Origin of the sequence: Arthrobacter sp. D5-1, assembly GCF_017357425.1 — a bacterium.
In the GTDB taxonomy this organism is placed as follows: Bacteria; Actinomycetota; Actinomycetes; order Actinomycetales; family Micrococcaceae; genus Arthrobacter.
Window position 1 is genome coordinate 1,882,582 of record NZ_CP014571.1, and the last position, 57,671, is coordinate 1,940,252.

A 57,671-nucleotide genomic window follows, 5' to 3' on the forward strand; every position below is an offset into this window, starting at 1 on the left:
CATCACGCGGTCGTGGAACAGGTGCGTCTGGACAACGCAGCCACGGTTGACGGAGGAATTCTCACCGAGCGTTACCAGGTCAGCTTCGGGCAGCCAGTAGCTTTCACACCAGGTCCCACGGCCGATCTTCGCTCCGAGGCCGCGAAGCCACCACACCAAGGCGGGAGTTCCGGCGGCGGAGCGGGCAAACCACGGGGCACTCACCATTTCGATGAAGGTGTCCACTACCTCGTTGCGCCAGATGAATGAGCTCCACAAGGGGTGCTCACCCGCGCGGATGGTCCCCACCAGGGCCCACTTGGCCACGATGGAGCTCAATGCGGCCACGGCACCTGCTGCCAGCATCACGACACCACCCAGGACGGCTGCCACCCAGTAGCCCCATCCACTCGCGATCCAATCCAGAACCAGCATGACGCTGACGGCGATGGCAACTGTGAGGATGACAGGCACCAGCCGGCACAGTTCCCACAACGCCCGGGCAACCTTGAGCCTGCGGGGCGGCTGGAAGGTCCGGGTTTGGTCAGCAGCGACGGCAGTGCGGCGCAGCCTGACCGGCGGGCTGCCCAACCAGGACGTGCCGGATTTGGCTTTCGCCGGCGTGGCAGACAGAACTGCAACGAGGGAGTTCTTGGGAACGTTTCGTCCCGCAGCAGTCATGCCCGAGTTGCCCAGGAAGGAGCGCTTTCCTATTTTGGCGGGAGCAATCTTCATCCAGCCCCCACCGAGTTCGTAGGAGGCCACCATGGTGTCGTCAGCCAGGAAGGCTCCATCCCCAATGGTCGTCATTTTAGGAACCAACAGAACGGTTGAGGCTTCCACGTTTTTGCCGACTTTGGCGCCCAGAAGGCGCAGCCAGATCGGTGTGAAAAGGCTTGCGTAGACCGGGAAAAGGAGGTCCCGGGCCATGTCCAGAAGGCGTTCCGTGGCCCAAACCTGCCACCCGACACGGCTGCGGACCCCGTAGTAACCCTCCTTCAAACCCAACCCGAGAAGCCGGGCAACCATCAGGATGAGCAGCAGGTTGCCGAAGAACCACACCAACGCCGCAAGAGGCAATGCCAGAGCTATTTGAGCAAGCGCAGTTTCCAGGGATTCGTGGCCCTGCATGAAAGCCAGGACAACCAAGGCGGCCGCGAACGCAGAAATGTAAGGAATAAGGGCCAGGAGCGCCGAAGCGCTGGCAAAGGCGGAGAACCAGAGCCTGTCAACCACTGGCCGCCGGGTGATCGTTTCAGGCCACTCTTGCTTCGCTTTTCCACGGCGCTCGGCGGGGGAGCCGGCTACAAGGTGCCCGGCCTTCACTTTGCCCAGTACTGCCGACCCGGCTTCGACGCGCGCACCCGCACCGATGGTGGCCCCTGGCATCAGGGTGCTTCGGGCGCCGACGACTGCGCCGGCTCCTACGTGGATCTGCCCGATATGGACGGAGTCACCATCCACCCACCATCCGGAAAGGTCCACCTCGGGCTCGATGTTGGCTCCGCTTCCGAGGGACAGCAAACCGGTGACCGGGGGCAGTGAGTGCAGGTGGACATCCTTGCCGATCTTGGCTCCGAGGGCCCGTGCGTAGTAAGGGACGAACGGGGCGCTGGCCAGACCGATGGCGCCCGACAGGTCTTGTATTTGCTCGGCCAGCCACAAGCGCAGGTGGGTCTTTCCGGAACGTGGGTAAGTGCCGGGTTCGATCCTGCCAAGAAGCACCCTGGCTGCAACCACCGAGATCGTCATCCGGCCCAGGGGGCTGACGAAGACCAGCCAGGACGCTGCGATCCACCACCACGACACGACGGGTGCGGCGGTAAATCCAGCAAAGTCTGCCAGCAACCTGTTGGCGGCCATGAGGTAGGTGAGCCAACGCATCCCCACCAGGATGTGTAAGGGCACGCCCATCAGGACCTGGAAGATCTGTGACTTCAGCGCCGTGGGCCGCACGGTGCGCTCTGCAGCGGGACCCGGCGCGCCGCCGTCGGGAAGTGATTGCCGCGCTGTGTCGATCAGTGCGCCGACACGTGGCGTGGCATAGATATCCGCCACGGTGATGGTGGGATACCGGACGCGAAGGGCAGAAACGAGCTGCGCCGCAGCCAAGGATCCGCCACCATAAGCGAAGAAGTCGGCGTCCAGGGAGCCGACGCGACTTCCCAGCACGGATTCCCATTGCTCAACCACCCAACGGGCGTCATCGGGCAGGTTCAGCGGGGCGTTCCCGGCTTCGGTGGCACCGGCTCCTGCCAGCGGCCACGGCAAAGCGTGACGGTCAACTTTTCCGCTCGTCTTGGTCGGGAGCGAATCCACCACGGTCAGCAGGGGGATCAAAGCGGCCGGCAGGCTTTCGCCAAGCAGCCGGCGTGCCTCGTCCATGGACAGCTCGTAGCCGTCAACGGGGGCCAGGTAGCCCACCAGGATCTGGTTGCCGGCAGCCGTGGTCTGCACGGCCGCAGCAGCACCGGCGACGCCCGGCAAGGACTGGAGCGCAGCATCCACTTCGCCCAGTTCGATCCGGCGTCCACCCAGTTTCACCTGTTCGTCGGCGCGGCCCATGAAGATCAGACCCTCGGCTTCGAAGCGGACCAGGTCACCCGATCGATAGGCCCGGCCCCATCCCAGCGATGCCATGGGAGCGTACTTCTCGGCGTCCTTTGCGGGATCGAGGTAGCGGGCAAGCCCGACACCGCCGATGATCAATTCACCGATCTCACCTTCGGCCACCGGGACGCCTTGCGGATCGACGACGGCAAGGTCCCAGCCATCCAGTGGAAGCCCGATCCGCACGGGGCCGGGTCCGCCCAGGGGAGCGGCACAGGCAACGACCGTAGCCTCTGTGGGCCCGTAGGTGTTCCAGACTTCCCGGCCGTCCACCGCCAAGCGTTCGGCCAGTTCGGGCGGGCACGCTTCACCGCCGAAAATCAGGAGGCGGACGTTTTCGAGTGCTTCGGCAGGCCACAACGCAGCCAGGGTGGGCACGGTGGAAACCACCGTGATGCCGTGGTTGATGAGCCAAGGGCCGAGGTCCATGCCGGTGCGAACCAACGCTCGTGGTGCCGGTACCAGGCAAGCGCCGTGGCGCCAGGCAAGCCACATTTCCTCGCAGGAAGCGTCGAAGGCGACCGAAAGGCCGGCCAACACCCGGTCCTGGGGGCCAATAGGCTCAGCTTGAAGGAAGATCCTGGCCTCGGCGTCAACAAACGCGGCCGAGGACCGGTGCTGGACGGCAACGCCCTTGGGGGTTCCTGTGGATCCGGAGGTGAAGATGATCCAGGAATCGTCGTCCAGTCCGGGGATGGAGGGTGTGGAGACGGGTTCCCGGGCCTCGCCGGAAAGCTGGATGTCCAGGCCCGCCGCGATGATGGCACCCACCTTGGCTTCGCCGAACACCAGACGGGCGCGTTCGTCGGGGTCGTCCGCATCCACGGGAACGTAGGCAGCGCCAGCCATGAGGATTCCCAAGATGGCGATGTAGAGCTCGTTGGTGCCGGATGGGATCCGAACGCCGATTTTGTCGCCCCGGCCAAGACCTGCCGCATTGAGCCGGGCAGCGAAGGCGCGTACCGCCTTGAGAAGCTCGGTGTAGCTCAGGGACTTCTGCCCGTCATCCAGTGCCGAGGCTTCGGGAAATGACGATGCGGTTTCTGTCAGGATGTCAACGAGGGTGCGCTCGGCCGGGGCGGCGGCGCCTCCCGGCAGCTGGGGACGGTACGTGGTCATGGCAGGGATATGCCCGGCCCCCAATGGATGTTCTGTGCTCACGACGTCAGCTTTCCGCAGAAAGATGAACAAAAGGTGTCTGACGTTTCCTGCGCGTCACTTTCTGTTGCACAGCAGTTTGCCTGCGCGTCACTGGCCGTTGGGAACCGGACATGGGGGCTTAGGGAACCAGCAGGACTTTGCCGGTGGTGCGGCGGCCTTCGAGGTCCCTGTGCGCTTGGGCTGCTTCGGCCAACGGGTATGTGGCACCGACCCTGACAGTGAGGGTGCCGTTGGCGGCGGCGTCGAAAATCTCGGCTGAACGCCACCTGCGTTCCTGGGCGTTCTGCACAAAGTGCGCCATGGTGGGCCTGGTCAGCGTCAGCGAACCTGCGGCGTTCAAACGCTGGGGATCGAAGGGCGGCACCGGGCCGGAGGCCGCACCGAAGAGCACCATGGCACCCCGGATGCGCAGGCTCTTCAGGGAGTCATCGAAGGTGTCTTTGCCGACGCCGTCGTACACCACGTTGACGCCCTCGCCGTCGGTCAGTTCACGGACCCTGTCAGCGAAGCCCTCGTAACGGAGTACTTCATCAGCGCCTGCAAGCGTGGAGAGATCGGCCTTCTCATCAGAGGACACGGTGGTGATCACACGGGCTCCGCGGGCCTTCAGCAGTTGCGTCAACAGCAGACCAACGCCACCTGCGCCTGCGTGGAGCAGAACGGTGTGGCCCGGCTCTACGCGGAACGACGAGTTCATCAGGTAATGGGCAGTGATGCCCTGCAGCGGCAGGGCTGCTGCGGTGTGATCGTCGACGCCGTCAGGAACCGGAAGTGCCTTGGCCGCCTCCACCACGGCGTACTCTGCGTACGTCCTGGACCCCTCAGCCGTGGCAACCCGGTCGCCAACGGAAAATTCTGCGACACCTTCGCCTACGGACTCCACTGTGCCGGCGGCTTCGGCGCCTGGGGTGAAGGGGTATTCCACCTTGTAGGTGCCGCTGCGTTGGTAGGTCTCAATGAAATTGACCCCGGCAGCTGCGACCTTGATCAACAGCTGGCCGGGGCCAGGTTTCGGTATTTTCACAGATGCGTATTCGAGGACCTCAGGTCCTCCGGGCTGCTGTGCAACGATGGCGTGCGTCATGGTGGCTCCTCACTCCGGGGCGGTCCTTCCGGGGCCCGGTTTCAGATTCCATCCTAGGGAAGTTGGGGCTTCCCTTGTTGAACGCCTAGAAGCGTCCGTGCGTCGAAGCCACGGGGCAATCGAAGCCGCGGCCTGCTGCCAGGCCTACGTCATTGAGGTATCTGACCACGATGCCGTAGGACTGCATCAACGTGGTTTCCGTGTAGGAAATGGAGTGCTTGGCGCAGAACTCGCGGACGATCTTTGTGGCCTTGTACAAATGGGGGCGAGCCATGTCCGGGAACAAGTGGTGCTCCACCTGGCGGTTGAGTCCACCCAGGAGGAAGTCCATGAAGAGACCACCGGAGATATTGCGCGAGGTCAGGATCTGGCGGTTGAGGAAGTCCACGCGGCTGTCCTTGGGGAGGACGGGCATGCCCTTGTGGTTCGGGGCGAACGAGGCTCCCATGTAGAAGCCGTAAACCATGATCTGGACGCCAAGGAAGGCGAACGCCATGCCGATGGGCAGGAAGGTGAAAGCCAGGACCGGGAGGGCGGCAAGCCTGGTCACGAGGATGGGCGTCTCCACCCAGCGGTGACGTACTTTCTGCTTGCCGAAGACGAAGCGAAGGGAGTCGAACTGCAGGCTCAAGCCCAGGAGCGTCAGGAGCGGGAAGAAGAACCAGCCCTGCTTTTTGGTGAGGAAAGCCAGGCGGCCTTTGCGTTCGGCTGCAGCGTCCTCATAGAACACCAAGGCGTTGTTCCGGATGTCCGGGTCCTTGGAGATGACGTTGGGGTGGTTGTGGTGGGCTCCGTGCTTCTGTTCCCACCAGGAATAGCTGATGCCGGCAACTCCTGTGGCCAGGAGACGGGCTGACCAATCGTTGGCACGCCGGGAAGCGAAGATCTGCTTGTGACCTGCCTCGTGGGCAAGGAAGCTCAGCTGCGTGCACAGGATGCCTACGGCTGCAGCGATCAAAAGCTGGTACCAGGAATCGCCGATCAGTGCGAAGCCGAGCCAGGTGCCGGCCATAAGGAGTGCCAGGGCCACGAAGACCCAGATGTAGAAGCCGCTACGGCGTTCCAGGAGTCCGGCTGCCTTGACGCTCTTGAGAAGCTCCGAGTAGCTCTGGACGACGGGATTTGGTTGAATTGCGCGAGCTTTGGGGCGCTCAGCGGTGGACGTGGGTGACATAAATGTGCCCCGTATCGCTAACGGGCAACGCTGCAGCCGACGTTCGGACTGCACGGTCTGGATCACCCTTCACTAAGCATACGTCCAATCCCCAAAATAATGAGACTGCTCACAACTGCATGCATAAATATCGGACAGCATGAATATTCTTGCTGTACAGTGGAGTCATGACTATTTCTGTTGCCGTCTCCGGTGCCAGCGGCTACGCCGGAGGAGAAGTGCTGCGCCTGCTGGCAGGCCATCCGAACGTCACCATCGGTGCCATCACCGCACACAGCAACGCCGGTTCCAGACTAGGGGAGTTGCAGCCGCATCTCCATGGTTTGGCCAGCAGGATTCTGGAAGACACCACGGTGGAGAACCTGTCCGGTCACGACGTAGTGTTCCTGGCGTTGCCGCACGGTGCTTCGGCCGAGATCGCTGCTCAGTTGCCGGAGGGGACCGTAGTGATCGACGCCGGCGCGGACCACCGCTTGCAGGACGCCGCGGCATGGGAAAAGTTCTACGGATCTGCGCACGCAGGAACATGGCCTTATGGACTGCCTGAACTGCCCGGTCAGCGTGAAGCCCTCAAGGGCGCCACCCGCATCGCAGTGCCTGGTTGCTACCCGACGTCGGCGTTGCTCGCCCTGACACCCGGGTTCGCCAACAATCTCCTCCTGACGGACGACGTCGTGATTGTTGCGGCATCCGGTACCTCCGGTGCCGGCAAGGCGGCCAAGGTGAATTTGATCGGTGCCGAAGTCATGGGTTCCATGAGCCCCTACGGCGTGGGTGGCGGACATCGCCACACGCCGGAGATCGAACAGGGACTCTCCAATGCGGCCGGTGAACCGGTATCGGTCTCCTTCACGCCCACGTTGGTTCCCATGAGCCGGGGCATCCTGACAACGGCCACCGCTAAGGCACAGCACGGCGTGACGGAAGCTGAACTGCGCCAGGCCTGGGCAGATGCCTACGACGACGAACCGTTCGTGCACCTCCTTCCCGAAGGCCAATGGCCCACCACCAAGTCAGTGCAGGGTTCCAACCACGCAGTGATGCAGTTGGCACTGGACCAGCACACTGGCCGCGTGATCGTCACGTGCGCCATCGACAACCTCACCAAGGGGACCGCCGGCGGAGCCGTGCAGTCCATGAACATTGCCCTCGGCCTGGATGAAACCGCGGGCCTGAACCTGCAGGGAGTTGCACCGTGACCATTACCGCACCCAAGGGATTCCGCGCCTCCGGCGTCAAAGCCGGCATCAAGGCATCCGGGAACCCGGATCTGGCCCTGGTAGTCAATGACGGGCCGCAAAAGTCCGCAGCTGCCGTATTTACCTCCAACCGTGTAGCTGCTGCGCCGGTTCACTGGTCACGCCAGGTAGTCAGCGATGGCCGTGTGGATGCCGTCGTCTTGAACTCGGGCGGCGCCAACGCCTGCACCGGCCCGCAGGGCTTCCAGAACACGCATGCTACTGCCGAGAAAGTGGCGGATGTGCTGGGCATCTCAGCCTCCGACGTCGTAGTGTGCTCCACGGGCCTGATCGGTGAGCAGCTGCCCATGGACAAGATTCTTACTGGTGTTGATGCGGCTTTCCGTGAATTGTCGGAAGACGGCGGTACCGCTGCCGCCACGGCCATCATGACCACTGACAGCGTGTCCAAGGAAGCCGTCTTCACCGGCACCGATGCCCAAGGCAAGCAGTTCACTGTGGGAGGCATTGCCAAGGGTGCCGGCATGTTGGCGCCCGGCCTGGCGACGATGCTGGTGGTCCTGACCACCGACGCCGAGGTTCCTGCGAATGAGCTCGACGTCGTCCTCCGCGACGCCACGCGCGTCACCTTTGACCGCGCGGACTCGGATGGCTGCATGTCTACCAACGACACCGTGGTGCTGCTGGCATCCGGCGCCTCCGAAGCTCTGCCGTCTGCCGAGCAGTTGAGCGAAGCGGTCACCATCGTCTGCGCCGAACTGGCACGCAAACTCATCGGTGATGCCGAAGGCGCCAGCCACGACATCGCGATCAGGACCTTCAACGCCGCCAGCGAACGCGACGCCGAAATCGTCAGCCGCAGTGTTGCCCGCTCCAACCTGTTCAAAGCTGCCATCTTTGGCAAGGATCCCAACTGGGGCCGCGTGCTCTCGGCTGTGGGGACCACAGATGCTGTTTTCGAGGCGGACCAGCTCAACGTCGCCATGAACGGTGTGCAGATTTGCCGCAACGGCGCTATCGGCGATGACCGCAACCTGGTGGACCTTGAGCCGCGCGAAGTCTTGGTCGAGATTGACCTGCAGGCCGGCGACGCTGAGGCGACCATCTGGACCAACGACCTCACGCACGACTACGTGCATGAGAACAGCGCCTACTCGAGCTGAGCTTATGACAATGACTGCCCATACCCGCGAAACCACGTCCACGAGCCACGTCTCGGCCGAGGCAGCCCAGGACAAGGCCGGCACGCTGATCGAAGCCCTGCCGTGGATCCAACGATTCGCCGGCACCACCATGGTGATCAAGTACGGCGGCAACGCCATGGTCAACGACGACCTCCGCCGCGCCTTCGCTGAGGACATCGTGTTCCTCCACCACGTGGGCATCCACCCCGTGGTGGTTCATGGCGGCGGCCCCCAGATCAACTCCATGCTCGGCCGCCTCGGCATCGAGTCGGAGTTCAAGGGTGGGCTGCGCGTCACCACGCCCGAGGCCATGGACGTGGTCCGCATGGTCCTGACAGGTCAGGTTGGCCGTGAACTCGTAGGGCTCATTAACTCCCACGGTCCTTATGCCGTCGGCATGTCCGGCGAGGATGGTGGCCTGCTGCGCGCCGTCCGCACGGGCACCGTGGTTGATGGCGAAGAAGTGGACCTCGGCCTGGTGGGCGAAGTCGTGGGCGTGGATCCAGCCGGCATCACGGATATCCTCGACGCCGGTCGCATCCCCGTGATTTCAACCGTGGCCCCGGAGATCGTGGACGACGGAAACGGCTTCCAGACCACCGGCCAGGTACTGAACGTTAACGCCGACACCGCAGCTGCCGCCGTTGCTTCGGCCCTGGGTGCCACCAAGCTCGTCATCCTGACCGACGTGGAAGGCCTGTACGCCAACTGGCCGGACAAATCCTCGCTGATCTCGTCGCTGAGAGCCTCGGAACTCCGCGAAATGCTTCCCCGCCTTGAGTCGGGAATGATCCCCAAAATGGCCGCCTGCCTGAAGGCCATCGACGAAGGCGTGGAGCGCGCACACATCGTGGACGGCCGGCTCCCACACTCGATGTTGTTGGAAACGTTCACGACGGCGGGCATCGGCACCCAAGTAGTACCCGACGAGGAAGTGAACGCATGAGCACCGAACTGAGCCATACCGCCGAAGGCCGCAGCAGCGTCGGGGGGCGGCTGGGGACGGAAGGGGCCCCCATCGCTGCGGAGGCTGCCGCAGCCACGCTCGTTTCCCAGAGCTCAGGCGCCGACTGGCTGGCGCGCTACTCGTCCTCGCTGATGGGTGTCTTCGGCACGCCCCAGCGGGTCCTGGTCCGTGGCGCCGGTTGCCTTGTCTGGGATGCAGACGGGAAGGAATACCTTGATCTCCTGGGCGGCATCGCTGTGAACGCCCTGGGCCACGCGCACCCTTTCGTAACCTCCGTGATTTCCAGCCAACTGGCCACGCTCGGCCATGTCTCGAACTTCTTCACGAGCCCCACGCAGATCGCTCTCGCCGAGAAGCTGTTATCCCTCAGCAAGGCCCCGGCTGGTTCCAAGGTCTTTTTTGCCAATTCCGGTACCGAGGCCAACGAAGCAGCGTTCAAGCTGGCACGCAGGAACAACTCCGACGGGAAGCGCACCAAAATCATCGCTTTGGAGGGTGCCTTCCACGGCCGCAGCATGGGTGCTTTGGCCCTCACGGCCAAAGAGGCCTACCGTGCGCCGTTTGAACCACTGCCAGGTGGTGTGGTCCACATTCCGTTTGGTGACATCGAGGCCCTGCTTGCCGCCGTCGACGATTCCACTGCTGCCGTGTTCCTGGAACCCATCCAAGGCGAAGCGGGGGTTCGGCCGCTCAGCGCCGAATACCTGCAGGCAGCCCGTGAAGCTACCACCGCAGCGGGTGCGTTGTTGATCCTGGACGAGGTCCAGACCGGCATCGGCCGCACCGGAAAGTGGCTTGCCAGCGAAGACGCAGGAATTGTGCCCGACGCCGTCACGCTCGCCAAGGGCCTTGGCGGCGGGTTCCCGGTGGGTGCCCTTGTCACCTTCGGAAGTACGACGTCGGCCCTGCTCACCGCAGGGCAGCACGGCACCACTTTCGGCGGAAACCCGGTGGCTACGGCCGCCGCCTTGGCCACGCTGCACGCCATCGAAAGCCAAGGTCTCCTGCGGAACGTGCTGAGCGTCGGTGCGCACCTGCGCGAAGGGCTGGCTGACGTCGATGCTGTCAGTGAAGTCCGCGGCGAGGGCCTGCTGATTGGATTCGACGTGAACGCCGACATCGCACCTGCCATGGTGACCGCAGCTTTGGATGCAGGCTTCATCATCAACAGTCCGGGCCCGCGGACCATCCGTCTCGCCCCTCCGCTGATCCTGACCACCGAGCAGGCCGACCGGTTCCTGTCAGCCCTGCCCGCCTTGATCGCCACGGCTACCGCCCAAACCGCTAAGGATGCACAGTGAGCACGTCAACCACCCGTCACTTCCTCAAGGACACGGACCTGAGCCCCGCCGAGCAGGCTGAGGTCCTGGAACTCGCCGTCCGGATGAAGGCCGCGCCTTACAGCGTGCAGCCCTTCGCCGCAGAGGGCAACGGCCGCAAGACCGTTGCAGTGATCTTTGACAAGACCTCCACCCGCACCCGCGTCTCGTTCGCCACGGGCATCGCAGACATGGGTGGCAACGCATTGATTATCAACCCGGGGGAAGCGCAGATCGGCCATAAGGAATCCGTGGAGGACACTGCCAAAGTCCTGGAGCGCATGGTGTCCACCATTGTGTGGCGGACCGGGGCGCACGCCGGACTGGTGGCGATGGCTGAAAACTCCAAGGTCCCCGTCATCAATGCCCTGTGCGACGATTACCACCCCTGCCAGCTCCTGGCCGACCTCCTTGCCGTCAAGGAACACAAGGGCGAGCTGGCCGGACTGAGCATGGCGTACCTGGGCGATGCCGCCAACAACATGGCCAACTCGTACCTCCTTGCCGGCGTCACTGCCGGGATGCACGTTCGCATCTCCGGGCCGGAGGGGTATCTCCCTGCCGCGGAAATTGTTGCCGCTGCAGAGGAACGCGCTGCGGAGACCGGCGGTTCGGTCCTCATCACCAGCGATGCTGCCGAGGCCCTCAAGGGCGCCGACGTCGTTGCAACAGACACCTGGGTTTCCATGGGCCAGGAGTCCGAAAAGGAAGCGCGGATGCAACTCTTCCGTGAATATTCCGTGGACGAGGCCGCCATGGCGCAAGCTGCGCCGGACGCCGTCGTGCTTCACTGCCTTCCCGCTTACCGCGGTTACGAGATTTCGGCGGACGTCATCGACGGCCCGCAGTCGATCGTGTGGGATGAGGCGGAAAACCGCCTCCACGCCCAGAAGGCACTCATGGCATGGTTGATGCACCGCTCGGGACTTGCTTTCGTGGAGGGCCTTTCACCTGTTGAAGGTACCGGGGAGAGCACGTTCTAGTGTCCACCAACCCGTCCGTGCCGGGCGCCAGCCCAGCCACCAAGACTGCCCGCCAGGCGCGTATCACCGCGATCTTGACAGGTGAGTCAGTGCGCTCCCAGGCAGAGCTTGCAGCCCTGCTGGCGGACGACGGCGTCCAGGTCACCCAGGCCACGTTATCCAGGGACCTCGTGGAGCTGGGCGCAGTCCGGGTCCGTGGAAAGGAAGGCGCGTTGGTTTACGCCGTTCCGGGGGAGGGCGGCGACCGCAACGCCAAGAGCGGCGTGACCCAGGAGATTCTGGATGCACGTCTGACGCGGTTGTGCGGCGAACTCCTGGTCACCGCGGAGGCCTCGGGCAATATCGTGGTCCTTCGTACCCCGCCGGGTGCGGCGAACTTCCTGGCACTGGCCGTGGACCACTCGGTGATGCCCTCTGTATTGGGTACGATCGCAGGCGATGACACTTTGCTGTTGGTCGCCCGGGATCCCGATGGCGGGGCAGAACTGGCGGCGCGTTTCCTGCGCATGGCCGAAGAAGCCGGGCCGGCCAACCAATAGATTTTCCCAGCATTGATTCACACCAGCATTGATTCGAATGAACCAAGCAACAACAAAGGAGCACTCTCGTGACTGAGCGCATTGTTCTGGCCTACTCCGGTGGCCTTGATACTTCCGTAGCCATCGGCTGGATCGGTGAAGCCACCGGTGCCGAGGTCATCGCTGTGGCCGTCGACGTCGGACAGGGTGGCGAGTCCCTGGAGACCATCCGCCAGCGCGCCCTCGGTTGCGGCGCCGTCGAGGCCTACGTAGCCGACGCCCGCGACGAGTTCGCCAACGAGTACGCCATGCCCACCTTGAAGGCCAACGCCCTCTACCAGGGCCACTATCCGCTGGTTTCGGCTATCTCCCGTCCGGTCATCGTGAAGCACCTCGTCAAGGCTGCCCGCGAATTCGGCGCCACCACCGTTGCCCACGGCTGCACCGGCAAGGGCAACGACCAGGTCCGTTTCGAAGTCGGCATCCAGACCCTCGGCCCGGACCTGAAGTGCATCGCACCGGTTCGCGACCTCGCCCTGACCCGCGACAAGGCCATCGCCTTCGCCGAGGAGAAGGGACTGCCGATCGAGACCACCAAGAAGAACCCGTACTCGATCGACCAGAACGTCTGGGGACGCGCCGTTGAGACCGGTTACCTCGAGGACATCTGGAACGCTCCCACCAAGGACATCTACGACTACACGGCCACCCCGGAATTCCCCCCGGCACCGGACGAGGTCACCATCTCCTTCCAGGCCGGCGTGCCGGTAGCGATCGACGGCGTCAAGGTCACCCCGCTGCAGGCCATCCAGGAACTTAACCGCCGTGCGGGCGCCCAGGGCGTCGGCCGCATCGACGTCGTCGAGGACCGCCTTGTTGGCATCAAGTCCCGCGAAATTTACGAAGCCCCGGGTGCCATGGCGCTGATTACCGCGCACAAGCACCTCGAGGACATCACCATCGAGCGCGAGCAGGCCCGCTTCAAGGCCACCGTTGGCCAGCGCTGGTCCGAGCTGGTGTACGACGGACAGTGGTTCTCCCCGCTGAAGCGCTCCTTGGACGCTTTCATCGAGGACACGCAGCAGTACGTTTCCGGCGACATCCGTATGGTCCTCCACGGTGGCCAGGCAGTAGTCAACGGTCGTCGCTCCGAGACCTCGCTGTACGACTTCGACCTCGCCACCTACGACACCGGCGATACCTTCGACCAGTCCATGGCACGTGGCTTCATCGAGCTGTGGGGCATGTCCTCCAAGGTTGCCTCCGGCCGCGACCTGCGCGTCGCAGGCAAGTAATGGCCTCGGCAACAAACGAAGGTGCACTGTGGGGCGGCCGGTTCGCTGGTGGCCCCGCGGATGCGCTGGCCGCACTGAGCAAGTCCACCCACTTTGACTGGCGGCTTGCCCGCTATGACATCGCCGGCTCCAAGGCCCACGCCCGCGTGCTGGCCAAAGCAGGTTTGCTGGACGACGCCGAGCTCGAAGGCATGCTTTCCGCACTCACCCAGCTGGACGAGGACGTCGCGAGCGGCGCCTACCTGCCGGCCGAGAGCGACGAGGACGTTCACGGTTCCCTGGAACGTGGCCTGATTGAGCGCGCCGGGACCCAGCTGGGCGGCAAACTCCGCGCCGGCCGTTCACGCAACGACCAGGTGGCCACCCTGGGCCGTATGTTCCTTCGCGACCATGCACGCATCATCGCCGGCGGTGTCCTTGCCACCATCGACGCCCTGGTGGAGCAGGCCAAGGCCCACCAAGGCGTTGCCATGCCGGGCCGGACACACCTGCAGCACGCCCAGCCGGTGTTGCTTAGCCACCACCTCCTGGCCCATGCCTGGGCTTTGCTGCGCGACGTGCAGCGGCTCCAGGACTGGGACAAGCGCGCCGGTGTTTCGCCGTACGGTTCCGGTGCTTTGGCCGGTTCTTCGCTTGGTTTGGACCCCGAGGCTGTTGCTGCTGACCTCGGATTCTTCTCGGCCGTCCACAACTCGATCGACGGCACCGCTTCCCGCGATGTCTTCGCCGAGTTCGCCTGGGTGTGTTCCATGATTGGCGTGGACCTGTCCCGGATCTCCGAGGAAGTCATCTTCTGGGCCACCAAGGAGTTCTCCTTTGTCACGCTGCATGACTCGTACTCCACGGGGTCCTCGATCATGCCGCAAAAGAAGAACCCGGACGTCGCTGAGCTCGCCCGTGGCAAAGCAGGCAGGCTTATCGGCAACCTGACCGGTCTGCTGGCAACCCTGAAAGGACTGCCGCTCGCGTACAACCGCGATCTGCAGGAGGACAAGGAACCGGTCTTCGACGCCGCCGACACCCTGGAGCTTTTGCTTCCGGCCGTGTCCGGCATGATCGCCACGCTGAAGTTCAACACCGAGCGCATGGAATCCCTGGCCCCCCAGGGTTTCGCGCTGGCAACGGACATCGCAGAATGGCTGGTCCGCCAGGGCGTCCCCTTCCGCGAGGCCCACGAGCTCTCCGGCGCTGCCGTCAAGCAGGCCGAAGGCCGTGGCGTTGAGCTGTGGGACCTGACGGACGAGGAATACGCAGCGATCTCGGTGCACCTGACTCCCGAGGTCCGCAGTGTCCTCAGCACCGAAGGTTCGCTCAACAGCCGCAACTCGCAGGGCGGAACGGCACCGGCCGCCGTCGAACGCCAACTGACGGCTCTCCAAGCGGAACTGGACGCAGTGCGTTCCTACGCCAGCTAGACCACGTGCGGGACGGCACGTCGCGGCCATGCCTTCGGGCAGGGCATCGCGAGGTGCCGTCCCGCTGTGCGTTAACATGGCGCTATGACTCAGATCACCCCCGAGACGCTGCCCGAAGAGCTTCACAAAGCCGCCGGCACCGTCACCCGCATCCTCGCCAAACTGGACGACTCATCCGTCGCTGAACCGTCGGAGCTGCCAGGCTGGACCCGGGGTCACGTCCTCGCCCACCTTGCCGGGATCTCAAATGCCATGGCCCGGCAACTTGAGTACGCGCGCCGCGGCGAAACCGGGGAACTGTACGACGGCGGCATGGACGGCCGTAACAAGGCCATCGCACTCGCGGCGGGGCACAGCCTCACGGAGCACACGGAGGCCGTCACCACCGCCATGGATGCGGCGATTGCCGCGTTCGATGCCTTGGGACCGGAGGACTGGCAGGCGCGTATTGCGTACCGGGACGGGACAGTGCTCGACGGCGGCCTGGCCCTATGGCGGGAGCTCACCATCCATGCGTCGGATTTGGGTGTGGGGTTCGGACCGGAGACATGGAACAGGCCTTTCTGCGAACACCTGATTGGCTTCCTCGCTGCACGCGTCCCTGACACGTACAAATTCGTCCTGCAGCCCACCGGCCTGCCACAGAGGACCATTGGCAGCGGCGGCACCTCCATCGCGATTACCGGCATGCTGACCGACATCGCCGCGTGGCTTGCGGGCCGAGAGCCCAGCCTGGGCAGCCTTCGCGCAACAGCGGCCGCCGATGGAGTGGACCTGCCGGACCTGCTGCCCTGGCCGGCACCCCAGCCCGCCGCCCGCTGAGCCGCGCACGCTCTCTCACGTCCCTCGTGTTTGGGCGGGTCGCTCTCTCACGTCCCTCGTGTTTGGGCGGGTCGCTCTCTCAGGCCCCGGGAGCTAATTGCTTCGGGTTTTTTCCGCTGCAGCCCGCCAGAGGTGCATGGTGGCATACGAACGCCACGGGCTGACCTCCCTGAAATCGGCGCTGAGCCCAGTGCCGGCGGGCAGGACCTTTATGCCGTTCCGGACCGCAGCATCATTGGCCAGGAGAACATCCGGAGCACCGAGGACACGCATTGCCACGTAGCCAACAGTCCATGGCCCCACTCCGGGCAAGGGGAGCAGCTTGCTTTCGAGGCTGGTGGGATCGTCGCCGTAGCCGAAATCAAGTGCTCCGCTGGCCATGGCTTCGGACGCGGCCATGATGGAGTCAATCCGCCGCTGGGGTCCACGGAGGAACGCTCGCCCGTGTTCGGCGATCTCGGCCGCCGTCGGAAACAAACGCTCCAAGCCGGGGGTGGCGCTATCCACGCTGGTTCCGGCAGCAGATAACTGAGTGAGGGCCGTTCGCGCGGCTGCTACGGTGATTTGCTGCCCGATCATGGCCCGGATGAGTAGTTCGTGGGGATCCACAGCCCCCGGCAGGCGTATTCCTGGGATCGCGGTCACACTGGCAGTCAGCCTCGCATCTGTTGCCAGAGCGTCGTCGATTGCCTGGGGATCAGCGTCCACGTCGAACAGCCTCCGGACCCGGCTCAAGAGTGCCGGGAGATCGTGGAGGTCCAGCACCGCAGCTGTAAGTTGCAAGGGTTTGCCAGGAGCTGAGGGGTTATACGAGACAGAGAAGGAGGCACTGCCCCGCGGCAGGCGCAGGGTGCGGGCGTAAGTCCTGCTTCCATCGGTGCCGGTTCCGTCCTCCGAGGTGCGCACCGTCTCGATGCCCGGCACCGCTCGTACTGCCAGGAAATCGAAAATGCCCGGATCGAAGGGCTCCCTGTAAGGAAGGTTCAGCGTCAAGGCCGCGGGGGCGTGCACCGCAGCACCGGTACCCCGGTGTTGCCTGGACTTGGCCCCGGTAGCGCGCACCGCCGTCGGGGTCATGGCGAACACTTCGCCAATGGTGTCGTTGAATTGCCGCACGCTGTTGAAACCCGAAGCAAACGCAACGTCGGCAAGGAGCATATCTGTGGAGACCAACAGGGTCCTGGCGGTTTGTGCCCTGCTGGCCCGTGCCAGCGATAGTGGACCGGCGCCAAGTTCATTGCTGAGGATGCGGTTGAGTTGCCGTGCGGAGTAGCCCAACCGGTGGGCGAGGCCGTCGACGCCCTCGCGGGTGATCACGCCGTCGTTGATCAGCCGCATGGCCCGGCCGGCTATGTCCGAGCGGATGTTCCAGGCCGGAGTTCCCGGGACAGCTTCGGGCAGGCACCGCTTGCAGGCGCGGTAGCCGGCTTCATGGGCAGCGGCCGAGGTTTCGTAGAACGTGACGTTCTCGGCTTTGGGGGTTCTGGCGGGGCACGATGGCCGGCAATAGATGCCTGTGGAACTGACGGCCGTGAAGAACTGCCCGTCGAACCGTGTGTCCCGGGCGTCGATTGCCCGGTAGCGCTGCCAGAAGTCCATGGCTTCATCCTGCCAGCCGGCCGCGACCACGGCTAGCGGAAATCGGACATGGGCGTTGGCAGTTTGCTAGGGTCTGGGGATGGGATCGTTCACGGAAAACGGAATCGGTCATCCCGACGACGTGCGCAGTTTTCTCCAGGGCGATGCCCGCGACATTGCCCCGTTGATCCTGGGAGCCGTCCTCACCCACCAGTCCGATGCCGGCCCTGTCTCCGTAAGGCTCACCGAAGTGGAGGCCTATATGGGGCCGCGCGGTTCGGAACACCCTGACCCTGGATCACACACTTTCGGTGGCCCCACGGCCCGTAATGCGCCCATGTTCGGGGCACCCGGATTCCTCTACGTCTACTTCACGTACGGGATGCACTATTGCGCGAACATCGTCTGTGGACCCGACGGGTTCGCATCCGCGCTGCTCCTGCGGGCAGGAGAAGTTGTAGAGGGGGAGGAGCTCGCCGCCGTCCGCAGGCCAGCCTCCAAAGCGCACAAGGACCTCGCCAGCGGACCGGCCCGACTCGCCTCCGCGTTGGGACTCACGACGGCGGACACCGGCCGTGACGCGCTCGCTTCACCGTTCAGCTTGTGGTTGCCGGCGACACCCGCAGCCGCCGTCGCCAGCGGACCGCGGGTGGGTGTATCGGGTCCTGGCGGCACCACGGAATATCCTTGGCGCTTTTGGATCGAAGACGATCCAACGGTGTCGCGGTACAAGGCAGCACGGCCCCGAAATAGGGTCGTTCCGCAATAACCGTCCCACCACATGACTTGTACCCCACGCGTTTACCAAAATCGCTGTAGAATGGACGGTCTGTCTTTTGCGATAGGGGTTACGGTTCGATGCACGACGCTGATTTGGTCCACGAGCAGGAATATGTGGCCGGGCTGTACGCCCGGCTCGATGAGCTGCGCGCCGAAAAGCGCGCCCAGCTGGCGCAGGTGCGGAAGGCCGGCGCGGTGGGAACCATGCAGAACGTTTCCGAGCGTGACGCGTTCGCGGCCCTGTACGAAGACCGCCTTGCCCAGCTCGACGCCGTCGACGACCGCTTGGTCTTCGGCCGCCTTGACCTTGACTCCGGTGAAGCACAATACATCGGGCGCATCGGTCTCTCTACTGCCGATCTCCAGCGACTGATGGTCGATTGGCGTGCGCCCGAAGCCGGGCATTTTTACCAAGCCACGGCGTTCGATCGTCAAGGCGTGCGTCGCCGTCGCCACCTGATCCTTCAGGGGCGCGACGTGAAAGCGATTGAAGACGATGTCCTGGACGCGGGGATGCTCGCAGACAACGACTCTCTCCAAGGTGAAGGCGCACTGCTGGCAGCACTGAACTCCAAGCGCACGGGCCGCATGTCGGACATCGTGGGCACCATCCAGTCTGAGCAGGACCGGATCATCCGATCCTCCATCTCCGGCGCGTTGGTGGTCCAAGGCGGTCCCGGAACGGGAAAGACCGCCGTTGCCCTGCACCGCGCTGCTTATCTGCTGTACACGCACCGCGAACGGCTCAAGAGCGCCGGCGTGTTGCTCGTTGGACCGTCGTCGTCCTTCATGCATTACATCGAACGCGTACTGCCATCCCTCGGCGAGACCGGCGTGGTCATGGCAAGCCTTGGCCGCCTGATGCCCGGCATCCATGCCATCCCCGAGGAAGACGCCGACGTTGCCGCACTCAAGGGCAAACTGGACATGGCCAAGGTGGTGGCCAACGCCGTCGCGAACCGCCAAAGGACGCCTGCTGAAGACCGCATCCTGGAAGTCGATTCACGGAAGCTCACTCTGACTGTCCGTCAGGTCCGCCGTGCCCGGGAAAAGGCCCGCGCAACGGGGAAACCCCACAACGAAGCGCGGCTCACGTTCGTGAAGATCCTCCTTCGCGAGCTCACGGAACAGCTGACGGACCTCGTCGAGGAAGGCAACATCGGCAACAACGCAGATCGCGCCTACCTGGCGGAAGACGTCCGGTCGGCGAGGGACGTGCGCATTGCGCTGAACCTCTGCTGGATGCCGATGACACCGGAGAAGCTCATTTCCGAGCTCTTCAGCAAGCCGGCCATCCTTGAAGCCTGCACACCGCACCTGACGCCTGAACAGCGTTCGCTGCTGCAGCGGCCCGTGGACGCGCCCTGGACGGAAGCTGACGTTCCGCTGTTGGATGAAGCTGCTGAACTGTTGGGCGAACTGGACCCGGCAGCCGGCAGGGGATTGGCCCAGCAGGAGGCCGACCGCGCACGCGACATCGCCAACGCCAAGCAGACTCTTGCCAACATGGAAGCCATGGGTGTCGACGTCCTGGTCTCGGCTGAAGAACTTGCCGACCAGAACCAGGAACGCGAAGGCCGCCTGACCGCGGCGGAACGTGCCACCAGCGACCGTTCGTGGGCTTTCGGCCACATTGTGGTTGACGAAGCCCAGGAACTCTCACCCATGCAGTGGCGGCTCCTGGTACGCCGCTGCCCGCTGAAGTCGTTCACGATCGTCGGTGATATTGCCCAGACGAGTGCTGCGGCAGGTGCCAATTCGTGGCAGAGTGCCTTGGCGCCGTCGTTCGGTGACCGCTGGACCCTCGAAGAACTCACCGTCAACTACCGCACGCCCTCGCAGATCGCCGAAGCCGCAGTCCGCATGGCCAACCGCGCGGGACTGGTGGTCTCGGCTCCCAAGGCCGTGCGCGAAGGTAAATGGTCGCCCATTGTGGACCGCGTCGATGCCGACAGCATCGTGTCGCACCTGGTGGACGTCCTGCCCGAGGAAGTTGAAGCGATCGACGGCGGCCTGCTGGCTGTCATTGCCGACGGGCCTCTTCTTCCGCAGGCCACCGCTGCGCTGCGGGAGGTCTACGGCCGCCGTATTGGCGCCGGGGCGGGCAGCTACGAACAGGACATCGTGGTCATCAGCCCCAAGGAGGCCAAGGGCCTGGAGTTCGATGGGGTGGTGGTCCTGGAACCGGCCGCCATGCTGAACCATGAGCACGGCAAGGTGGGCGACCTCTACGTCGCCATGACGCGAGCCACGCAGCGCTTGCGTCTCATTGCCGCCGCCCCGGTACCTGCGGGTATCGAGCGCTAGGAAAACGGGCCTCCGCAATCCTGCTAACTTAGATCTCGTGTCACACGTAAACAACCTCGAGTCCCAGCACAACGATCCCGCTTTTGCCAATGTCTGGCAGGAGCTCAAATGGCGCGGCCTGATCCACGTTTCCACCGATGAAACGGAACTGGAAAAGCTGCTCGCCGGGGACCCGATCACGTATTACTGTGGCTTCGATCCCACCGCGCCCTCCCTGCACCTGGGCAACCTTGTGCAGTTGCTGGTGATGCGACGCCTGCAGTTGGCAGGCCACAAGCCGCTCGGCCTGGTGGGTGGGTCCACTGGCCTGATCGGTGACCCACGTCCGACGGCGGAACGCACCTTGAACACCAAGGACACCGTTGCTGAGTGGGTTGGTTACCTGCAGGGCCAGGTGCGCCGCTTCCTCAGTTTCGAGGGCGAAAACCCGGCCCGCATGGTGAACAACCTGGACTGGACGGCGCCGCTGACTGCTATCGACTTCCTGCGTGAAATCGGCAAGCACTTCCGTGTGGGCACCATGCTCCGCAAGGATGCTGTGGCGTCCCGCCTGAACTCCGACGAAGGCATCAGCTACACCGAATTCAGCTACCAGATCCTGCAGGGCATGGACTACCTCCAACTCTTCCGGGATTACGGCTGCGCGCTGCAGACCGGCGGCTCTGACCAGTGGGGCAATCTCACCAGCGGAACCGAACTGATCCGCAAGGTGGAAGGCAAGAGCGTCCACGCATTGGGGACGCCGCTGATCACCAACTCCGATGGCACCAAGTTCGGCAAGAGCGAAGGGAACGCCATCTGGCTGGACCCGGACATGTGCAGCCCGTACGCGTTCTACCAGTTCTGGCTCAACACGGCGGACGCGGATGTTGTGGACCGCCTCAAGGTCTTCACCTTCCTTTCGCGTGCAGAGATTGAGGCACTTGGAGAAGCTGTGGCGGAGCGTCCATTTGCCCGCGAGGGCCAGAAAAAGCTCGCTTTCGAAGTGACCTCGCTCGTTCATGGCGTCGAGGCAACGGAGAAGGTCATTGCAGCTTCGGCTGCACTCTTCGGCAACGGCGATCTCACAGTTCTGGATGAGCGAACCCTTGAAGCCGCCACCGCCGAACTTCCATTGGCGACGATCGGCACCGACGGTTTGGGGATCATCGACCTCCTGGTTGCCTCGGGTCTGTCCGACAGCAAGTCGGCTGCCCGCCGGACCGTAGGGGAGGGCGGCGCGTATGTGAACAACACCAAGGTCTCCGATCCCGATGCAGTCATTGCCCAGGATCAACTGCTGCACGGACGGTACTTGCTCCTCCGGCGTGGCAAGAAAAACCTTGCGACCATTGAGGTTTCTGCTTAGTACTCTTTTCCACCGCGTTCCGAAAGGGCCGGCAACCGTTACGGTTGCCGGCCCTTTCTGCGATTCCGTGCATGTCATCCTCGTCGCTCGCTCACATCCCGCGGGTTTGATGGCGTCGCTCTCTCATGTCCCTCGGGTTTGGGGCGGATGCTCTCTCGCGTTCCTTGGGTTTGGTTGGGGTTCGACGGCGGTGGTGGGGTTGTGTGATGGGCTTCACTTGGGTTGGTTTGGGGTGTGGTGGGGTGGTTTTGGGGGTGTTTTCCTTGTGTTGGCGGGGTTTTTGGGTGGTGTTGGGGTGGATTTGGTGTGGGGGTGGGGCGCGTGTAAAGTTATTCGAGTCGCCGCCGCTGATGCGGAAAGATGGCGACCGACTCCCTTCAAATTGCCGGTTTCGGTGGTGCTTTTGTGTGCTGCTGGTTGGTGTGGGAGGCCCGGGTTCTGGTTTGCTTTGTGCGGCTGGTTCGGGTAAGTTTGAAAAGTTGCTCCGGAGCGATCCTGGACCCTTGTGGTGTGGGTGGTGCCGGTAGTGTCTGTTGTTTGAGAACTCAATAGTGTGCCAAGTTTGTTGATACCGATTGTTTTATTGATTGGTTGAAATTATGGCTGGATCATTGCGCACCCCCGTGTGTGGTGGTCTGGTTTTCAGCTGGTTTCGAATTTTGTGCAGCCGTGCCGGCCGTTATTTCCGGTGGGTGTGGTTGTGTCTGTTTGATTTGTTTTACTTCAACGGAGAGTTTGATCCTGGCTCAGGATGAACGCTGGCGGCGTGCTTAACACATGCAAGTCGAACGATGATCCCAGCTTGCTGGGGGATTAGTGGCGAACGGGTGAGTAACACGTGAGTAACCTGCCCTTGACTCTGGGATAAGCCTGGGAAACTGGGTCTAATACCGGATATGACCGTCTGACGCATGTCAGGTGGTGGAAAGCTTTTGTGGTTTTGGATGGACTCGCGGCCTATCAGCTTGTTGGTGGGGTAATGGCCTACCAAGGCGACGACGGGTAGCCGGCCTGAGAGGGTGACCGGCCACACTGGGACTGAGACACGGCCCAGACTCCTACGGGAGGCAGCAGTGGGGAATATTGCACAATGGGCGCAAGCCTGATGCAGCGACGCCGCGTGAGGGATGACGGCCTTCGGGTTGTAAACCTCTTTCAGTAGGGAAGAAGCGAAAGTGACGGTACCTGCAGAAGAAGCGCCGGCTAACTACGTGCCAGCAGCCGCGGTAATACGTAGGGCGCAAGCGTTATCCGGAATTATTGGGCGTAAAGAGCTCGTAGGCGGTTTGTCGCGTCTGCTGTGAAAGACCGGGGCTCAACTCCGGTTCTGCAGTGGGTACGGGCAGACTAGAGTGCAGTAGGGGAGACTGGAATTCCTGGTGTAGCGGTGAAATGCGCAGATATCAGGAGGAACACCGATGGCGAAGGCAGGTCTCTGGGCTGTAACTGACGCTGAGGAGCGAAAGCATGGGGAGCGAACAGGATTAGATACCCTGGTAGTCCATGCCGTAAACGTTGGGCACTAGGTGTGGGGGACATTCCACGTTTTCCGCGCCGTAGCTAACGCATTAAGTGCCCCGCCTGGGGAGTACGGCCGCAAGGCTAAAACTCAAAGGAATTGACGGGGGCCCGCACAAGCGGCGGAGCATGCGGATTAATTCGATGCAACGCGAAGAACCTTACCAAGGCTTGACATGAACCGGTAATACCTGGAAACAGGTGCCCCGCTTGCGGTCGGTTTACAGGTGGTGCATGGTTGTCGTCAGCTCGTGTCGTGAGATGTTGGGTTAAGTCCCGCAACGAGCGCAACCCTCGTTCTATGTTGCCAGCGCGTTATGGCGGGGACTCATAGGAGACTGCCGGGGTCAACTCGGAGGAAGGTGGGGACGACGTCAAATCATCATGCCCCTTATGTCTTGGGCTTCACGCATGCTACAATGGCCGGTACAAAGGGTTGCGATACTGTGAGGTGGAGCTAATCCCAAAAAGCCGGTCTCAGTTCGGATTGGGGTCTGCAACTCGACCCCATGAAGTCGGAGTCGCTAGTAATCGCAGATCAGCAACGCTGCGGTGAATACGTTCCCGGGCCTTGTACACACCGCCCGTCAAGTCACGAAAGTTGGTAACACCCGAAGCCGGTGGCCTAACCCTTGTGGGGGGAGCCGTCGAAGGTGGGACCGGCGATTGGGACTAAGTCGTAACAAGGTAGCCGTACCGGAAGGTGCGGCTGGATCACCTCCTTTCTAAGGAGCTGCTAGCAGCTGTTCCGTGTTCTGTGTATGCAGTTCGTGGTGGTTGTCAGTGTTGCCCATTGCGCAGGCGTCTGTTCTGCGGTGGGTGCTCATGGGTGGAATATCAACGAATCAAACTTGTTTGGCATGGCCTTTACCGGTTGTGTCCTGGTGCCAGTACGGCAGCATGTGTCTCTGCTTTTTGTGGGGGTGGGTGTTGTTGGGAACGCTGCCGGGGTGCATGGTTTGTGGGGGTTGTGTTTGGCGCACTGTTGGGTCCTGAGGCAACAGGACCTTTTTGCAGCAATGCAGAGGGCATCGTTCTGGTGTTTCTTTTGTTCCTGCTTCCGGTTCTGCCGCGTGTCCCTGTGTGGGGTGGTGGTGGTCTGGTTGATGGGGTTGTTGTTTGAGAACTACATAGTGGACGCGAGCATCTGAGACATGCATGGCTGGCCTTTCGGGGTTGGTGTGTGTGTTTCTACAGCAATTTCTTATGAATGAACCTGGCCCTTGTGGTCGTGGTTCTCTCGAGTAAGTTTTTGATCTTTGTGTGGTCAAGTTTTTAAGGGCACACGGTGGATGCCTTGGCATTAGGAGCCGAAGAAGGACGTAGGAATCTGCGATAAGCCTGGGGGAGTTGATAACCGAGCGTTGATCCCAGGATGTCCGAATGGGGAAACCCCGCACAACGCTGCAAGGTGATTGTGTGACCCGCATCTGAACACATAGGGTGCGTGGGGGGAACGCGGGGAAGTGAAACATCTCAGTACCCGCAGGAAGAGAAAACAATAGTGATTCCGTTAGTAGTGGCGAGCGAACGCGGATCAGGCTAAACCGTTCCATGTGTGATAGCCGGCGGGCGTTGCATGGGCGGGGTTGTGGGACTTTCCGTGATGGTTCTGCCGGACCGTTGGGGTGATGTGCAGGCATAGGTGAACGGTCTTGAAAGGCCGGCCAGAGAGGGTGGGAGCCCCGTAACCGTAATGTTGTGTGCAGCCTGGAGAGTATCCCAAGTAGCACGGGGCCCGAGAAATCCCGTGCGAATCTGTCAGGACCACCTGATAAGCCTAAATACTTCCTAATGACCGATAGCGGACCAGTACCGTGAGGGAAAGGTGAAAAGTACCCCGGGAGGGGAGTGAAACAGTACCTGAAACCGTGTGCTTACAATCCGTCGGAGCAACCGCGAGTGATCGCATAGTAGTTGTGACGGCGTGCCTTTTGAAGAATGAGCCTGCGAGTTAGTGTTACGTCGCGAGGTTAACCCGTGTGGGGTAGCCGTAGCGAAAGCGAGTCTGAACAGGGCGAGTGTAGTGGCGTGATCTAGACCCGAAGCGGAGTGATCTACCCATGGCCAGGTTGAAGCGACGGTAAGACGTCGTGGAGGACCGAACCCACTTCAGTTGAAAATGGAGGGGATGAGCTGTGGGTAGGGGTGAAAGGCCAATCAAACTCCGTGATAGCTGGTTCTCCCCGAAATGCATTTAGGTGCAGCGTTGCGTGTTTCTTGCCGGAGGTAGAGCTACTGGATGGCCGATGGGCCCTACAAGGTTACTGACGTCAGCCAAACTCCGAATGCCGGTAAGTGAGAGCGCAGCAGTGAGACTGTGGGGGATAAGCTTCATAGTCGAGAGGGAAACAGCCCAGACCACCAACTAAGGCCCCTAAGCGTGTGCTAAGTGGGAAAGGATGTGGAGTTGCGAAGACAACCAGGAGGTTGGCTTAGAAGCAGCCATCCTTGAAAGAGTGCGTAATAGCTCACTGGTCAAGTGATTCCGCGCCGACAATGTAGCGGGGCTCAAGTACACCGCCGAAGTTGTGGATTTCACACATTGCCCTAGCCTTCGTGGTTCAGGGGTGTGGAGTGGTAGGGGAGCGTCGTGTGGGCAGTGAAGTCGCGGTGGAAACCAGCGGTGGAGCCTACACGAGTGAGAATGCAGGCATGAGTAGCGAAAGACGGGTGAGAAACCCGTCCGCCGAATGATCAAGGGTTCCAGGGTCAAGCTAATCTGCCCTGGGTAAGTCGGGACCTAAGGCGAGGCCGACAGGCGTAGTCGATGGACAACGGGTTGATATTCCCGTACCGGCGAAAAACCGCCCATGCCAAGCGGGGGATACTAACCGCCCGGAGCCTGCCCGCTCACCCTTGTGGTGTTGTGGGTTTTGGCCGAGCGCGGGACCTGATCCCGGGAGGTAAGCGTATTAACAGGTGTGACGCAGGAAGGTAGCCGGGCCGGGCGATGGTTGCCCCGGTCTAAGGATGTAGGGTCAGGGATAGGCAAATCCGTTCCTGTGTGCTTCGAGCACGTTCCTGAGATCTGATGGGACTCCCGTATGGGGGGATCCGGTGATCCTATGCTGCCTAGAAAAGCATCGACGCGAGGTTTTAGCCGCCCGTACCCCAAACCGACACAGGTGATCAGGTAGAGAATACCAAGGCGATCGAGAGAATTATGGTTAAGGAACTCGGCAAAATGCCCCCGTAACTTCGGGAGAAGGGGGGCCTGCCCCGTGATGGAGACTTGCTCTCCGTGAGCGGGTGTGGGCCGCAGAGACCAGGGGGAAGCGACTGTTTACTAAAAACACAGGTCCGTGCGAAGTCGCAAGACGATGTATACGGACTGACTCCTGCCCGGTGCTGGAAGGTTAAGAGGACCGGTTAGCCACCTTGTGTGGCGAAGCTGAGAATTTAAGCCCCAGTAAACGGCGGTGGTAACTATAACCATCCTAAGGTAGCGAAATTCCTTGTCGGGTAAGTTCCGACCTGCACGAATGGAGTAACGACTTCCCCGCTGTCTCAACCATAAACTCGGCGAAATTGCAGTACGAGTAAAGATGCTCGTTACGCGCAGCAGGACGGAAAGACCCCGAGACCTTTACTATAGTTTGGTATTGGTGTTCGGAGTGGCTTGTGTAGGATAGGTGGGAGACGTTGAAACCCGGACGCCAGTTCGGGTGGAGTCATCGTTGAAATACCACTCTGGTCACTTTGGACATCTAACTTCGGCCCGTGATCCGGGTCAGGGACAGTGCCTGATGGGTAGTTTAACTGGGGCGGTTGCCTCCTAAAAAGTAACGGAGGCGCCCAAAGGTTCCCTCAGCCTGGTTGGCAATCAGGTGTCGAGTGTAAGTGCACAAGGGAGCTTGACTGTGAGAGAGACATCTCAAGCAGGGACGAAAGTCGGGACTAGTGATCCGGCGGTACATTGTGGAATGGCCGTCGCTCAACGGATAAAAGGTACCTCGGGGATAACAGGCTGATCTTGCCCAAGAGTCCATATCGACGGCATGGTTTGGCACCTCGATGTCGGCTCGTCGCATCCTGGGGCTGGAGTAGGTCCCAAGGGTTGGGCTGTTCGCCCATTAAAGCGGTACGCGAGCTGGGTTTAGAACGTCGTGAGACAGTTCGGTCCCTATCCGCTGCGCGCGCAGGAAATTTGAGAAGGGCTGTCCTTAGTACGAGAGGACCGGGACGGACGAACCTCTGGTGTGTCAGTTGTACTGCCAAGTGCATCGCTGATTAGCTACGTTCGGATGGGATAACCGCTGAAAGCATCTAAGCGGGAAGCTCGCTTCAAGATGAGATTTCCATACACATTTATGTGTGAGAGGCCCCCAGCCAGACCACTGGGTTGATAGGCCGGATGTGGAAGCGAGGACTAAAGACTCGTGAAGCTGACCGGTACTAATAGGCCAACAACTTACACCACACAACACACTGCACGCGTCCACTATGTGGTTCCCGAACAACAACCCGCACCAAGGGTTGCCGGAACCAACAACTAAATAACAACACCACAGTTGTAACCACAAGTCTTCCCACCCACCCCCACCAAAAAAGGGGGGCCGGGACGGGTAACAGAGTTACGGCGGTCATAGCGTGGGGGAAACGCCCGGTCCCATTCCGAACCCGGAAGCTAAGACCCACAGCGCCGATGGTACTGCACCCGGGAGGGTGTGGGAGAGTAGGACACCGCCGGACAACCATTAAGGCAAGAGCCCCGACCACAGGTCGGGGCTCTTCCCCTTTAACCACCCAACCCCTAAACGAGGCAAAGCATCCATCAACCGGGAACTTGCCAACAACCCAGGCCAGTCGCTGTCGCTGAAGGCTTCCCGCAGGCTGCTGAAGCGGCTGTGAGACTTGACACGGGAGGCCGGGAATCAGGTCCAGGCGTTCGGCTGCCGTGGTGGCGTCGAATAGAATTGCATAAGACATACGAGTCGGTAGCTGAGCGCTGCCGGCGGCGTGACAACGAAATAAGGGTTATGAGCGACTACGCACGCGCCAGTGGTCGGCTCGCAACAGGAGGAATCCACCATGGCTGAGCACAACGGCGGCAATCGCGGCGGTAATCGCGGAAACTTCGGCGGTAATCGCGACGACCGCGGTTCGTACCGCCCCAACAACAACTCAGGCGGGGACCCTCGTGGGTTCCGTTCCCGGGAGAACCGAGACGGCAACGACCGTCCGGCCCGTGACGGCGAGCGTCGTCCGTTCAACAACGACCGTGGAGACCGTAAGCCTTTCGGTGACCGCAACGATCGTCCGCCCCGTGACGGCGAGCGTCGCTCCTTCGGCGGCGACCGCGATCGTAAGCCTTTCGGTGACCGCAACGATCGTCCGGCCCGTGACGGCGAGCGTCGTCCGTTCAACAACGACCGTGGCGATCGTAAGCCTTTCGGCGACCGGAACGATCGTCCGGCCCGTGATGGAGAGCGTCGCTCCTTCGGTGGCGACCGCGATCGTAAGCCTTTCGGCGATCGTCCCGAGCGCGGTCCGCGGAACTTCGACGGTCCCCGTCGCGACAACGATGACCGTCGCCCGTTCAACAACGACCGTGGCGACCGTAAGCCTTTCGGCGACCGCAACGATCGTCCGGCCCGTGACGGCGAGCGTCGTCCCTTCAACAACGACCGTAGCGACCGCAAGCCTTTCGGCGACCGCAACGATCATCCAGCCCGTGACGGCGAGCGTCGCTCCTTCGGCGGCGACCGCGACCGTAAGCCTTTCGGCGACCGCGACCGTAAGCCTTTCGGCGACCGCAACGACCGTCCGGCCCGTGACGGCGACCGTCGTCCCTTCAACAACGACCGTGGCGACCGTAAGCCTTTCGGCGATCGTCCCGAGCGCGGTCCGCGGAACTTTGACGGCCCCCGCCGCGACAACGATGACCGTCGTCCCTTCAACAACGACCGCGGCGACCGCAAGCCTTTCGGTGACCGCAACGACCGCGGTAACTCCTGGGAAGAGCGTCCTGCCAGGGTGCCCAACGCCAAGGACATCCGCAGCTCCAACCGTCCTGACCGTGAGCGGTCTCCCGAGATCGATGAGGATGTCACGGGCAAGGAACTCGACCGCGCCACGGGTCACCAGATCAAGACACTTGAGGAGCAGAGTGCTGGTTGGGTCGCCAAGCACCTGGTCATGGCTGGCCGCCTGATTGACATTGAGCCTGAGCTGGCCTTCCAGCACGCATTGGCTGCAAGCCGTCGTGGCGGACGCCTTTCGGTTGTTCGTGAAGCGGTGGGCCTGACCGCCTACGCCGCGGGACACTATGGCGAAGCGCTTCGTGAATTCCGTACGTACCGCCGCATCAGCGGGTCCAACGTGCACTTGCCTGTGATGGCTGACTGCGAGCGAGGCCTCGGACGTCCGGACCGTGCGTTGGATATGGTTCGTTCTCCAGAAGCCCAGGACCTCGATGCCCCGGGCAAGGTGGAGCTGGCCATGGTGGCGGCCGGTGCCCGTGCGGATTTGAAGCAGTTTGATGCTGCAGTCACCGAACTGGAAATTCCCCAGTTGGACATCAACAGGGCCTTCTCTTACAGCCCGCGACTTTTCCGTGCTTACGCTGAAGCGCTCAGCGCGGTGGGTCGCACGGAAGAAGCGGACAAGTGGGCCCGGCAGGCTTTGGTGGCTGAGAATGCTCTGGGAGTCGGCGATTTCGCTGAACCGGAGATCCTTGACCTCGGGTGGGATGAGCAGGAAGAAGCAGCCGCGAGCAAGCCGCGGTTCGTCAAGTCGGCTCCGGAGCCCGACGTCGTTAAGCCTGAGACGGAATCGGTTATTGCCGAAGCCGCAGCGGCTGACGTTGAGCACGATGACGTTGAACTTGATGACGCAGAGTCTGACTACTTCGAGTCGAACGACGCGGAGTCGGACATCGACTCCGCAGAAGACGACTCTGAGGAAAGAGAAGCCAAGGAAGAAGACGCCGAGAACCAGGGTTCTGACTCCCAGCATGGCTGATCCACTCATCTCATTGTTTGATGCCGTCCTCTCGGATCTGGACGGTGTGGTCTATGCAGGACCGCACGCCATCCCCGGGGCCGTGGAGTCGTTGTTGCGTCTGGAGACCTTTGGCGTTGGCCTTGGCTACGTGACTAACAACGCCTCCCGCACCCCGGCCCAGGTCGCTGCGCACTTGCGTGAGCTCGGTGCGCCGGCGGAGGACCATCAAGTGGTCAGTTCCTCCCAGGCAGCAGGAGAGCTTCTGGCTTCCCTGTTGCCTGCGGGGGCGCATGTGCTCATCACCGGCAGCGCAGCTCTGGCCCATGAGATTGAATTGGTGGGACTCAAGCCGGTCCACAGTGCCGCTGAATCCCCGGTTGCCGTGGTCCAGGGATTCAACCCTGAGATCGGTTGGAAGGATCTCGCGGAGGCGTCGTATGTAGTGGCCGGTGGAGCCATGTGGTTTGCCACCAACACGGACATGTCCATACCGCAGGCTCGAGGCATGGCACCGGGCAATGGGACGCTGGTTGCTGCTGTGGCGGCTGCTACGGGGAAAACTCCTGTGGTGGCTGGTAAGCCCGAAGCGCCGCTTTTCCATGCGGCAGCGAAACGGTTGACCGCCGATCGTCCGCTGGTTGTGGGCGACCGTTTGGACACGGACATTCTGGGCGGCAACCGTGCGGGATTTGCGACGGCGGCCGTCCTCACTGGCGTGGACACCACCCACACCATCCTTGCGGCGCGGACCGACGAGCGCCCCACCTACCTTTTGGCCGACTTGGAGGGCCTTTACGCGCCCTACCCTGAGGTCATCAGCGACGACGGAACCTTCCGTTGCGGTGCAGCCTCGGCGGTCGCCGGGGACGGGACCGTCACGGTCACGGGCGCTGAGGATGACCTTGACGCTTGGCGCGCGGCCTGTGCCGCGTGGTGGGCCAGGTTCCCCGACATGGCTGTGGCGCAGGCGCCACAGGTGGAATGGCGAACTCACTAGACTGGTGCGATGACCGAGCCCAATTATGTACCGGCGGAAAGCCATGCGGGCCACGACGGCCCCGTGACTGAAAACTCTGAGCCCTCGCGCCCGGAGGTCCAGTGGCCCGATCCAGCCAGCTCCACGGGGGACCCGCTGGTGGACAGGGCCTTGGCCGTCCTGGACAACGTGCCGGCGACCCCCGTGGCTGAACACGGAGACCTGTACGCAGCCATTCACGACTCCTTGCTGGAAGCCTTGGATGCTGAACCCGGCCTCCCTGCCGCACCACAAAGTACTCCCCGCCCGGAAGGCGACAGCTAGCGTATGGCACGACTCGACCAGGAACTCGTCACCCGTGGGTTGGCGAGGTCACGTACCCATGCAGCAAAGCTCATCAGCGATGGAAAAGTCAGCTCCGCGGGGACTGTCCTCGCCAAAGCCGCACTCCAGGTGGACTCGGCTACGGACTTGGCCGTAGAGGCCCATCTCGAGGACATCTACGTCAGCCGCGCCGGTCATAAGTTGGCGGGCGCGCTGGAGGCGTTTCCCGCCGTCGTGGTTGCCGGGAAGCGGTGTCTCGACGCCGGTGCCTCCACAGGTGGCTTCACTGACGTCCTGCTGCGGCAAGGGGCGGCAAGCGTCGTGGCGGTGGATGTAGGACACGGCCAGTTGGTGCCACACCTGCGCGATGACCCCCGTGTGGACGTCCATGAGGGCCTGAACGTCAGATATATGTCTCCGGAGCAGATCGGTGGGCTCGCAAACCTGACGGTCGCGGACCTGTCCTTCATTTCGTTGACCTTGGTGGTGGCGCCGCTGGCGTACTGCACCGAACCCGGCGGGGACATGGTCCTGATGGTCAAGCCGCAATTCGAGGTGGGCAAGGAACGGCTGAGCCGAACCGGCGTGGTGTCATCGGACCATGAACGACGCCGGGCCGTTGCCCAGGTGGCCCGGGCCGCGGTGGATGCCGGGCTTGTCCTGATGGACCTTGCCGCCAGTCCGCTGCCTGGCCAGGACGGAAATGTTGAATACTTCCTGTGGATGAAGCGCGGGATGTCAGCGGTGTTGCCTAAGATCGAAGAGCGGGACGGGGACGTTGCTGCATTGATCACGAAATTCTGGCCAAACCACTAGAAAGCAGAACCCGATGAGCAGGCGTGTACTTGTCCTTGCCCACACAGGGCGGGAAGAATCGCTCCGCGCAGCGTGGGATGCCTGTACGCAACTGCATTCCTCCGGCCTGGTTCCTGTACTGCAGAAGTCTGAACTGGCCGATATTGAACGTTTTTTCGGTGCGTTGGATACACCCATTGAGATCCTTAACGACCACGTCAACCTGGAGGATGTGGAGTTGGTGATGGTCCTGGGTGGGGACGGAACCATCCTGCGGGCCGCGGAACTGGTGCGTGAGGTGGACGTCCCGTTGTTGGGAGTGAACCTGGGGCACGTGGGCTTCCTGGCTGAAAGCGAGCGTGCCGACCTGGCCCAAACAGTCGAATGGATCGCGAGTCGCCAGTACACGGTGGAAGAACGCATGACCATCGATGTCCAGGTGTGGGTCAAGGGCCGGAAGATTTGGCACACGTGGGCGTTGAACGAGGCTGCCATTGAAAAGGCCAACCGTGAGCGCATGCTGGAAGTGGTCACTGAGGTGGACGAGCGTCCGTTGACGTCCTTCGGCTGTGACGGAGTGGTCCTCGCAACTCCCACCGGTTCCACCGCTTACGCGTTCTCCTCGGGAGGACCAGTGGTGTGGCCGGAGGTGGAAGCCCTCGTGATTGTTCCGATCAGTGCCCATGCCCTGTTCGCCAAGCCGTTGGTGGTATCGCCGAGGTCCAAGCTGGCCGTCGAAATCATGAACCGCACCGAAGCCATCGGTGTCCTGTGGTGCGATGGTCGGCGTTCCGTGGACCTGCCGCCCGGGGCGCGTGTTGAAGTGACCCGTTCAGCCACCCCTGTGCGGTTGGCGCGCACCCACAAAACACCCTTTTCCGCCCGGCTCGTCCGCAAGTTTGAACTCCCCATCCACGGCTGGCGTGGACCGGCTCCGCGGAGCGGGGAAGTCCACACCGGCCCTATCCCGGTCATCCGGACCCTTTCACCGGCTCCGTTGCCCAGTCCTCGGGATGTAGACGGTCCCCGGGATGGTGACCCTTCCGACCCCACGAATGCGAAGTGAACCATGCTTGAAGAACTCCGAATCCGTGACCTTGGCGTCATCACCGATGCCGCCCTGCCGCTGGGCCCTGGCCTGAGCGTCGTCACCGGTGAAACCGGTGCGGGCAAGACCATGGTGGTGACCGCCGTCGGGCTCCTTCTGGGTGCCCGATCAGATGCAGGCGCCGTCCGTAGCGGAGCCAAATCGGCGTCCGCTGAAGCGGTGTTGAAGCTCGATCCGGCGCACAGCGCTGTTGAGCGCGCCAAGGAGGCAGGCGGTGAGGCGGAAGAGTTCGACGGCGTTGCTGAGCTCCTGCTGGCCCGTACCGTGGGTGCCGATGGGCGCAGCCGTGCCTACGTTGGCGGGCGCGCGGCGCCCGTGGGGGTCCTGGCCGAGTTGGGAGAGAGCCTGGTAGTGGTCCACGGGCAGTCGGACCAGATCCGGCTCAAGAGCGCCACTGCGCAGCGGCATGCCCTGGACCGGTTCGCCGGTGCGCCCCTTGCCAAGACGCTGGGGGAGTACCAGGAGCTCTACAGCCACTGGAAGAACATTCAGTCCGAACTCGAAACGCTGCGCAGCGAGGCCCGGGAGCGGCTGCGGGAAGCTGAGTCCCTGGATGCGGCGCTCAAGGAAATCGACGAAGTGGATCCCCAGCCAGGGGAGGACGAGACACTGAAGGCCGAGGCTGTGAAGCTCGCCAACGTCGAAGAACTCCGGTTGGCCGCCGCTGCAGCCCATGAGTCCCTCATCGCCGAGGAATTCGGGGACGCCGGCGACGCAACCACCATGGTGGATGCTGCCAAGAGGACACTTGAGCATGTTGCCGACCATGACGAGGAACTGCGCTCCGCCGCTGCCCGGCTTGCGGAGGTTGGGTTCCTCCTCAACGACATTGCAACAGAGCTGTCCAGCTATCAGGCCGCCCTGGATACGGAAGGTCCGGAGCGGCTCTCCGAAATCGAGGAGCGCCGGGCCGCCCTTGCCAAGTTGATTCGGAAATACGCCCCCAGCATTGATGAAGTGCTGGAGTGGGCGGCGACTGCCAGGACCCGGCTGGGCGAGCTTCAGGATGATTCCAGCCGCATCGAGTCCCTGGATGCTGAGGTGGCTTCGACGGAAGCCACTCTCCGGAAGCAAGCAGCGGCTATCTCCAAGGCCCGCCTCAAAGCTGCCAAGGATCTCTCAGCCCGGGTCAGTGCTGAGCTCAAGGCGCTGGCGATGGCTGACGCCACCCTGGTCATTGAGGTCGATGGCAGTGGATCGTTGGGCCCTTGGGGCACCGACGAGATCGCCTTCCTTCTTCAGCCGCACTCCGGGGCTCCGGCCCGGCCTCTGGGCAAGGGAGCCTCGGGCGGTGAACTCTCCCGGGTGATGTTGGCCATCGAGGTAGTTCTCGCTGCGGTAGATCCTGTACCGACGTTCGTGTTCGATGAGGTGGACGCGGGCGTGGGTGGCCGGGCCGCCGTCGAAATCGGCCGGAGGCTGGCAATGCTTGCCCGGCACGTCCAGGTGCTGGTGGTAACGCACTTGCCGCAGGTTGCTGCCTTCGCCGATCAACACATCCGAGTCACAAAAACCTCCGTGCGCGGTGCTGACGGCAAGACAACCACCGGGTTCACCTCCAGCGACGTACAGCTGCTGAGCGAGGACGAGCGGGTCAAGGAGCTGGCCCGCATGCTGGCCGGGCAAGAAGATTCTGAATCGGCGCAGGCCCACGCCCAAGAGTTGCTGGACGACGCGAAGCTCATGCCGCAGCGCGCTTAGTGCTCTTGGCCGGGAATGCGAGCACCATCACATCGGCACACTTAATCCCGCCCGGCTCTTGCTTGGAATGCGGTGGTGAGCAACTATTGACCATTTGGGGAATCCGAACAGACGCTTGGAAGGCGTAATTGATGATAAGCTCGAATTCCGTGGTGCAGCGATCAAATTCCCGTGTAAATTCCCGGTTCCCGGGCTCGTCCAAGACGACCAAACACATCTTCGTCACCGGTGGTGTGGCGTCCTCGCTCGGTAAGGGTCTGACGGCTTCCAGCCTCGGTCACCTGCTGCGGGCACGCGGTTTGTCTGTAACTATGCAGAAGCTCGATCCCTATTTGAATGTGGATCCGGGCACGATGAACCCCTTCCAGCACGGCGAAGTATTCGTGACCGACGACGGCGCCGAAACCGACCTCGACATCGGACATTACGAGCGCTTCCTCGACGAAAACCTCGAAGGTTCGGCCAACGTCACAACGGGCCAGATCTACTCCACCGTCATCGCCAAGGAACGTCGCGGCGAATACCTCGGAGACACCGTCCAGGTCATTCCCCACATCACCGACGAAATCAAGCGGCGCATGCGGCTGCCTGCCGAAGGCAAGAACGCCCCGGACGTCATCATCACCGAAATCGGTGGCACGGTAGGCGACATCGAATCGCAGCCGTTCCTGGAGTCGGCCCGTCAGGTCCGTCAGGATGTTGGCCGCAACAACGTCTTCTTCCTGCACGTGTCGCTGGTTCCCTACATCGGACCGTCCCAGGAACTGAAGACCAAGCCGACGCAGCACTCCGTAGCTGCCCTTCGCTCCATCGGCATCCAGCCTGAAGCGATCGTGATCCGCTCGGACCGCGAAGTGCCCGACGCCATGCGCGAGAAAATCGGCCGTATGTGCGACGTCGACATCGACGCCGTAGTCAACGCAGCTGACGCCCCCAGCATCTACGACATCCCCAAGACCCTGCACTCACAGGGTCTGGACTCCTACATCGTCCGCGCACTGGACCTGCCGTTCAAGGATGTTGACTGGAGCAAGTGGGACAAACTGCTCGAAGCAGTGCACAACCCGAAGCACGAGGTCGAGGTTGCCCTGGTGGGCAAGTACATCGACCTCCCGGATGCGTACCTCTCGGTCACCGAGGCCCTTCGTGCCGGCGGTTTTGCCAACGAAGCCAAGGTCAAGATCCGCTGGGTCCCCTCCGACGAGTGCGAGACCCATGCCGGGGCCACGAAGGCCTTGGCCGGTGTGGACGCCATCTGCGTGCCCGGCGGCTTTGGTATCCGCGGCCTCGAAGGCAAGCTCGGTGCCTTGAAGTTCGCTCGTGAGTCCAAGCTCCCGGTCCTTGGCCTGTGCCTCGGCCTGCAGTGCATGGTGATCGAGTACGCCCGCAACGTGGTTGGCCTCGAAGGCGCCTCCTCCAGCGAGTTCGAGCCCGACTCCAAGTACCCGGTCATCGCCACCATGGAAGAGCAGCTGGACATCGTGGAAGGCAAGGGAGACCTCGGCGGCACCATGCGTCTGGGCCTCTACGAAGCCAAACTGGACGAGGGTTCGGTCATCGCCGAGACGTACGGCACCACCACGGTCAGCGAACGCCACCGCCACCGCTACGAGGTCAACAACAAGTACCGTGACCAGATCGCAGCAGAAGGTCTGGTGTTCTCCGGTACTTCTCCTGACGGCAAGTTGGTGGAGTATGTGGAACTTCCCCGCGAGGTCCACCCGTATTACGTGGCAACGCAGGCGCACCCCGAGCTCAGCTCGCGCCCCACTCGCCCCCACCCGCTGTTCGCAGGTTTGGTCAAAGCTGCCTTGGAGCGTCGCGAAGGTGCCCCCGTGGCCACCAAGACCGGTGCCCGCACGGTAGCTGCCAAGTAAACGCAAGTACTAACGAAGGACGGCGCGATGCCCGGAATTTCTGAAACCCCCCGCACATCAAGGCAGGTTTCGGACATGCCGAGCCCGCGCCGTCTTTTGTCTACCAGCAAGGTTTACGAAGGCCGAATTTGGGACGTTGTCAGCGACTCGTTCCAACTCAGCGATGGCACGGACACCCTTGTTCGTGACTACATTGACCACCCAGGCGCAGTAGCAGTGCTCCCCATGAACGTGGACGGCGAGATCCTGCTGCTGAAGCAGTACCGGCATCCCGTGGGCATGGACCTGTGGGAGATCCCGGCGGGCCTGCTGGACGTCGAAGGCGAAGACTTCGTGGTGGGGGCGGCCCGGGAATTGGCGGAGGAAGCTGACTTGGTCGCGGCTACGTGGAACGTCCTGGTGGACTTCTTCAACTCGCCCGGTTCGTCCAGCGAAGCAGTCCGGATCTATCTGGCGCGTGGCATCAGTGACGTTCCCGTGGCGGACCGGCACGTCCGCACCGATGAAGAGGCCGAAATTGAACTCCACTGGGTGCCGCTCGATGACGCCGTGAAGGCAGTGCTGGAAGGCCGCCTGCACAATCCTTCCGCGGTGCTGGGCATCCTGGCTGCCGCAGCCGCGAAAGCCGATGGGTTCACTGGGCTTCGTCCCGCCAATGCGCCGTGGCCGGCTCACCCGAGCCAGCGCTGAGCATGGCCGAGGCTGCCACCAGAACCCCCACTGGCCTTGACCGCGCAGTAACGGACTACCTGCAGCATGTGGGTGTGGAGCGCGGCCTGGCAGCGAACACCCTTGCGGCGTACCGCAGGGATTTGACACGTTACTCCAACTTCCTCACGGGCCAGGGCGTGGAACGGCCTGGCGACATCACCCGGCATCATGTGACCGCCTTCGCCCAGGCCTTGTCGGATGGAAGCGATGGCGCCGCAGTGCTGGGTGTCCGCTCCGCTGCGCGAACGGTAGTGGCCGTCCGCGGTCTTCACAAATTCTGGGCACTTGAAGGAACCACGACGGCGGACCCCGCCAGCGATGTCCACCCGCCTATGCCGGGCAAACGGCTTCCCAAGGCCATCAGCGTCGGCGAGGTCACGCGGATCCTGGAAGCTGCGGGAGCCGATTCGCCCACAGGGCTCAGAGACCGTGCTCTCCTTGAATTCCTGTACTCCACCGGTGCCCGCATCAGCGAAGCAGTCGGGTTGGACGTGGATGATATCTCCCTCGAAGACACCGGTGGCGATCCTGCGATCGTCAGGTTGTTCGGCAAGGGCTCCAAAGAGCGGTTGGTGCCCCTCGGCTCCTACGGAGCCCGCGCCGTCGGAGCTTATGTTGTCCGGGGCAGGCCGCTGCTGGCATCCAAAGGAAAAGGAACGCCGGCGCTGTTCCTCAACGCCCGCGGGGGCCGGATCAGCAGGCAGAGCGCCTGGACCATCCTCAAAGCGGCGGCTGAGAAAGCCAACATCACCAAGGACGTCTCGCCGCATACACTCCGCCACTCCTTCGCCACCCATCTGCTGGAAGGCGGAGCCGATGTCAGGGTGGTGCAGGAACTGCTGGGGCATGCCTCGGTGACCACCACCCAGGTTTACACCTTGGTTACCGCAGAGACCTTGCGCGAGGTCTATGCGGCGGCGCACCCGAGGGCGCTGGGCTAAGAGGGCGCTGGGCCAAGAGCGCGTTCGGCGAACTACCCGAGCACGTTCAGCGTCAACTCCACGGCGTCCACGAACAACGCCAACAGCGACGTCCCCAGGCCGGCCACCAGCAGGAGCCCCGGATGTGCCAGGCCCACGACTACGCGCTTGAGCCGGGGCCGTCCCTTGAGGAACTTCTTGGGAACCCGGGTCTTCACCGGCACCTGCCGCCAGCCGCGCAACCGTCGAAGGAACCATGCACAGCGCACAATGAAGGCCATCCAGAGGACGGAGAGCACCAGCGGAACGGCAGCGAGCATGAGGTTGAAGCCCAACGCCGTAACTTCCTTTTCGGAATCGCCGATCACGGTTTGGACGGTGGTGGAGATGGAAGCGCTCATCACCACCGAGGCGGCCCACACCATGAACGCCGCCACAAGCGCCAGGAACCGTACAAAAAAGTGACCCAGCACTGTTGCATCCACTGCTCTGAGATGACTGCGGGGCGTGGCATGCAGGACCACCAGCGTGGAGATCAACGTGGGCAGTGCCGCAACGAGGACCAGGAGGTACCAGGTCCATCCGGCCAGGTCCACCACTTCGTCCAAAACAATAAGCCCGGCCCACAGCACAGTCCAGGCCCACCCTGCATAGAGGGGGCGGGCCACCAGCCAACGGGGTAGCCATAGGTCCCGTTCGGGCGTGGCTTTTGTGGCTGTTTCGGCAGCCGCACTTTCCTCGACGGACGGAGGATCTGCAGCGTCGTCAACGGCGGCCACATTGGCTGGCCGGTTACCCCCACCTTCAGTCATGGGCTCACTGTAGCAATGGCAGCACTGGCGGGGGAGATCAGGTTAAGGTAGGCAGCATGACTGCAGCCCATGTGACTTTGTGCTTCCTCCTCCGCGACGGTGCGGACGGCGAGCACGTCCTCCTCGGCACCAAGAAGACTGGCTTCGGCAGGGGCAAGGTAGTGGGAGTGGGCGGGCACGTGGAGCCGGGTGAGACCGCCTCCCAGGCAGCATGCCGGGAGGTCATGGAGGAAATCAATGTAGTGGTTGCCGCGCAGGACCTGGTTCCGGCGGGCACTGTTGACTTTGTGTTTCCGGCGAGGCCGGAGTGGAACATGGCCACCACTGTGTTCCTGACCCGCACGTGGGAGGGGGAACCTTCCGAAAGCGACGAGATCGCCCCGGCATGGTTCCCGGTGATGCAACTCCCCGTGGACCGGATGTGGGCCGACGCCGAACACTGGCTGCCGGCCATGATTGCCGGCCAGCGCATTGCGGTGCGGGTGGCCTTGGCAGCAGATAACGAAAATGTAGCTGACGTCCACACCACTGATTGGGTGGACCAGCCGTAGCAGAAACGCGGAAAGAACGACGCCGGACCGGTCGCCTTTCGGTGACCGGCCCGGCGTCGTACGTCTCTTTGACTAACCGGAAACGTTAGGGCACGTGCCGCTCTTCCGGCCCGTTGTATTCGCTCAGGGGACGGATGAGCGAGTTGGAGGCTACCTGTTCCATGATGTGGGCGGTCCAGCCGGTGATGCGGCTGGCGACGAACAGCGGGGTGAACGTCTGGGTGTCGAAGCCCATCAGGTGGTAGGTGGGGCCGGCCGGGTAGTCGAGGTTGGGCTTGATGGCCTTGGCCTCGTCCATGGCCTGTTCCAAGCCGTTGTACAGCCCAAGGAGTTCCGGGCGCCCGTAGTGGGCGATCATCTTGTCCAGGGCGGCCTTCATGGTGGGTACACGGGAGTCGCCGTGCTTGTAGACGCGGTGGCCGAAGCCCATGACTTTCTTCTTCTGTGCCAGGGCGTCTTCCATCCAGGCCCGGGCACGGGTGGCGGCTTCCTCGAGGGACTCTTCGCTGCGGATGCCGATTTCGTCGAAGGTGTGCATGACGGCCTCGTTGGCGCCACCGTGCAACGGACCCTTGAGGGCGCCGATCGCGGCGGTCACCGCTGAGTGCAGGTCAGCGAGCGTGGAGGTGACCACACGGGCGGTGAAGGTGGAGGCGTTGAAGGAGTGCTCTGCATACAGGATCATCGAGACGTTGAACGCCTCCACCACCTCGGGCACCTGTTCTTCGCCGAACGTCATCCACAGGAAGTTGGCCGAATAGTCCAGGTCCTCCCGCGGTTCCACGGGTTCCTGGCCGCGGCGGCGGCGCTGGTCGTAGGCCACGACGGAAGGCATGGCAGCCCAGAGGTCTATTGCCTTCTTCATGTTTGCTTCCGGTGAAGAATCTTCAGCCAGTTCATGCCGGGCGCCGAGCACGGATGCTGCCGTGCGGCACACATCCATGGGGTGGGCGGTGGTGGGCAGGGTGTCGATGACCTGTTTGACCACGGGGTCCAAAGCGCGGCCGGCGCGTTCCCGGGCAGTAAATTCAGCCAGCTCTGCGTCGCCCGGCAGTTCGCCGTTCCACAGCAGGTAGGCGACCTCTTCGAAGCTGCATTTGGCGGCCAGTTCCTGGACCGGATACCCGCGGTAGAGCAGCGAGTTGGTGTCCGGGTTGACCTTCGAGACGGCGGTGTAGTCCACCACGACTCCGGCAAGGCCTTTTTTGATGTCTTCAGCAGCCATGCTGAACTCCTTCGTTCATAATGCAGGCGCACCGGTGAGTCCGGAGTGCCTGCTTTCCCCTTGATGAATCCGGTACCTAGCGGACGCCAGGAACCTGGAAGTTAAAAACGCCGGTATCGAATTGGTTGTATGCCTCGTAGTCGACGAGTTCGTAGAGGCGTGCACGCGTGAGCATGTTTTCCACTTCCGCCTCTTGGGTCCCCGCAGCCCTGATCGATTCCAGAGTACGCTCTGCAGCGCCCATGGCAATGCGGAGCAGGGTGACGGGGTAGATGACCATGTTCACCCCGACTCCTTGGAGTTGGTCGACGGTGAAGAGCTCGCTTTTGCCGAACTCGGTCATGTTGGCCAGGATCGGCACGTCCACGGCGTCGCGGATCGCCTGGAACTCGCTCAAATCACGCATGGCTTCGGGGAAGATCGCATCAGCGCCGGCGTCTACGAGGGCTTTGGCACGGTCCTGAGCGGCCTGGATTCCTTCGACTGCGCGGATGTCCGTGCGGGCCATGATGAGGAAGTTCGGGTCGCGTCGGGCGTCTGCTGCGGCGCGGATGCGTTTGGTGGCGGTGTCGATGTCGACGACGTTCTTGCCGTCCAGGTGTCCGCAGCGTTTCGGGTTGAACTGGTCCTCAATGTGGCAACCGGCCAGGCCCGCGTTCTCGAGTTCCTGGATGGTGCGGGCCACGTTCATGGGTTCACCGAAGCCGGTGTCGGCGTCCACCAAGGACGGCAAATCGGTCATGCGGGCGATCTGCCCGGCGCGGGTGGCTACCTCGGTCAGGGTGGTCAGGCCGATGTCCGGCAGGCCGAGGTCGTTGGCCAGGACCGCGCCGGAGATGTAGACGCCGGCGAAGCCTTTTTCCTCGATGAGCCGGGCCGAGAGCGGGTTGAAGGCGCCCGGGAACTGCTGAACGGTCCCGGAGGCCAGCAATTCCCGCAGCTTCACCCGCTTTTGTTCGGGAGTGACTTTGGAGTACAGCATTTAGAACAGTCCCTTCGGAGCTGCTTCGAGGTTGATCACGCCGGGGGCTGCGGTGATGTTCAGCTGGTCCAGTTCGCCTTCGGCCAGTTCGGTGACGCGTTCGACGGCGGCGAGGAACCTCTCGATTTCGGCTTCCTCCACGAGTCCTGCAGCGAGGGTGCGGAACTTGTTGACGTATTGCTCGCGGGCGAACGGCCGGGCGCCGAGCGGGTGGGCGTCGGCCACGGCGATTTCATCGGTGATCACCGTGCCGTCGTTGAGGGTGATTTCCACGGAACCGCCGAAGGCTTTCTCTGCGATGTCCAGGGAGTGGTAGCGGCGGGTCCATTCCGGGTCCTCGACGGTGGTGACCTTGTGCCAGAGTTCCACGGTGTCCGGGCGTGCTGCGCGTTCGGGGGCGTAGGAGTCCACGTGGTGCCACGCGCCGTCCTGCAACGCGACCGTGAAGATGTACGGGATGGAGTGGTCCAGGGTTTCGCGGGATGCGGTGGGGGAGTACTTCTGGGGATCGTTCGCGCCGGAGCCGATCACGTAGTGCGTGTGGTGGCTGGTCTTGATCAGCACGGATTCCACGTTGGCCGGGTCCGTGGTTTCGGGGTGCTCGCGGTTCAGCTTGCGGGCGAGGTCGATCCAGGCCTGGGCCTGGTACTCGGCTGAGTGCTCCTTGGTGTAGGTGTCCAGGATGGCGCGCTTGGCTTCACCGGGCAACGGCAACGGAACCTCGTAGGAGGCGTCCGGGCCGTCGAGCATCCAGGCGATCACGCCGTCTTCGCCCTCGTAGATCGGCACGGGCGAGGTCTGGCCGCGCATGGAGCGGTCCACGGCTTCGACGGCCATTTTGCCTGCGAAGGCCGGGGCGTGGGCTTTCCAGGTGGAGATTTCGCCCTTGCGGGACTGCCGGGTGGCGGTGGTGGTGTGGAGGGCCTGGCCCACGGACTGGAAGATCGTCTCAACATCCAATCCCAACAACGTGCCGATACCGGCCGCGGCGGAGGGGCCGAGGTGGGCCACGTGGTCGATCTTGTGCTTGTGCAGGCAGATGGCCTTGACCAGGTTCACCTGGATCTCGTACCCGGTAGCAATGGCACGGACCAGATCCGCACCGTTGGAGCCCACGTGCTGGGCGACGGCCAGGATCGGCGGGATGTTGTCGCCCGGGTGGGAGTAGTCCGCGGCCAGGAACGTGTCGTGATAGTCCAGTTCGCGCACGGCCACACCGTTGGCCCAGGCGGCCCACTCGGGGGAGACCTGCTCGGTGATGCCGAAGACGTGGGCTCCCTTGCCGTTCGCCGACGGGGAGTGGGTCAATGCCTGGGCGCGGGCTGCGACGATCGGTGCCCGGTTCAGCGAGGCGATGGCCACAGAGGCGTTGTCGATGATCCGGTTGATCACCATGTCGGTGACCTCGGGGGTGACCTCGACGGGATCAGCGGCGACCACGGCGATCTTATGCGCCAGCTGCTCCTCGCGGGGGAGGTTCTCTTCGCTCTTGTAAACGCGGACGTGATGGTTCTTGACCATGGTGCTCCTTCTAGGCAGGCTGTTTCAGGGCAGTGGTGTGGGTGGCTTTAACGTGGGTGAGGCTGCGGTGCAAGTGGACTGTGGTGGCGGCCTCGGCCAGCCGTGGTTTGCCCGCGGCGATGGCCTCGGCAATCGCGGCATGTTCCGCGGCTGCCGCGTGGAGCCTGGCAGTGTCATCGGCGGCCAGGCGGCGGACCCGGACCAAGTGGACGCGCAAGCTGCGCATCGCCTGGGCAAGGTAGGAATTGGAGACCGCAGCGTCGATGGCGTCATCCAGGCGACCCACCAAGGCGTAGTACTCATGGCGCGCGGGATCGTCGTCGCGGAGCAGTTCTGGGGCCAGCAGCAGCTGGGTATGCAACTCGGCGAAGATCCCTGGTTCCCCACGCTGGGCAGCCAACGCCGCGGCCCTCACTTCAAGGGTTTCGCGCAACTCGAACAACTCGTCGATGCTCTCAAGCGAAATATCGGTCACGACGACGCCGCGGCCTCCTGCCGCCGTCGTCAATCCCTCCGCGGTGAGCCGGCCCAGCGCCTCACGGATCGGCGTCCGGGACACCCCGAGACGTTCGGACTGCTCCACTTCCGCCAAGACAGTACCTGGCCGCAGGCGCCATTCAATGATGTCTTCTCGGAGGGCGTTGTAAGCCCGATCACTGGCGCGCATGCCCCCAGTGTATACACCGATGGCCTCTGAGGCGAGCAATACGGCCAAAAATGCTTTCTGTGTATACAGGCGCCTATCCGCGATTCCAGCCGTACTCGTTCTCAGGGCGCCCAGGGGTGCCGTACCGGGGCGCCCTGGTGACTGTCCCGGCGTCGGCCAAATATTCCAGATACCGGCGTGCGGTGACGCGGGACATGCCCAGGGCGTCCATGACTTCGCTCGCGGAGACCGCTTCCTGCCGCGCCCGCATCAGGTCTTTCACCGCTTCCAGGGTGGATCCCGAAAGGCCCTTCGGCAGCGGTAGTTCCGTCGGAGCGCGGAGGCTGGCAAAGGCCTGGTCCACATCGCTTTGGGAGGCTCCCGCCTTGGAGATTCCGGACAATGAACCGGCCAGCTGCTCACGGAACGTTCGGTAGCTGCCGAGCTTGTCCGCGAATGTTGCATACGTGAAGGGCTTAATGAGGTACTGCACGACGCCGATGGACACGGCGCTGCGCACGATGTTCAGTTCCCGGACAGCGGTGATGGCAATGATGTCGGCAAAAACTCCCGCGGACCTCATGCGCCGGGCCACGTCGAGCCCGTGAAGGTCAGGCAGATTCATGTCCAGCAGGACCAAGTCAACGGGGGCCCCGATGCAGCGAACTCCCCAAGGATGCGCAGTGCCGACTGGCCGTCAGGGGCAGTGCCCACCAGCGAAAACCCGTCCAGGCGGCCGACATAGACGGAGTGGGCGTCCGAAGCTATGGGCTCATCCTCCACTACCAGGACACGGATGTCTGTCATGCCTTCTCTTCCTCAGGAACCGACGCGGGCAGCACTACATGGAATTGTGCTCCGCCGGGATTGCTGATGGTCATCGTACCGTTGAGCCGATCCACGGCCTGGCGCACCAGTGCCAGGCCAACGCCGCGCCCGTGGGAGCCGCGCGGGTTTTTGTCCGGAGACTTCGTGCTGAAGCCGTACTGCAGTACGTCGTCAATGGACTCCGGATTGATGCCACTCCCGGAGTCCCGGACCGTGAATTCGACGGCGGCAGGTCCGGCTTCCACGTCCAGCTCCACCTTCCGTGGGAAGTCACCGGCAGCCGCGGCATCAATGGCATTGTCCAGCAGGTTTCCGAGGATCGTCACCAGGTCCTGGATCTCCAGGCCACGGACACCGGAACTCCCTGACGTCCGGACCTCCAACTCCACCCCGCGTTCGTGGGCTTCTGCCGCCTTGCCCATCACCAAGGCGCTCATGACGGGCTCATCCACCGACGCCACCATGTCGTCGGTGAGTTGCTGGCTGAGTTCAAGGTCCTTGGTGGCAAAGTCCAAAGCCTGGGGTGTGCGGCCAAGTTCCAGCAGGGAGACGATCATGTGAAGCCGGTTTGCGTGTTCATGTGTCTGCGCGCGCAGCGCATCCGAGAGGGTTTTCATGGTCTGGAGTTCCGAGCCCAGGGATTCGATCTCGGTACGGTCGCGGATGGTGGCCACTGTGCCGTAGACCGCCGGTTTCTGTCGGCTGCGCTCAGGCACCGGCCCTACTGCGGGGGCCTGGTTCACTACCAGGATCCGGGAACCGGTCAGGTGAATCTCGTCGTGTGCTGGCCTGCCGGATTCGAACAGCGCCCGCAGGCTGCCGTCGAAGGGGAGATCAGCGAGTTTCGGGGCATCGACAGGGGAACGGTCGGCGTCCGAAGGCTGCAGGCCCAGCAACTCGGCGGCTTGGTCGTTATACATGACTGCCTTGCCGTGGTTATCGATCAGGATCACACCCTCGCGTACGGAGTGCAGGACCGACTCGTAGTAGGCAAACAGCTGAGCGAGCTGTTCCGGTCCCCAGCCCCGCGTTACCGATCTCAGATACCGCCCAAGGAGCCACGAAGCGACGGAGCCAAAGCTCAACACCACCAGTGCTATGCCTCCGATCACCCCCAGGCGCTCGGCCACATCCGTATCTACCGTCCGGACGGTAACTCCCGCTGCCACCAGGGCTTTGACGGTTCCGTCGGCAGCTTTGACCGGTGCGATGGTTCGAACCGACGGACCCAAGGTGCCTGCCGTGACCTCCGTGAACGTCTCGCCCCGCAGCGCGGGCTCAATGGTTCCGATGTACGGCTTGCCGAGTTCTTCGACCCTCGGGTGCGTCCAGCGCGTCCTGTCCGGAGCCATGATGGTGATGAAATCGGCATCAGCATCGTCCATGACGTCCAGCGCGTAGGGCTGCAGCGTAGCAGAGGGCTCCGCAGCTGAAGCCGCGTCCAGGACCAACGGGTTGTCGGCAATGGATGTCGCCACGGCGAGCATTCGACCCCCGGCGTTGTCGTAGGCCCTGTCCCGGGCTTCCACCACGGAAAAGGCTCCAAACACCGCCGTCAGGACCAGGACGAACAGGAGGTTTGCCACAAACAACCTGCGGGCGATGCTCCAGCTGTGAAACACGTGGACCTCCATGACCAATATGACCGCAACGGTGATGTGTGTCACCAACGGCTCAATGATGGATATCACACAAGGGCAGCGGATTGGACATCAGTGCAGGACCGCAGCGCCTTACACAGTATCCAAAGGAGAATCCCATGACCTCTCAACGAGGAGAGTCGGCAGTAGCTGCCAAAGCTGGACGCAAGGGGCTCGACAAGTCGCATTACTTGTACATCGCGGTCATCCTTGCCGTAGTACTCGGCGCCGTGGTCGGCTTGATGTTCCCCGAAGTCGGCAAGTCACTCAAGCCACTCGGCGATGGCTTCATCAAGCTCATCAAGATGATGATCGCGCCGGTCATTTTCTGCACCATCGTCCTGGGCATCGGCTCCATCGCCAAGGCTGCCACCGTTGGCAAGGTGGGTGGCCTCGCCCTCGGCTACTTCGTGGCCATGTCAACCTTTGCCCTGGCCATCGGCCTCGTGGTGGGCAACCTCATCCACCCGGGTGAGGGACTCAAGCTGACCCCGTACGATCCCACCAAGAAGGCGGACACCAACAGCACTGTTGACTTCCTTCTGGGCATCATCCCCGGTGATATCCCGGTCCTGCCCACACTGCTTGCCGCGATCCTGGTCGGTTTCGCCTTGCAGAAAATGGGCAAGCAGGGAGCCCCTATCCTCGCCGCAATCGGCCACGGCCAGCGCCTCGTCTTCCGCATCCTCATCATGATCATGTGGCTGGCGCCGGTAGGCGCGTTCGGTGCCATTGCCGCCGTCGTTGGTGCCACCGGCGCCCAGGCAATCCTCAGCATGTTCACGCTGATGCTGGCCTTCTATGTCACCTGCGCACTGTTCATCGTGGTGATCCTCGGAACCCTGCTCCGTGCAGTGGCCGGCGTCAACATCTTCAAGCTCATGAAGTACCTGGCCCGTGAGTACCTCCTGATCTTCTCCACTTCCTCCTCCGAAGCAGCGCTGCCCCGCCTGATCGCCAAGATGGAGCACCTGGGTGTCTCCAAGCCGGTAGTTGGCGTCACCGTTCCCACGGGCTACTCCTTCAACCTTGACGGCACGGCGATCTACCTGACCATGGCTTCGCTCTTCGTCGCCAACGCCATGGGCACCCCGCTGGACCTCGGCGCCCAGGTCTCCTTGTTGGTCTTCATGATCATCGCTTCAAAGGGTGCCGCCGGTGTCACGGGAGCGGGACTTGCAACCCTTGCCGCAGGTCTTCAGGCACACAAGCCTGAGCTGCTCGGCGGCGTGGGCATGATCGTAGGAATCGACCGCTTCATGTCCGAGGCCCGCGCCTTGACCAACTTCACCGGCAACGCAGTAGCCACGGTCCTGATCGGAACCTGGGTGAAGGAAATCGACAATGGACAGGTGGAGCGTGTCCTCTCCGGCAGCGAACCCTTCGATGAGCAGACCATGATCGCCCATGGCGGCGAAGAAGAGGCCGCTCCTGAAGCTGAAACCCGCGAAAAGGCAACCGTCTAACCCGGGCAGGGATCAGCGCATCGCATCATTTACGAAGGCCGGCACCTCTCCAGGTGCCGGCCTTCCGCATGTGGCCGCCAAACTGCGGCAATGAAGGCAACCTTCTACCTCAGCTAGAGGGTCAAGGCTCACGAGCAGGACAAAGTCAAGTTCCCCAAATAACCGTGTCGGGCGCTGTAGCCTAGGTGGGTAGTAGCGCTGTAGCTGGGGGCCAGCGGCAGGGAAGATCGTCGTCGAAAGAGTGGTTAGATACGTGAGCATCGAACGAGGAACAGCTACGCTGGGAGGCACCGAGCTCGATCTGGAAGACGCCATCATGGGGCCAACAGGCCGCCCTTACCGCGAATTTCCGGAACCTGCTCCCCTTGCTTCCCACGGCCCGGCGAGAGTCATCGCCATGGTCAACCAGAAAGGTGGCGTGGGTAAAACCACCTCCACCATCAATCTCGCTGCTGCGCTCGCCGAATACGGCCGGCGTGTCCTGCTGGTGGACTTTGATCCCCAGGGCGCGCTCTCCGCGGGTCTGGGAGCCAATCCGCACGAGCTCGACCTCACTGTGTACAACGTCCTGATGGACCGCAAAGTGAGTATCCGGGATGCCATCCAGCAGACCGGCGTCGAGGGCGTTGACCTTCTTCCCGCCAACATCGACCTCTCCGCCGCAGAAGTCCAACTCGTCAACGAGGTGGCACGCGAGCAGGTATTGGACCGCGCGCTCAAGAGCGTCGAGGACGATTACGACGTCGTCCTGATCGACTGCCAGCCGTCCCTGGGGCTGCTGACCGTCAATGCACTGACGGCAGCGCACGGAGTCATTATTCCGCTGATCTGTGAGTTCTTCGCCTTGCGGGCAGTGGCCCTCCTGGTGGAAACCATCGAAAAGGTCCAGGACCGCCTCAACCCGAGGCTGCAGGTGGACGGTGTCCTGGCCACCATGTACGACGCCCGCACCCTGCACAGCCGCGAAGTGATTTCACGTCTCGTGGAAGCCTTCGGTGACAAGGTGTTCGAGACCGTCATCAAGCGCTCCATCAAGTTCGCGGATGCAACGGTCGCGGCCGAGCCCATCACCAGTTATGCGGGCAACCACATTGGCGCCGACGCCTACCGCCGGCTTGCCAAGGAATTGATCTCGCGCGGCGGCGCGCCCTAGCCGACCGTGGGACCGTCACTCGCTCCGGCCATGGAAGCTGGCGCTTCCGCTTCTGCAGAAGCGCCCGACGCCGGTACCGCCGAAGCCCGCAAACCCGGTTTTGAGGTACGGCTGGCCAACTTCACGGGCCCGTTCGATCTCCTGCTTGGCCTGATCTCCAAGCACAAGATGGATATCACCGAAGTGGCCTTGGCCACCGTCACCGATGAGTTCATCAAGTACATCCGCCGGCTCCAGGAGCTGGGGGAGGACTGGGCGCTGGACGAAGCCAGCGAGTTCCTGGTCATCGCCGCCACTCTGCTGGATCTCAAGGCCGCGCGCCTCCTGCCGGCCGGTGAGGTGGAGGACGCAGAGGATATTGCGCTCCTTGAGGCGAGGGATCTCCTGTTCGCCCGCCTCCTGCAGTACAAGGCTTTCAAGCAGATAGCCGGGATCCTGGGTGAAACGCTGGAACAGGAAGCGCGTCGTTATCCGCGCCAGGTTGCTCTGGAAAGCCATTTCGCCGCCCTGCTGCCCGAACTCGTATGGCGCCATACCCCGGAACAATTCGCGGAACTTGCTGCCAAGGCGCTGAAACCCAAGGATTCGGCTCCCGCCGAGGTGGGCCTGGACCATCTTCACGCTCCACCGGTGAGCGTCAAGGAACAGGCCGGGATCATGGGCCACCGCCTGAAGCTGGGCGCGCCCTTGTCCTTCCAGGCGCTGATAGCCGACGCAGAGACCACCCTGGTGGTCGTGGCACGCTTCCTTGCGTTGTTGGAAATGTTCCGGGACCGCGTGGTGGCTTTCGAACAGCCCGCACCCTTGGCGGAGTTGACGGTTCGGTGGACGGGCGACGACGCCGGGTGGGACAGTTCCCGCCTGAGTGAAGAGTATGAGACTGGCGTGGGGCCGGAAAACGGGGAGAACAGCAGTGAATGAGCAGGAAACGGCCCAGGAGGGGCTGGCTGACCTGGAAGCGCTGCCAGGTGGTGCACGGGCAGCCTTGGAGGCAGTGCTCATGGTCATCGACGAGCCTGCTACGTCGGAAGAGTTGTCCGCCGGACTCAACGTGACGGTCTCCGTCGTCGAGGATTTGCTGCATGACCTGCAACGGGAGTATAGCGGCTATACTGTTAAAGCCCCGGACGTGGATGCTGTCGGCTATGCCGATGCCAGCACTGCACCCCGGGGTTTTGAATTGCGGAATGTCGCCGGCGGGTGGCGCATCTATTCACGGTCGGATTTTGCCGACATCGTGGGAAGGTTCGTTCTCGAAGGGCAGACCACCAGGCTCACTCAAGCAGCGCTTGAGACCCTGGCGGTCATAGCTTACCGGCAACCGGTCTCCAGGGCCCGGGTATCTGCCATTCGCGGCGTCAACGTCGATTCGGTAGTCCGGACACTCACCCAACGGGGTTTGATCGAGGATTCCGGAAACGATCCCGAATCCGGGGCTGTCCTTTACCGGACAACCTCGTATTTCCTGGAGCGGATGGGTATTGGCTCAGTGGCTGAACTGCCACAGCTTTCGCCACACCTTCCAGGTTTGGAAGGAATTGACGAGTACTACGACGCCAGCCGGATGTAGCCACAGGCTACGCCCGGCACCGCAGGAAAACTTCAGATGGATTCACGGCACCTTCAGGGTGCACAGCGACAAGGGGCAGACGATGTCTGCCCGGCTGGCTAGTGTTGATTGCAGCACGGAAAGCCGGCCATTACTACACAAGGACGGGTCATGACACAGGCGGGACGCCAGAGTTCACCACGTAACAGTTCGGGACGCAACAGTTCTGGACGCAATGAGGCCAAGGGCGGCACGGGCCGCACCAACGCCGGCGGCTTCTCAGGCCGCGGCGGCAGCGCCGGCGCTGGAAAGCGCAACTTCACCCAGGGCGAAGGCCGACCCTTCAAGGCTCCGAAGCCGCGCGAAGCGGCACCTTTCGATCCTGACAACCCCACAACTGCGGGCGACTTTGACCGGGGCCAGGCCTCCAGGCCCGCGAAGCCCTTCCGCAAGCCCGGCTCCAACAAGCCCGGCTTTGGCAAGGCACCCGGTACGCCGGGCGCACTGAAGCCCAAGGCCAAGCCCGCCAGGCAGTACGGCTCCAAGGCATTCGGCAGCGAACGATTCGGCCAGAACCTGGGTCCCATCCGCAAGCCAGGCCGCAACCGCGGACCGCGCCAGGAAGTCCCGCAGTCGGACCTTCACGATGTTGACGGCGTACGCCTGCAGAAGGTCATGGCTCAAGCCGGCGTGGCTTCACGCCGCGTCTGTGAGGAAATGATCCTCGAGGGACGCGTCGAGGTTGATGGCGTAGTGACCACCGAGCTTGGTATGCGCGTGGACCCCACGGCTGCCGTGATCCACGTCGATGGCATCCGGATCCAGCTCGACGAAACCCTCGTCTACATGGTCTTCAACAAGCCCAAGGGCGTCGTCTCCACCATGGAGGACCCCGAAGGCCGTCCCTGCATCAGCGACTTCCTGAAGAACAACAAGAACAAGGGCGAACGCCTGTTCCACGTTGGCCGTCTCGATGTCGCCACTGAGGGGCTGCTGCTGCTGACGAACGACGGCGAACTCGCCAACCGCTTGACGCACCCTTCCTATGAGGTACCCAAGACGTACCTCGTCCAGGTGCGCGGCCCGTTCCCGCAGGGCGTGGGCGCGAAGCTGAAGAACGGCGTCGAGCTCGAAGACGGTGTCGCCGCAGTGGACTCGTTCCGGTTGGTGGACTCCACCCCGGGCCACGTCCTCATCGAGGTTGTGCTCCACTCAGGCAAGAACCGCATCGTGCGCCGTATGTTTGACGCCGTCGGGTTCCCGGTTGAACGTCTTGTCCGCGTGAAGGTCGGCCCCATCGGCTTGGGTGACCAGCGCCAGGGCAGCATCCGCAACCTCGGCAGGCAGGAAGTCGGACACCTCCTGGCATCTGTAGGGCTCTAGGGCATGTCGGCATTCGGTACGCACGGCCGGGGCCATCTCGATGGCCCGGTCGTCGTTCTCGGTACAGGCTTGCTGGGGGCCAGCATTGGCCTCGGCCTGCGCGGACGCGGAGTTCCGGTCTTCCTGTCCGATCCTTCGCCCACCAATCAGGCGGTCGCGGTGGATATCGGAGCGGGACGGCCGTTGGGCGAGTTGGGTGAAGAACCCCAGCTGGTTGTTGTCGCGGCTCCGCCGGACGTTACCGCCGACGTCGTGCAGAAGGCTTTGGCGGACTACCCATCCGCCGTCGTGGTTGACATCGCGAGCGTGAAAGCGACCATTCAGGCGCAGCTGCGTGAGCGTGGCGTGGACCTGTCCCGCTATGTGGGGACGCATCCTATGGCCGGGCGTGAGAAGTCAGGCCCGGTGGCTGCCCGGGGAGAGCTTTTCACCTCCATGCCGTGGGTTGTTTGCCCGTCAGAGGAAACCTCGGATGCGGCGCTTCAGGCTGCCCGGTTGTTGGCCGGGGATCTTGGGGGAATCGTCTCCCAATTCACGGCAGACGAACACGATGAAGCTGTGGCACTGGTATCGCATTTGCCCCAGATCATGTCTTCCCTGTTGGCCAGCCGGCTGCAAGGTACGCCCCTGCATGCCCTTTCCTTGGCTGGCAACGGGCTCCGGGACACCACCCGCATCGCCGCCAGCGATCCCACCCTTTGGGTGCAGATCCTGGGAGGCAACGCGGAAAAGGTGGTTTCCATCCTGCACGGTGTCCGCGAGGACCTGAACCGCTTGATCGGAACTCTTGAAGAGCCGTTGGCGCCCGGCGCTCGGCTGGACCTTGCGCAACTGATCAGTGAAGGCAATGCAGGGCAGGCGAGGATTCCCGGTAAACACGGCGGACCTCCGCAGGCCTACTCGTGGCTCACCATCCTGGTGGACGACAAACCGGGCCAGATTGCCCACCTTCTCACGGAGATCGGCGAGATTGGCGTGAACCTCGAGGACCTCCGGCTCGACCATTCGTCGGGACAAAACGTGGGCATGGTGGAGCTTTCCGTGCTTCCCAGCAAGCATGACCTCCTTGTTGAAGCTTTGACTGACCGTGGATGGCGGGTACTCCAGTAATGACGCGTGAATTTTTTGGACCGGAAACGGTAGCCCGTCCGGGCAAGCCGTTGGTCATTGCCATCGACGGTCCTTCCGGATCGGGCAAATCCAGCGTCAGCAAGGAAGTTGCCCGGCGCTTGAAACTGGCTTACCTGGATACGGGCGCGATGTACCGGGCCCTCACCTGGTACTGCCTCAAGACAGGCGTTGACCTCCAGGACGGCGCAGCAGTGGAGCAGGCTTCCAAAGCCATGCCGTTGGAGATCAGCACATCCACTGCTGCGGAGTACGTGGCAGTGGATGGCACAGACGTCACGGACGAAATCCGGGATCCCTTGATCTCCTCGTCCGTCAGCGCTGTGGCCACTACGCTCGGTGCCCGCACGGAGCTCATCCGCCGCCAGCGTGAGCTGATCGCCCAGCACCACCACCGCATGGTGGTGGAGGGACGCGACATCACCACCGTCGTCGTCCCCAATGCCGAGGTCCGCATGCTCCTGACCGCCAGCGAGGAAGCACGGCTCCGGCGCCGGGGCATCCAGTTGGGTGGCACCCAGAGCAAAGAGCAGCTGGCAGCCCAAGTCATCCAGCGTGACGCCAAGGACTCCACGGTGGTGAACTTCACCCAGGCAGCTGATGGCGTGGTGACGCTGGATTCCTCGGACCTGGACTTCGAGGAAACAGTGGAGACCGCCCTGGCGATCGTCAGCAAGGTGATCTATGGCGACTAAGGAACAAGGACACGGGCTTCCCGCTCCGTGGACCAAAGTGTGGAGCCGCCCCGTCGGGTGGTTCCTTGACCACGTCATGTACCGGACCGTCGTGGCGGGTAAAAGCAACGTTCCCGCCGGCGGACCGGTGATTTTCGCCGCGAACCACATCAGCTTCCTCGATGGGCCTGTGATGTTCGGCGCCTCTCCGCGGCCTATGCACATCCTCGTCAAGAAAGAGATGTTCAGGGGCTTCCTTGGTTCAGTCCTGCGGGGCTCCGGACAGATTCCGGTGGACCGTTCCGGGGACCGCGCCGCCCTGCATCTCGGCAAGCAACTGCTCGACGACGGCCGCTGCGTCGGGATTCTTCCGGAAGGCACGCGGGGGAGCGGTGCAGCCGAAAGCATCAGCAACGGGGTTGCCTGGCTTGCCATTAACTCCGGAGCAACAGTAATACCGGTGGCCATCCTCGGAACCCGCCAGGGCGACGAGCACCGCGACCATATCCCCAAACCGCGCCGCAAGCTCCACGTGAGCTTCGGTGAACCTCTTACGGTGAAGCGCCGGAAGGGTGAACCGGGCCGTGTTTCAATGGACAGGGCGGCTGCGGAAATCCGCGCAGCCCTGGCCGATCACGTCCAGGATGCCATCCGTGCCACAGGACAGGGCCTTCCCCGGGATCCTGCGCCCGGAGAATCCACTCCGCAGCACCGCCATACAGCAGTAGCCGGGACGCCGGCAGACCACCCCTAAGGAAAGTGCAATGAGCGATACGACTCAAAAATCCGGCCTCCACGGAGCCGGCGACGACGAATACACGCCCACCGGCACCGACCAGGTGGCTGAAAACCTGGCTGCCCTGGACGATGACGAGGCCGAGCTCCGCGCGGCCACCCTGCGTGCCGGCCTGGACGACTACGAACTCGATGACGAAGATGCCGCACTTCTCAGCGGCGAATACGGCGACGAAGGCGACGAAGGTCCCCTCAAGCTGGACCCCGTCTTGGCCATCATCGGCCGCCCGAACGTGGGCAAATCCACGTTGGTCAACCGCATCCTGGGCCGCCGCGAAGCCGTGGTTGAGGACACCCCGGGCGTTACCCGCGACCGCGTCATGTACTCGGCGCGCTGGAATGGCCGCAACTTCACCTTGGTTGATACCGGTGGGTGGGAGCACGATGCCAAGGGCATCCACGCCCGCGTAGCCGAGCAGGCCGAGATGGCCGTTGAGCTTGCAGACGCCGTCCTCTTTGTGGTGGATTCCGCCGTTGGTGCCACGGCCACGGACGAGGGTGTCATGAAGATGCTCCGCAAGAGCAAGAAGCCGGTCATCATGGTGGCCAACAAAGTGGACGACTTCGCACAGGAAGCTGACTCGGCAACGCTGTGGGGCTTGGGCTTCGGCGAACCGTACCCGGTATCGGCACTGCACGGACGTGGCGTTGCCGACCTCCTGGACCACGTCATGGATACCCTTCCCGAGTTCTCCCTGGTGGAAGGCGTTGAGCGCTCCGGCGGTCCGCGCCGTATCGCCTTGATCGGACGCCCGAATGTTGGCAAGTCCTCGCTGCTGAACAAGCTTGCAGGCTCTGAGCGCGTCGTGGTTGATCCGCTGGCCGGGACCACGCGTGACCCTGTCGACGAATTCATCGAACTTGGCGACCGTACCTGGCGTTTCGTGGACACCGCAGGTATCCGCCGCCGCCAGCACATGGCCCAGGGCGCCGATTTCTACGCTTCCCTGCGGACGCAGGCCGCGCTCGAAAAGGCGGAGGTCGCCGTCGTGCTTCTTGCCGTCGATGAAGTCCTCAGTGAGCAGGACGTGCGTATCCTCCAGCTGGCCATTGAATCCGGCCGTGCACTGGTCCTCGCCTTCAACAAGTGGGACCTGCTGGACGACGAACGCCGCCGCTACCTGGAGCGCGAAATCGAGCAGGACCTGGCGCACGTTGAGTGGGCGCCCCGCGTCAACATCTCCGCCAAGACGGGCTGGCACAAGGACCGCCTGGTTCCTGCCCTGGACATCGCACTGGAGAGCTGGGACCGCCGCATCCCCACGGGTCGCCTCAACGCGTTCCTGGGCGAGCTCGTCGCTGCGCACCCGCACCCGGTCCGTGGTGGAAAGCAGCCCCGCATTCTCTTCGGCACCCAGGCTTCCAGCCGTCCGCCGAAGTTTGTGCTGTTCACCACCGGGTTCCTGGATCCCGGATACCGTCGCTTCATCACGCGTCGCCTCCGCGAAACGTTCGGCTTCGAGGGTACGCCCATCGAGGTCAACATGCGCGTCCGCGAGAAGCGTGGCAAGAAGCGCTAAGTGAGACGGGCATCACAGCCGAGTTTGGCTGTGATGGCGTCTCCGACCTCCAACTTCGTGTAAGCTTTTGGAGGTGGTTCGGCCGGACTGCTTAGGTGGGACTCTTCGGAGGATAACCTGGGCGGAGAACGGTGGAACCAGCGGGCTGTAGCGCAGCTTGGTAGCGCACTTGACTGGGGGTCAAGGGGTCGCAGGTTCAAATCCTGTCAGCCCGACAATGAAGGACCGGAATCACGCGGAAACGCGGGATTCCGGTCCTTTCTTGTTTCCGGCCCTTCGCTTCACCTTGCGTCAGCGTCGGCTTGCGTCGGGTGAAGCGAAGGGTGACGGGGGTAGGGCTAAACCCTCTGCAGCGCGCCGAGTGCCCGCACCAACGGTTCAAGCTCCGGCACGGAGGCGGCGGCCTCAAGGGCGGAGGCCAGCGTCTCGTCGTGGACCGGCTTGGCCGACTCCAAGAGTTCTTGTCCGCTGATGGTGAGCTCGGTGTAGATGCCACGGCGGTCGTCGGCGCACAGGATGCGGGTGAGCAGTCCGCGGTCCTCCAGGCGGTTGACCAGGCGGGTGGTGGCACTGCTGGAAAGGGCAGTGGCGCGGGCCAGTTGCTGCATCCGCATATGCCAGCCGTCCTGGCGGCTCAGGGCATCCAGCACCGTGTACTCCACTACCGACAGGTCACTTGAGGCCTGGAGCGCCTTCTCCAGTTCCCCTTCGATGCTTCCGTGCAGGGCGGCAAGGGTCCGCCAACCCTGCGCCCGAACTTCTACGGCGTCATCCTTGATGCCCATGTTTGCTGTGCTCCTGACTTGATGTCGTGTAGATCGGGACGCCGGAAACTAGTTGCTTGCGCAAGTACCTGGCGTGTGCAACTATATATAAAGCGTCTGCAACTATTATTCTACGGTTCCCGGAGGCGCAGTTCCACTTTCCCTGGGAGCCACCACATAAGGAGCTTCACATGCCCGCAGGGTTAATTGCCCTTGCCCTCGGCGGATTCGGCATCGGACTGACAGAATTCGTGATCATGGGTCTCTTGCCCGAGGTTGCCGCCGACTTCCAGGTCAGCGAGGCTGCAGCCGGCTGGTTCATCTCCGGCTATGCCCTGAGCGTTACGGTTGGCGCACTTCTGGTCACGGCGGCCGTGACCCGGCTTCCGCGGAAGCCTGTTCTGGTGGGCTTGCTCGTCCTGTTCATTGCGGG

44 protein-coding genes, 1 tRNA gene, 3 rRNA genes and 1 pseudogene (2 of these 49 only partly in view) are annotated in these 57,671 nt (G+C 62.8%); 36 read left to right on the plus strand and 13 right to left on the minus strand.

Annotated elements, in window-relative coordinates; genetic code table 11:
- The 3 genes from AYX22_RS08645 to AYX22_RS08655 form a co-directional block, all read right to left on the minus strand.
- Window positions 1–3,708 carry the 5' portion of a Pls/PosA family non-ribosomal peptide synthetase gene (locus AYX22_RS08645; protein ID WP_207597526.1) on the minus strand. The gene continues 207 nt to the left of window position 1, outside the view, so only the first 3,708 of its 3,915 coding nucleotides appear in the window; the start codon lies at window positions 3,706–3,708; the stop codon falls past the left edge of the window.
- Window positions 3,709–3,868: 160 nt separating this feature from the next.
- Window positions 3,869–4,834 carry a quinone oxidoreductase gene (locus AYX22_RS08650; RefSeq protein WP_207597060.1) on the minus strand — a complete coding sequence of 322 codons (966 nt, stop codon included), beginning with the start codon at window positions 4,832–4,834 and terminating at the stop codon, window positions 3,869–3,871.
- 85 nt (window positions 4,835–4,919) lie between these two features.
- Complete coding sequence (locus tag AYX22_RS08655) at window positions 4,920–6,008, minus strand: acyl-CoA desaturase (protein ID WP_207597061.1); 1,089 nt, start codon at window positions 6,006–6,008, stop codon at window positions 4,920–4,922.
- Window positions 6,009–6,175: 167 nt separating this feature from the next.
- On the opposite strand from AYX22_RS08655, the gene argC reads away from it, so the two are divergent.
- From argC to AYX22_RS08700, 9 genes are all read left to right on the plus strand, one after another.
- Window positions 6,176–7,207 (plus strand): N-acetyl-gamma-glutamyl-phosphate reductase, encoded by a 1,032-nt coding sequence (gene argC, locus AYX22_RS08660; RefSeq protein WP_207597062.1) that lies wholly within the window; start codon window positions 6,176–6,178, stop codon window positions 7,205–7,207.
- The gene (gene argJ / locus AYX22_RS08665; protein ID WP_207597063.1) at window positions 7,204–8,370 is read left to right on the plus strand and encodes a bifunctional glutamate N-acetyltransferase/amino-acid acetyltransferase ArgJ; all 1,167 of its coding nucleotides are present in this window, start codon (window positions 7,204–7,206) and stop codon (window positions 8,368–8,370) included. Before argC ends, argJ begins: the two co-directional genes overlap by 4 nt.
- A 10-nt stretch (window positions 8,371–8,380) precedes the next feature.
- Window positions 8,381–9,337 (plus strand): acetylglutamate kinase, encoded by a 957-nt coding sequence (argB, locus tag AYX22_RS08670; RefSeq protein ID WP_207597064.1) that lies wholly within the window; start codon window positions 8,381–8,383, stop codon window positions 9,335–9,337.
- On the plus strand, window positions 9,334–10,659 hold the full coding sequence (locus AYX22_RS08675; protein ID WP_242703574.1) for an acetylornithine transaminase: 1,326 nt from the start codon (window positions 9,334–9,336) through the stop codon (window positions 10,657–10,659). The genes argB and AYX22_RS08675 overlap by 4 nt, the downstream gene beginning before the upstream one ends.
- Window positions 10,656–11,660 (plus strand): ornithine carbamoyltransferase, encoded by a 1,005-nt coding sequence (gene argF / locus AYX22_RS08680; RefSeq protein ID WP_207597065.1) that lies wholly within the window; start codon window positions 10,656–10,658, stop codon window positions 11,658–11,660. Before AYX22_RS08675 ends, argF begins: the two co-directional genes overlap by 4 nt.
- Window positions 11,660–12,199, plus strand: a complete 540-nt coding sequence (locus AYX22_RS08685; protein ID WP_089594443.1) for an arginine repressor — start codon at window positions 11,660–11,662, stop codon at window positions 12,197–12,199. Before argF ends, AYX22_RS08685 begins: the two co-directional genes overlap by 1 nt.
- Before the next feature lie 68 nt (window positions 12,200–12,267).
- A complete protein-coding gene (locus AYX22_RS08690; RefSeq protein ID WP_207597066.1) occupies window positions 12,268–13,473 on the plus strand; it encodes an argininosuccinate synthase in 1,206 nt (401 codons plus the stop codon).
- Entirely contained in the window at window positions 13,473–14,888 is a 1,416-nt protein-coding gene (gene argH, locus AYX22_RS08695; RefSeq protein ID WP_207597067.1) for an argininosuccinate lyase, read from the plus strand. The genes AYX22_RS08690 and argH overlap by 1 nt, the downstream gene beginning before the upstream one ends.
- 84 nt (window positions 14,889–14,972) lie before the next feature.
- Window positions 14,973–15,710 carry a maleylpyruvate isomerase family mycothiol-dependent enzyme gene (locus tag AYX22_RS08700; RefSeq protein WP_207597068.1) on the plus strand — a complete coding sequence of 246 codons (738 nt, stop codon included), beginning with the start codon at window positions 14,973–14,975 and terminating at the stop codon, window positions 15,708–15,710.
- Window positions 15,711–15,803: 93 nt separating this feature from the next.
- Here the strand turns inward: AYX22_RS08700 and AYX22_RS08705 are convergent, their stop codons facing one another.
- A complete protein-coding gene (locus AYX22_RS08705; protein WP_207597069.1) occupies window positions 15,804–17,309 on the minus strand; it encodes an AlkA N-terminal domain-containing protein in 1,506 nt (501 codons plus the stop codon).
- A 79-nt stretch (window positions 17,310–17,388) separates the two neighbouring features.
- Here AYX22_RS08705 and AYX22_RS08710 point away from each other — a divergent pair, with 79 nt between their 5' ends.
- The 6 genes from AYX22_RS08710 (at window position 17,389) to rrf (ending at window position 27,936) form a co-directional block, all read left to right on the plus strand.
- Window positions 17,389–18,057, plus strand: a complete 669-nt coding sequence (locus tag AYX22_RS08710) for a DNA-3-methyladenine glycosylase (RefSeq protein WP_207597070.1) — start codon at window positions 17,389–17,391, stop codon at window positions 18,055–18,057.
- Between the two features lie 89 nt (window positions 18,058–18,146).
- Window positions 18,147–20,375: an ATP-binding domain-containing protein gene (locus tag AYX22_RS08715; RefSeq protein ID WP_207597071.1), complete on the plus strand. Its 2,229-nt coding sequence runs from the start codon at window positions 18,147–18,149 to the stop codon at window positions 20,373–20,375.
- A gap of 37 nt (window positions 20,376–20,412) precedes the next feature.
- Window positions 20,413–21,723 (plus strand): tyrosine--tRNA ligase, encoded by a 1,311-nt coding sequence (gene tyrS / locus AYX22_RS08720; RefSeq protein ID WP_207597072.1) that lies wholly within the window; start codon window positions 20,413–20,415, stop codon window positions 21,721–21,723.
- Window positions 21,724–22,446: 723 nt separating this feature from the next.
- Window positions 22,447–23,966, plus strand: a 16S ribosomal RNA gene (locus AYX22_RS08725).
- A 540-nt stretch (window positions 23,967–24,506) separates the two neighbouring features.
- A 23S ribosomal RNA gene (locus AYX22_RS08730) occupies window positions 24,507–27,664 on the plus strand.
- A 155-nt stretch (window positions 27,665–27,819) separates the two neighbouring features.
- Window positions 27,820–27,936 (plus strand): 5S ribosomal RNA (gene rrf, locus AYX22_RS08735).
- Together the 16S, 23S and 5S rRNA genes form the textbook arrangement of a ribosomal RNA operon.
- Window positions 27,937–28,368: 432 nt before the next feature.
- Here the strand turns inward: rrf and AYX22_RS24015 are convergent.
- Window positions 28,369–29,376 (minus strand): hypothetical protein, encoded by a 1,008-nt coding sequence (locus tag AYX22_RS24015; RefSeq protein WP_242703575.1) that lies wholly within the window; start codon window positions 29,374–29,376, stop codon window positions 28,369–28,371.
- A gap of 6 nt (window positions 29,377–29,382) precedes the next feature.
- On the opposite strand from AYX22_RS24015, the gene AYX22_RS24020 reads away from it, so the two are divergent.
- The 9 genes from AYX22_RS24020 to xerD all read left to right on the plus strand — a co-directional run bounded on the left by AYX22_RS24020 (window position 29,383) and on the right by xerD (window position 38,622).
- Entirely contained in the window at window positions 29,383–30,207 is an 825-nt protein-coding gene (locus AYX22_RS24020) for a DNA polymerase V family protein (RefSeq protein WP_242703576.1), read from the plus strand.
- Window positions 30,200–31,186 (plus strand): HAD-IIA family hydrolase, encoded by a 987-nt coding sequence (locus AYX22_RS08745; RefSeq protein ID WP_207597074.1) that lies wholly within the window; start codon window positions 30,200–30,202, stop codon window positions 31,184–31,186. The genes AYX22_RS24020 and AYX22_RS08745 overlap by 8 nt, the downstream gene beginning before the upstream one ends.
- A gap of 9 nt (window positions 31,187–31,195) precedes the next feature.
- Entirely contained in the window at window positions 31,196–31,489 is a 294-nt protein-coding gene (locus AYX22_RS08750) for a hypothetical protein (protein ID WP_207597075.1), read from the plus strand.
- A gap of 3 nt (window positions 31,490–31,492) precedes the next feature.
- Window positions 31,493–32,305, plus strand: coding sequence for a TlyA family RNA methyltransferase (locus AYX22_RS08755; RefSeq protein WP_207597076.1), 813 nt, complete (start codon window positions 31,493–31,495; stop codon window positions 32,303–32,305).
- A gap of 13 nt (window positions 32,306–32,318) precedes the next feature.
- A complete protein-coding gene (locus tag AYX22_RS08760; RefSeq protein ID WP_207597077.1) occupies window positions 32,319–33,350 on the plus strand; it encodes an NAD kinase in 1,032 nt (343 codons plus the stop codon).
- 3 nt (window positions 33,351–33,353) lie between these two features.
- A complete protein-coding gene (gene recN / locus AYX22_RS08765) occupies window positions 33,354–35,093 on the plus strand; it encodes a DNA repair protein RecN (protein WP_207597078.1) in 1,740 nt (579 codons plus the stop codon).
- Between the two features lie 131 nt (window positions 35,094–35,224).
- On the plus strand, window positions 35,225–36,970 hold the full coding sequence (locus tag AYX22_RS08770) for a CTP synthase (protein WP_207597079.1): 1,746 nt from the start codon (window positions 35,225–35,227) through the stop codon (window positions 36,968–36,970).
- Between the two features lie 27 nt (window positions 36,971–36,997).
- Entirely contained in the window at window positions 36,998–37,660 is a 663-nt protein-coding gene (locus AYX22_RS08775; protein ID WP_207597080.1) for an NUDIX hydrolase, read from the plus strand.
- Window positions 37,661–37,662: 2 nt separating this feature from the next.
- Window positions 37,663–38,622: a site-specific tyrosine recombinase XerD gene (xerD, locus tag AYX22_RS08780; RefSeq protein ID WP_207597528.1), complete on the plus strand. Its 960-nt coding sequence runs from the start codon at window positions 37,663–37,665 to the stop codon at window positions 38,620–38,622.
- Window positions 38,623–38,654: 32 nt separating this feature from the next.
- Here xerD and AYX22_RS08785 read toward each other — a convergent pair whose 3' ends face one another.
- The gene (locus AYX22_RS08785; protein ID WP_207597081.1) at window positions 38,655–39,413 is read right to left on the minus strand and encodes a hypothetical protein; all 759 of its coding nucleotides are present in this window, start codon (window positions 39,411–39,413) and stop codon (window positions 38,655–38,657) included.
- Window positions 39,414–39,469: 56 nt separating this feature from the next.
- On the opposite strand from AYX22_RS08785, the gene AYX22_RS08790 reads away from it, so the two are divergent.
- Window positions 39,470–39,964, plus strand: coding sequence for an NUDIX domain-containing protein (locus tag AYX22_RS08790; protein ID WP_207597082.1), 495 nt, complete (start codon window positions 39,470–39,472; stop codon window positions 39,962–39,964).
- Between the two features lie 85 nt (window positions 39,965–40,049).
- Here the strand turns inward: AYX22_RS08790 and AYX22_RS08795 are convergent, their stop codons facing one another.
- The 6 genes and pseudogenes from AYX22_RS08795 to AYX22_RS08820 all read right to left on the minus strand — a co-directional run bounded on the left by AYX22_RS08795 (window position 40,050) and on the right by AYX22_RS08820 (window position 46,788).
- Entirely contained in the window at window positions 40,050–41,189 is a 1,140-nt protein-coding gene (locus tag AYX22_RS08795; protein ID WP_207597083.1) for a bifunctional 2-methylcitrate synthase/citrate synthase, read from the minus strand.
- Between the two features lie 76 nt (window positions 41,190–41,265).
- Window positions 41,266–42,171 carry a methylisocitrate lyase gene (gene prpB / locus AYX22_RS08800; RefSeq protein WP_207597084.1) on the minus strand — a complete coding sequence of 302 codons (906 nt, stop codon included), beginning with the start codon at window positions 42,169–42,171 and terminating at the stop codon, window positions 41,266–41,268.
- Window positions 42,172–43,692: an MmgE/PrpD family protein gene (locus AYX22_RS08805; protein ID WP_207597085.1), complete on the minus strand. Its 1,521-nt coding sequence runs from the start codon at window positions 43,690–43,692 to the stop codon at window positions 42,172–42,174.
- A 10-nt stretch (window positions 43,693–43,702) separates the two neighbouring features.
- Window positions 43,703–44,359, minus strand: coding sequence for a GntR family transcriptional regulator (locus AYX22_RS08810; RefSeq protein ID WP_207597086.1), 657 nt, complete (start codon window positions 44,357–44,359; stop codon window positions 43,703–43,705).
- Between the two features lie 73 nt (window positions 44,360–44,432).
- Window positions 44,433–45,145 (minus strand): annotated as a pseudogene (locus tag AYX22_RS08815) (response regulator).
- The gene (locus tag AYX22_RS08820) at window positions 45,142–46,788 is read right to left on the minus strand and encodes a sensor histidine kinase (RefSeq protein WP_207597529.1); all 1,647 of its coding nucleotides are present in this window, start codon (window positions 46,786–46,788) and stop codon (window positions 45,142–45,144) included. Before AYX22_RS08820 ends, AYX22_RS08815 begins: the two are co-directional and overlap by 4 nt.
- A gap of 137 nt (window positions 46,789–46,925) precedes the next feature.
- Between AYX22_RS08820 and AYX22_RS08825 the strand changes: the two genes are divergently transcribed.
- From AYX22_RS08825 to AYX22_RS08870, 10 genes are all read left to right on the plus strand, one after another.
- Window positions 46,926–48,272, plus strand: coding sequence for a cation:dicarboxylase symporter family transporter (locus AYX22_RS08825; RefSeq protein WP_207597087.1), 1,347 nt, complete (start codon window positions 46,926–46,928; stop codon window positions 48,270–48,272).
- Between the two features lie 253 nt (window positions 48,273–48,525).
- Window positions 48,526–49,425: an AAA family ATPase gene (locus tag AYX22_RS08830; protein WP_089594468.1), complete on the plus strand. Its 900-nt coding sequence runs from the start codon at window positions 48,526–48,528 to the stop codon at window positions 49,423–49,425.
- Window positions 49,426–49,431: 6 nt separating this feature from the next.
- Window positions 49,432–50,346: a ScpA family protein gene (locus tag AYX22_RS08835; RefSeq protein ID WP_207597088.1), complete on the plus strand. Its 915-nt coding sequence runs from the start codon at window positions 49,432–49,434 to the stop codon at window positions 50,344–50,346.
- Window positions 50,339–50,995, plus strand: a complete 657-nt coding sequence (locus AYX22_RS08840) for an SMC-Scp complex subunit ScpB (protein WP_207597089.1) — start codon at window positions 50,339–50,341, stop codon at window positions 50,993–50,995. The genes AYX22_RS08835 and AYX22_RS08840 overlap by 8 nt, the downstream gene beginning before the upstream one ends.
- Window positions 50,996–51,145: 150 nt before the next feature.
- Entirely contained in the window at window positions 51,146–52,357 is a 1,212-nt protein-coding gene (locus AYX22_RS08845) for a pseudouridine synthase (protein WP_207597090.1), read from the plus strand.
- 3 nt (window positions 52,358–52,360) lie between these two features.
- Complete coding sequence (locus AYX22_RS08850) at window positions 52,361–53,467, plus strand: prephenate dehydrogenase (protein ID WP_207597091.1); 1,107 nt, start codon at window positions 52,361–52,363, stop codon at window positions 53,465–53,467.
- Entirely contained in the window at window positions 53,467–54,180 is a 714-nt protein-coding gene (gene cmk / locus AYX22_RS08855; protein ID WP_207597092.1) for a (d)CMP kinase, read from the plus strand. The genes AYX22_RS08850 and cmk overlap by 1 nt, the downstream gene beginning before the upstream one ends.
- Window positions 54,170–54,913, plus strand: a complete 744-nt coding sequence (locus AYX22_RS08860; RefSeq protein WP_207597093.1) for a lysophospholipid acyltransferase family protein — start codon at window positions 54,170–54,172, stop codon at window positions 54,911–54,913. The genes cmk and AYX22_RS08860 overlap by 11 nt, the downstream gene beginning before the upstream one ends.
- Before the next feature lie 10 nt (window positions 54,914–54,923).
- Entirely contained in the window at window positions 54,924–56,474 is a 1,551-nt protein-coding gene (gene der, locus AYX22_RS08865; protein WP_207597094.1) for a ribosome biogenesis GTPase Der, read from the plus strand.
- 141 nt (window positions 56,475–56,615) lie between these two features.
- Window positions 56,616–56,689 (plus strand) — tRNA-Pro (locus tag AYX22_RS08870).
- A 123-nt stretch (window positions 56,690–56,812) separates the two neighbouring features.
- Here the strand turns inward: AYX22_RS08870 and AYX22_RS08875 are convergent.
- Entirely contained in the window at window positions 56,813–57,259 is a 447-nt protein-coding gene (locus tag AYX22_RS08875; protein ID WP_207597095.1) for a MarR family transcriptional regulator, read from the minus strand.
- 170 nt (window positions 57,260–57,429) lie between these two features.
- Between AYX22_RS08875 and AYX22_RS08880 the strand changes: the two genes are divergently transcribed.
- Window positions 57,430–57,671, plus strand: the beginning of a protein-coding gene (locus AYX22_RS08880; RefSeq protein ID WP_207597096.1) for an MFS transporter. 967 nt of this gene lie beyond the right edge of the window; the window shows 242 of its 1,209 coding nt (coding positions 1–242); it begins with the start codon at window positions 57,430–57,432; its stop codon lies off the right edge, out of view.

Excerpts from the sequence above, each read along its gene's own strand:
- AYX22_RS08650 (WP_207597060.1), bottom strand. The coding sequence starts at position 4,834 with ATGACGCACGCCATCGTTGCACAGCAGCCCGGAGGACCTGAGGTCCTC.
- AYX22_RS08655 (WP_207597061.1), bottom strand. The coding sequence starts at position 6,008 with ATGTCACCCACGTCCACCGCTGAGCGCCCCAAAGCTCGCGCAATTCAA.
- argC (WP_207597062.1), top strand. The coding sequence starts at position 6,176 with ATGACTATTTCTGTTGCCGTCTCCGGTGCCAGCGGCTACGCCGGAGGA.
- argB (WP_207597064.1), top strand. The coding sequence starts at position 8,381 with ATGACTGCCCATACCCGCGAAACCACGTCCACGAGCCACGTCTCGGCC.
- AYX22_RS08675 (WP_242703574.1), top strand. The coding sequence starts at position 9,334 with ATGAGCACCGAACTGAGCCATACCGCCGAAGGCCGCAGCAGCGTCGGG.
- argH (WP_207597067.1), top strand. The coding sequence starts at position 13,473 with ATGGCCTCGGCAACAAACGAAGGTGCACTGTGGGGCGGCCGGTTCGCT.
- AYX22_RS08700 (WP_207597068.1), top strand. The coding sequence starts at position 14,973 with ATGACTCAGATCACCCCCGAGACGCTGCCCGAAGAGCTTCACAAAGCC.
- AYX22_RS08705 (WP_207597069.1), bottom strand. The coding sequence starts at position 17,309 with ATGGACTTCTGGCAGCGCTACCGGGCAATCGACGCCCGGGACACACGG.
- AYX22_RS08710 (WP_207597070.1), top strand. The coding sequence starts at position 17,389 with ATGGGATCGTTCACGGAAAACGGAATCGGTCATCCCGACGACGTGCGC.
- AYX22_RS08715 (WP_207597071.1), top strand. The coding sequence starts at position 18,147 with ATGCACGACGCTGATTTGGTCCACGAGCAGGAATATGTGGCCGGGCTG.
- AYX22_RS24020 (WP_242703576.1), top strand. The coding sequence starts at position 29,383 with ATGGCTGGCCGCCTGATTGACATTGAGCCTGAGCTGGCCTTCCAGCAC.
- AYX22_RS08745 (WP_207597074.1), top strand. The coding sequence starts at position 30,200 with ATGGCTGATCCACTCATCTCATTGTTTGATGCCGTCCTCTCGGATCTG.
- AYX22_RS08750 (WP_207597075.1), top strand. The coding sequence starts at position 31,196 with ATGACCGAGCCCAATTATGTACCGGCGGAAAGCCATGCGGGCCACGAC.
- AYX22_RS08755 (WP_207597076.1), top strand. The coding sequence starts at position 31,493 with ATGGCACGACTCGACCAGGAACTCGTCACCCGTGGGTTGGCGAGGTCA.
- AYX22_RS08760 (WP_207597077.1), top strand. The coding sequence starts at position 32,319 with ATGAGCAGGCGTGTACTTGTCCTTGCCCACACAGGGCGGGAAGAATCG.
- recN (WP_207597078.1), top strand. The coding sequence starts at position 33,354 with ATGCTTGAAGAACTCCGAATCCGTGACCTTGGCGTCATCACCGATGCC.
- AYX22_RS08770 (WP_207597079.1), top strand. The coding sequence starts at position 35,225 with ATGATAAGCTCGAATTCCGTGGTGCAGCGATCAAATTCCCGTGTAAAT.
- AYX22_RS08775 (WP_207597080.1), top strand. The coding sequence starts at position 36,998 with ATGCCCGGAATTTCTGAAACCCCCCGCACATCAAGGCAGGTTTCGGAC.
- xerD (WP_207597528.1), top strand. The coding sequence starts at position 37,663 with ATGGCCGAGGCTGCCACCAGAACCCCCACTGGCCTTGACCGCGCAGTA.
- AYX22_RS08785 (WP_207597081.1), bottom strand. The coding sequence starts at position 39,413 with ATGACTGAAGGTGGGGGTAACCGGCCAGCCAATGTGGCCGCCGTTGAC.
- AYX22_RS08790 (WP_207597082.1), top strand. The coding sequence starts at position 39,470 with ATGACTGCAGCCCATGTGACTTTGTGCTTCCTCCTCCGCGACGGTGCG.
- AYX22_RS08795 (WP_207597083.1), bottom strand. The coding sequence starts at position 41,189 with ATGGCTGCTGAAGACATCAAAAAAGGCCTTGCCGGAGTCGTGGTGGAC.
- prpB (WP_207597084.1), bottom strand. The coding sequence starts at position 42,171 with ATGCTGTACTCCAAAGTCACTCCCGAACAAAAGCGGGTGAAGCTGCGG.
- AYX22_RS08805 (WP_207597085.1), bottom strand. The coding sequence starts at position 43,692 with ATGGTCAAGAACCATCACGTCCGCGTTTACAAGAGCGAAGAGAACCTC.
- AYX22_RS08810 (WP_207597086.1), bottom strand. The coding sequence starts at position 44,359 with ATGCGCGCCAGTGATCGGGCTTACAACGCCCTCCGAGAAGACATCATT.
- AYX22_RS08825 (WP_207597087.1), top strand. The coding sequence starts at position 46,926 with ATGACCTCTCAACGAGGAGAGTCGGCAGTAGCTGCCAAAGCTGGACGC.
- AYX22_RS08845 (WP_207597090.1), top strand. The coding sequence starts at position 51,146 with ATGACACAGGCGGGACGCCAGAGTTCACCACGTAACAGTTCGGGACGC.
- AYX22_RS08850 (WP_207597091.1), top strand. The coding sequence starts at position 52,361 with ATGTCGGCATTCGGTACGCACGGCCGGGGCCATCTCGATGGCCCGGTC.
- cmk (WP_207597092.1), top strand. The coding sequence starts at position 53,467 with ATGACGCGTGAATTTTTTGGACCGGAAACGGTAGCCCGTCCGGGCAAG.
- AYX22_RS08860 (WP_207597093.1), top strand. The coding sequence starts at position 54,170 with ATGGCGACTAAGGAACAAGGACACGGGCTTCCCGCTCCGTGGACCAAA.
- der (WP_207597094.1), top strand. The coding sequence starts at position 54,924 with ATGAGCGATACGACTCAAAAATCCGGCCTCCACGGAGCCGGCGACGAC.
- AYX22_RS08875 (WP_207597095.1), bottom strand. The coding sequence starts at position 57,259 with ATGGGCATCAAGGATGACGCCGTAGAAGTTCGGGCGCAGGGTTGGCGG.